The organism is Cryobacterium frigoriphilum, from assembly GCF_004403305.1.
Taxonomy (GTDB): Bacteria; Actinomycetota; Actinomycetes; order Actinomycetales; family Microbacteriaceae; genus Cryobacterium; species Cryobacterium frigoriphilum.
This window is the reverse complement of sequence record NZ_SOHE01000088.1, coordinates 1-56556: the sequence shown is the minus strand read 5'-3', so window position 1 is coordinate 56556 and position 56556 is coordinate 1. Positions and strand designations below refer to the sequence as shown.

54 protein-coding genes and 1 pseudogene (1 of these 55 only partly in view) are annotated in these 56556 nt (G+C 67.2%); 22 read left to right on the top strand and 33 right to left on the bottom strand.

The features are described from left to right. From E3T55_RS19270 to iolC, 9 genes are all read right to left on the bottom strand, one after another. A protein-coding gene (locus E3T55_RS19270) for a substrate-binding domain-containing protein (RefSeq protein WP_166791847.1) crosses the window boundary here: on the bottom strand, window positions 1-698 show its 5' portion. 355 nt of this gene lie to the left of the window's left edge; the window shows 698 of its 1053 coding nt (coding positions 1-698); the start codon lies at window positions 696-698; its stop codon lies beyond the left edge, outside the window. Between the two features lie 191 nt (window positions 699-889). Next, window positions 890-1759: a sugar phosphate isomerase/epimerase family protein gene (locus E3T55_RS19265; protein ID WP_134521152.1), complete on the bottom strand. Its 870-nt coding sequence runs from the start codon at window positions 1757-1759 to the stop codon at window positions 890-892. Window positions 1760-1796: 37 nt separating this feature from the next. Continuing rightward, complete coding sequence (locus tag E3T55_RS19260) at window positions 1797-2834, bottom strand: Gfo/Idh/MocA family protein (protein ID WP_134521151.1); 1038 nt, start codon at window positions 2832-2834, stop codon at window positions 1797-1799. Between the two features lie 43 nt (window positions 2835-2877). Beyond that, window positions 2878-3822, bottom strand: a complete 945-nt coding sequence (locus E3T55_RS19255) for a sugar phosphate isomerase/epimerase family protein (RefSeq protein ID WP_134521150.1) — start codon at window positions 3820-3822, stop codon at window positions 2878-2880. Window positions 3823-3824: 2 nt separating this feature from the next. After that, window positions 3825-5732 (bottom strand): 3D-(3,5/4)-trihydroxycyclohexane-1,2-dione acylhydrolase (decyclizing), encoded by a 1908-nt coding sequence (gene iolD / locus E3T55_RS19250; protein ID WP_134521149.1) that lies wholly within the window; start codon window positions 5730-5732, stop codon window positions 3825-3827. A gap of 49 nt (window positions 5733-5781) precedes the next feature. Then, complete coding sequence (iolB, locus tag E3T55_RS19245; RefSeq protein WP_134521148.1) at window positions 5782-6711, bottom strand: 5-deoxy-glucuronate isomerase; 930 nt, start codon at window positions 6709-6711, stop codon at window positions 5782-5784. Window positions 6712-6716: 5 nt separating this feature from the next. Continuing rightward, window positions 6717-8252 carry a CoA-acylating methylmalonate-semialdehyde dehydrogenase gene (locus E3T55_RS19240; RefSeq protein ID WP_134521147.1) on the bottom strand — a complete coding sequence of 512 codons (1536 nt, stop codon included), beginning with the start codon at window positions 8250-8252 and terminating at the stop codon, window positions 6717-6719. Then, a complete protein-coding gene (locus E3T55_RS19235) occupies window positions 8249-9256 on the bottom strand; it encodes a class I fructose-bisphosphate aldolase (RefSeq protein ID WP_241993159.1) in 1008 nt (335 codons plus the stop codon). The genes E3T55_RS19240 and E3T55_RS19235 overlap by 4 nt, the downstream gene beginning before the upstream one ends. Beyond that, a complete protein-coding gene (gene iolC, locus E3T55_RS19230; protein ID WP_134521146.1) occupies window positions 9253-10233 on the bottom strand; it encodes a 5-dehydro-2-deoxygluconokinase in 981 nt (326 codons plus the stop codon). The genes E3T55_RS19235 and iolC overlap by 4 nt, the downstream gene beginning before the upstream one ends. Before the next feature lie 239 nt (window positions 10234-10472). Here iolC and E3T55_RS19225 point away from each other — a divergent pair, with 239 nt between their 5' ends. Further along, window positions 10473-11654, top strand: a complete 1182-nt coding sequence (locus E3T55_RS19225; protein ID WP_134521145.1) for a MarP family serine protease — start codon at window positions 10473-10475, stop codon at window positions 11652-11654. 332 nt (window positions 11655-11986) lie between these two features. Here E3T55_RS19225 and E3T55_RS19220 read toward each other — a convergent pair whose 3' ends face one another. Both E3T55_RS19220 and zapE read right to left on the bottom strand, forming a co-directional pair. Next, window positions 11987-13210, bottom strand: coding sequence for an ammonium transporter (locus tag E3T55_RS19220; protein WP_134521144.1), 1224 nt, complete (start codon window positions 13208-13210; stop codon window positions 11987-11989). Window positions 13211-13416: 206 nt separating this feature from the next. After that, on the bottom strand, window positions 13417-14481 hold the full coding sequence (zapE, locus tag E3T55_RS19215) for a cell division protein ZapE (RefSeq protein ID WP_134521143.1): 1065 nt from the start codon (window positions 14479-14481) through the stop codon (window positions 13417-13419). Between the two features lie 168 nt (window positions 14482-14649). Between zapE and E3T55_RS19210 the strand changes: the two genes are divergently transcribed. Further along, entirely contained in the window at window positions 14650-15573 is a 924-nt protein-coding gene (locus E3T55_RS19210; protein WP_134521142.1) for a sulfurtransferase, read from the top strand. A gap of 14 nt (window positions 15574-15587) precedes the next feature. Then, window positions 15588-16028, top strand: coding sequence for a SufE family protein (locus E3T55_RS19205; protein ID WP_134521141.1), 441 nt, complete (start codon window positions 15588-15590; stop codon window positions 16026-16028). 94 nt (window positions 16029-16122) lie between these two features. On the opposite strand, the gene E3T55_RS19200 is transcribed toward E3T55_RS19205, so the two are convergent. After that, window positions 16123-17388, bottom strand: coding sequence for an alpha/beta hydrolase family protein (locus E3T55_RS19200; RefSeq protein WP_134521140.1), 1266 nt, complete (start codon window positions 17386-17388; stop codon window positions 16123-16125). Between the two features lie 100 nt (window positions 17389-17488). Here E3T55_RS19200 and E3T55_RS19195 point away from each other — a divergent pair, with 100 nt between their 5' ends. From E3T55_RS19195 to E3T55_RS19180, 4 genes are all read left to right on the top strand, one after another. Then, a complete protein-coding gene (locus E3T55_RS19195; protein ID WP_134521139.1) occupies window positions 17489-18079 on the top strand; it encodes a DUF3000 domain-containing protein in 591 nt (196 codons plus the stop codon). Window positions 18080-18167: 88 nt separating this feature from the next. Beyond that, window positions 18168-19388: an HRDC domain-containing protein gene (locus E3T55_RS19190; RefSeq protein WP_420898020.1), complete on the top strand. Its 1221-nt coding sequence runs from the start codon at window positions 18168-18170 to the stop codon at window positions 19386-19388. 78 nt (window positions 19389-19466) lie between these two features. Then, entirely contained in the window at window positions 19467-20672 is a 1206-nt protein-coding gene (locus E3T55_RS19185; RefSeq protein ID WP_134521137.1) for a thiolase family protein, read from the top strand. Beyond that, window positions 20669-22837 (top strand): 3-hydroxyacyl-CoA dehydrogenase NAD-binding domain-containing protein, encoded by a 2169-nt coding sequence (locus E3T55_RS19180; protein ID WP_134521136.1) that lies wholly within the window; start codon window positions 20669-20671, stop codon window positions 22835-22837. The genes E3T55_RS19185 and E3T55_RS19180 overlap by 4 nt, the downstream gene beginning before the upstream one ends. Before the next feature lie 91 nt (window positions 22838-22928). Here E3T55_RS19180 and dxs read toward each other — a convergent pair whose 3' ends face one another. From dxs to dut, 5 genes are all read right to left on the bottom strand, one after another. Continuing rightward, window positions 22929-24881 (bottom strand): 1-deoxy-D-xylulose-5-phosphate synthase, encoded by a 1953-nt coding sequence (dxs, locus tag E3T55_RS19175; RefSeq protein ID WP_134521135.1) that lies wholly within the window; start codon window positions 24879-24881, stop codon window positions 22929-22931. Between the two features lie 102 nt (window positions 24882-24983). Continuing rightward, entirely contained in the window at window positions 24984-27818 is a 2835-nt protein-coding gene (locus E3T55_RS19170) for an aconitate hydratase (protein ID WP_134521134.1), read from the bottom strand. Window positions 27819-28037: 219 nt separating this feature from the next. Beyond that, complete coding sequence (locus E3T55_RS19165; protein ID WP_134521133.1) at window positions 28038-28943, bottom strand: DUF3159 domain-containing protein; 906 nt, start codon at window positions 28941-28943, stop codon at window positions 28038-28040. Window positions 28944-29014: 71 nt separating this feature from the next. Further along, window positions 29015-29641: a DUF3710 domain-containing protein gene (locus E3T55_RS19160; protein WP_174775493.1), complete on the bottom strand. Its 627-nt coding sequence runs from the start codon at window positions 29639-29641 to the stop codon at window positions 29015-29017. A 35-nt stretch (window positions 29642-29676) separates the two neighbouring features. Next, window positions 29677-30141 (bottom strand): dUTP diphosphatase, encoded by a 465-nt coding sequence (gene dut, locus E3T55_RS19155; RefSeq protein ID WP_134521132.1) that lies wholly within the window; start codon window positions 30139-30141, stop codon window positions 29677-29679. Between the two features lie 38 nt (window positions 30142-30179). Here dut and E3T55_RS19150 point away from each other — a divergent pair, with 38 nt between their 5' ends. Next, the gene (locus tag E3T55_RS19150) at window positions 30180-30662 is read left to right on the top strand and encodes a DUF3093 domain-containing protein (protein WP_241993158.1); all 483 of its coding nucleotides are present in this window, start codon (window positions 30180-30182) and stop codon (window positions 30660-30662) included. A gap of 15 nt (window positions 30663-30677) precedes the next feature. On the opposite strand, the gene E3T55_RS19145 is transcribed toward E3T55_RS19150, so the two are convergent. Beyond that, window positions 30678-30971: a DUF4193 domain-containing protein gene (locus E3T55_RS19145; RefSeq protein WP_119973976.1), complete on the bottom strand. Its 294-nt coding sequence runs from the start codon at window positions 30969-30971 to the stop codon at window positions 30678-30680. 195 nt (window positions 30972-31166) lie between these two features. Between E3T55_RS19145 and sepH the strand changes: the two genes are divergently transcribed. The 6 genes from sepH (at window position 31167) to E3T55_RS19115 (ending at window position 36193) form a co-directional block, all read left to right on the top strand. Continuing rightward, the gene (sepH, locus tag E3T55_RS19140; protein WP_134521131.1) at window positions 31167-32318 is read left to right on the top strand and encodes a septation protein SepH; all 1152 of its coding nucleotides are present in this window, start codon (window positions 31167-31169) and stop codon (window positions 32316-32318) included. A gap of 195 nt (window positions 32319-32513) precedes the next feature. Continuing rightward, window positions 32514-32804: a hypothetical protein gene (locus tag E3T55_RS19135; RefSeq protein ID WP_134521130.1), complete on the top strand. Its 291-nt coding sequence runs from the start codon at window positions 32514-32516 to the stop codon at window positions 32802-32804. 13 nt (window positions 32805-32817) lie between these two features. Next, a complete protein-coding gene (locus tag E3T55_RS19130) occupies window positions 32818-33987 on the top strand; it encodes a winged helix DNA-binding domain-containing protein (RefSeq protein WP_166791846.1) in 1170 nt (389 codons plus the stop codon). 3 nt (window positions 33988-33990) lie between these two features. Then, a complete protein-coding gene (locus tag E3T55_RS19125) occupies window positions 33991-35028 on the top strand; it encodes an FUSC family protein (RefSeq protein WP_134521128.1) in 1038 nt (345 codons plus the stop codon). A gap of 167 nt (window positions 35029-35195) precedes the next feature. Then, a complete protein-coding gene (locus E3T55_RS19120) occupies window positions 35196-35753 on the top strand; it encodes a dihydrofolate reductase family protein (protein ID WP_134521127.1) in 558 nt (185 codons plus the stop codon). Between the two features lie 173 nt (window positions 35754-35926). After that, window positions 35927-36193, top strand: a complete 267-nt coding sequence (locus E3T55_RS19115; protein ID WP_134521126.1) for a hypothetical protein — start codon at window positions 35927-35929, stop codon at window positions 36191-36193. 10 nt (window positions 36194-36203) lie between these two features. Here the strand turns inward: E3T55_RS19115 and E3T55_RS19110 are convergent, their stop codons facing one another. The 6 genes from E3T55_RS19110 to E3T55_RS19085 all read right to left on the bottom strand — a co-directional run bounded on the left by E3T55_RS19110 (window position 36204) and on the right by E3T55_RS19085 (window position 42108). Continuing rightward, the gene (locus E3T55_RS19110) at window positions 36204-37667 is read right to left on the bottom strand and encodes a DUF2079 domain-containing protein (RefSeq protein ID WP_134521125.1); all 1464 of its coding nucleotides are present in this window, start codon (window positions 37665-37667) and stop codon (window positions 36204-36206) included. Between the two features lie 12 nt (window positions 37668-37679). Beyond that, window positions 37680-38420, bottom strand: a complete 741-nt coding sequence (locus E3T55_RS19105) for an amino acid ABC transporter ATP-binding protein (RefSeq protein ID WP_134521124.1) — start codon at window positions 38418-38420, stop codon at window positions 37680-37682. Then, a complete protein-coding gene (locus tag E3T55_RS19100; protein WP_241993157.1) occupies window positions 38417-39880 on the bottom strand; it encodes an amino acid ABC transporter substrate-binding protein/permease in 1464 nt (487 codons plus the stop codon). The genes E3T55_RS19105 and E3T55_RS19100 overlap by 4 nt, the downstream gene beginning before the upstream one ends. Before the next feature lie 28 nt (window positions 39881-39908). After that, window positions 39909-40157 (bottom strand): hypothetical protein, encoded by a 249-nt coding sequence (locus tag E3T55_RS19095; RefSeq protein ID WP_166791845.1) that lies wholly within the window; start codon window positions 40155-40157, stop codon window positions 39909-39911. Between the two features lie 53 nt (window positions 40158-40210). Beyond that, window positions 40211-40768 (bottom strand): YceI family protein, encoded by a 558-nt coding sequence (locus E3T55_RS19090; protein ID WP_134521122.1) that lies wholly within the window; start codon window positions 40766-40768, stop codon window positions 40211-40213. Window positions 40769-40977: 209 nt separating this feature from the next. Beyond that, entirely contained in the window at window positions 40978-42108 is a 1131-nt protein-coding gene (locus tag E3T55_RS19085; protein ID WP_241993156.1) for a glycoside hydrolase family 3 N-terminal domain-containing protein, read from the bottom strand. 127 nt (window positions 42109-42235) lie between these two features. On the opposite strand from E3T55_RS19085, the gene E3T55_RS19080 reads away from it, so the two are divergent. From E3T55_RS19080 to E3T55_RS19060, 5 genes are all read left to right on the top strand, one after another. Beyond that, a complete protein-coding gene (locus E3T55_RS19080; protein WP_134521121.1) occupies window positions 42236-43012 on the top strand; it encodes an oxygenase MpaB family protein in 777 nt (258 codons plus the stop codon). Window positions 43013-43064: 52 nt separating this feature from the next. Beyond that, window positions 43065-43592, top strand: coding sequence for an Lrp/AsnC family transcriptional regulator (locus E3T55_RS19075; RefSeq protein WP_134521120.1), 528 nt, complete (start codon window positions 43065-43067; stop codon window positions 43590-43592). 110 nt (window positions 43593-43702) lie between these two features. Then, window positions 43703-44914 (top strand): thiamine pyrophosphate-dependent enzyme, encoded by a 1212-nt coding sequence (locus E3T55_RS19070; RefSeq protein ID WP_241993155.1) that lies wholly within the window; start codon window positions 43703-43705, stop codon window positions 44912-44914. After that, on the top strand, window positions 44911-45942 hold the full coding sequence (locus E3T55_RS19065; protein WP_134521119.1) for an alpha-ketoacid dehydrogenase subunit beta: 1032 nt from the start codon (window positions 44911-44913) through the stop codon (window positions 45940-45942). Before E3T55_RS19070 ends, E3T55_RS19065 begins: the two co-directional genes overlap by 4 nt. Further along, the gene (locus E3T55_RS19060) at window positions 45942-47399 is read left to right on the top strand and encodes a dihydrolipoamide acetyltransferase family protein (RefSeq protein WP_134521118.1); all 1458 of its coding nucleotides are present in this window, start codon (window positions 45942-45944) and stop codon (window positions 47397-47399) included. The genes E3T55_RS19065 and E3T55_RS19060 overlap by 1 nt, the downstream gene beginning before the upstream one ends. A 21-nt stretch (window positions 47400-47420) precedes the next feature. Here the strand turns inward: E3T55_RS19060 and E3T55_RS19055 are convergent, their stop codons facing one another. Continuing rightward, window positions 47421-47996 carry a helix-turn-helix domain-containing protein gene (locus E3T55_RS19055; protein WP_134521117.1) on the bottom strand — a complete coding sequence of 192 codons (576 nt, stop codon included), beginning with the start codon at window positions 47994-47996 and terminating at the stop codon, window positions 47421-47423. An 83-nt stretch (window positions 47997-48079) separates the two neighbouring features. Between E3T55_RS19055 and E3T55_RS19050 the strand changes: the two genes are divergently transcribed. After that, a complete protein-coding gene (locus E3T55_RS19050; RefSeq protein ID WP_134521116.1) occupies window positions 48080-48823 on the top strand; it encodes an SAM-dependent methyltransferase in 744 nt (247 codons plus the stop codon). A gap of 112 nt (window positions 48824-48935) precedes the next feature. On the opposite strand, the gene E3T55_RS19045 is transcribed toward E3T55_RS19050, so the two are convergent. Continuing rightward, window positions 48936-49190, bottom strand: coding sequence for a hypothetical protein (locus tag E3T55_RS19045; protein WP_134521115.1), 255 nt, complete (start codon window positions 49188-49190; stop codon window positions 48936-48938). 54 nt (window positions 49191-49244) lie between these two features. On the opposite strand from E3T55_RS19045, the gene E3T55_RS19040 reads away from it, so the two are divergent. Then, window positions 49245-49913, top strand: coding sequence for a hypothetical protein (locus E3T55_RS19040; RefSeq protein WP_134521114.1), 669 nt, complete (start codon window positions 49245-49247; stop codon window positions 49911-49913). Here the strand turns inward: E3T55_RS19040 and E3T55_RS19035 are convergent. From E3T55_RS19035 to E3T55_RS19015, 5 genes are all read right to left on the bottom strand, one after another. Further along, entirely contained in the window at window positions 49910-50893 is a 984-nt protein-coding gene (locus E3T55_RS19035; RefSeq protein ID WP_134521113.1) for a bile acid:sodium symporter family protein, read from the bottom strand. The genes E3T55_RS19040 and E3T55_RS19035 overlap by 4 nt on opposite strands. 238 nt (window positions 50894-51131) lie before the next feature. Next, window positions 51132-52142: an epimerase gene (locus E3T55_RS19030; RefSeq protein ID WP_134521112.1), complete on the bottom strand. Its 1011-nt coding sequence runs from the start codon at window positions 52140-52142 to the stop codon at window positions 51132-51134. A gap of 120 nt (window positions 52143-52262) precedes the next feature. Continuing rightward, on the bottom strand, window positions 52263-52868 hold the full coding sequence (locus E3T55_RS19025; protein WP_134521111.1) for a hypothetical protein: 606 nt from the start codon (window positions 52866-52868) through the stop codon (window positions 52263-52265). After that, a complete protein-coding gene (locus E3T55_RS19020) occupies window positions 52865-53599 on the bottom strand; it encodes a hypothetical protein (RefSeq protein WP_134521110.1) in 735 nt (244 codons plus the stop codon). Before E3T55_RS19020 ends, E3T55_RS19025 begins: the two co-directional genes overlap by 4 nt. Further along, entirely contained in the window at window positions 53596-53970 is a 375-nt protein-coding gene (locus E3T55_RS19015; RefSeq protein WP_134521109.1) for a PadR family transcriptional regulator, read from the bottom strand. The genes E3T55_RS19020 and E3T55_RS19015 overlap by 4 nt, the downstream gene beginning before the upstream one ends. Before the next feature lie 128 nt (window positions 53971-54098). On the opposite strand from E3T55_RS19015, the gene E3T55_RS19010 reads away from it, so the two are divergent. Beyond that, the gene (locus tag E3T55_RS19010; RefSeq protein WP_134521108.1) at window positions 54099-55049 is read left to right on the top strand and encodes a hypothetical protein; all 951 of its coding nucleotides are present in this window, start codon (window positions 54099-54101) and stop codon (window positions 55047-55049) included. A gap of 49 nt (window positions 55050-55098) precedes the next feature. Here the strand turns inward: E3T55_RS19010 and E3T55_RS19005 are convergent, their stop codons facing one another. Next, the gene (locus E3T55_RS19005; protein WP_134521107.1) at window positions 55099-55872 is read right to left on the bottom strand and encodes an enoyl-CoA hydratase/isomerase family protein; all 774 of its coding nucleotides are present in this window, start codon (window positions 55870-55872) and stop codon (window positions 55099-55101) included. Between the two features lie 213 nt (window positions 55873-56085). Beyond that, a pseudogene (locus E3T55_RS19000) lies at window positions 56086-56556 on the bottom strand (hypothetical protein); the annotation flags it as partial.

Sequence of the window (56556 nt, the reverse complement as noted above, 5' to 3'; positions counted from 1 at the left end):
AGCGCACCGGCGTCGTCGCCGCCCACTCGCAGCCACTGCTCCTGCGGCAGAACGCCGATGCCGGCTTCGGAGAGCACGTCGTACGCTCCGCCGCCGCGCTGCAGGGCGTAGGGCTGGTCGGGTTCCTCGGCCGTGATGAGCACCTTGTCACCCTCTTCGACCTTGCCGGAGTCCAGGAGCGCCTGCCCGACGATGGTACCGACCTCGTAGAAGTCCTGGCCGACGAAGCCGGAGACGCACTCGCCCGCGGTGTCGGGGGCCGGAACGTTGTAGGAGATCACCGTGATGCCGGCATCATGGGCCTGGCACGCGACGTCAACCCAGGCTTCGCCCTCGTTGAAGGGCATGAAGATCACGGCCGGGTCGGTCGCGATGGCCGTCTGCACGAGCGTGACCATCGTCGCCGGGTCGGCGTCGGCGGTCTGGTGGGTCAGGGTGAGATTGCCGAGTTCGGCGGCATCCTCGGCGCCCGAGAGGATCTGAGCCCAGAAGGCATCGGATGCCGGGTTGTAGTAGGTGATGAAGTAGGCTTCCCGGTTTTCCGCCCGAGCGCCGAAGCCCGATTCGAGGCCGGCCGTGCTGGATGAGGCGTTTTCGGTGGCGCTGCCGGCCGTGCAGCCGGCGAGCGTCAGAGCGACCGCGCCCACGATGGTGATTGCCGCGAGTTTGCGGCCCTTGGAGGAGGATGTGAGTGTCACTTCGTTGTGTCCCTTCGTCGTCGATCGCTGTGAAACGTCGACCTCAGCTTCTTTGCTGGTCTGAATGTAGTTAAGGAACACACACCCTGTCAAGACTTTGTCAGGACATATTTACTTTAATTTTAATGACGAATGCCCCGGAGCATTCTCCGGGGCATTTCGTGGTTCACCGGCCCGCTGCGGGCCGCGCATCAGGCCTGTTTGATGCTGCTCAGCATGGCCTCACGCTGAAAAACAGCCGTCGCGGTGTTGGTTTCATTCTCGGCGAACACGCTCGACACCATGACGGTGTCGGAGCGGTCGAGAAAGCCGATCTCCTTGAGTCCGCCGAAGAATTCGGGCCAGTTCACGTCGCCATCACCCATTTTCAGGTGCTGGTGAACACGCACCGCGTTGCCGGGCGGGTTCGTGATGTACCGCAGACCGTGGGAGGCGTTGTGATCCATGGTGTCGGAGACGTGCACCAGGCGCAGCATGTCCCCCGCCGCCCGCATGATTTCCAGCGGCCGGTTGCCGTAGTGAAAGGTGTGCGAGGCCACGTAGACAAAGCCGAAGTTCTTCGAATTAATGCCTCGAATGACACGGATGCCGGCGAGCCCGTCTTCGACGAAGTCGTCGGGATGCGGGTCGATCAACACGGTCAGCCCTTCCCGCTCGATGATCGGAACCAGCTCCTCCATCGAGCGGTAGAACGCCCGTTCCGACTGCTCGGCCAGCTCGGGGCGACCGTTGAACTCGGTGTTCATCGTCTGCACCCCGAGATCGACCGTGATCTGGATCGCCCGCTTCCAGTACCGCACGGCCGCTTCACGGGCGTCTTCGTCTGGGCCGGACCACCGGAGGACCGGCAGCACCGATGCGATGCCGACCCCGGCATCCGCACACGCCTTCTTGAAAGCCGCGACGAGGTCGTCATCGGCCTTCGGATGGTTGAAAAACGGAATCATGTCGGCGTGCGGCGTGAGCTGCAGCCACTCATAGCCCAGGTCGGCGGCCACCCGGGGAAATTCAAGCAGCGTGTGACTGTGATGGAAGGGGGTGGGGTCAAGGGCGATCTTCACGACGGGTCCTGTCGGATTGTGATGAGGGAGTCGGGGATTAGACGGTGACCGGAATCGCACGTCCTGAGCTGTAGAAGGCCGGCCGGGGCACGTACTGCACCTCGACACGCTCGCCGGTCTCCTGTGCCCGCACGCCGGCCTCGCACGCCGCGGCGACGAGGTAGCCGTCCCATGCGCTCGGTCCGTCGATCTCGCCCTTCTTGGTGGCGGTCACCCAACGCTGAATCTGCGCGTCGTAGGCGTCGGCGAAGCGCGTCTTGAACGTGGTGTGTTCTGCTCCCCCGTACTGGCCATCCTGCCAGAGGGTGAGTCCGGCGGTGCGACCGATCTCGGCCACGCCCTTCTCGAAGACGGCCTCGGTGCGCACCTGGTAGCCGAACTGGATGTTGACGTTCATCTCGACGTCGGCGAGGATTCCGGACTCGGTCTCGAGCAGCACCAGGATCGGGTCGTTGAGCCAGCTCGGCGCAAGTGAGTTGCGCTTGGGACGCTTGACCTCGACGGCCACGATCGGCGAATCGGTCAGAAAGCGCACCACGTCGATCTCGTGCACGACGGAGTCGGTGATCAGCATGCTGTCGGTGTAGCCCTCGCCCGTGGTCGGGTTGCGGTGCGCGCAGTGCAGGGCGAGGAGTGCGCCGGTGCGGTCGGATTCGATGAGGGCCCGCAGCTGGGCGTACTCGCGGTCGAAGCGGCGCATGAAGCCCACCTGGATGAGCTGCTTTCCGGTGGCCTCCTCTGCCGCCAGTACCCTCAGCGACGACACCGGATCTTGCGTGAGCGGCTTCTCGCAGAGAATGGGCAGGCCGGCCGCGAGGGCAGGCAGCAGCACGGTCTCGTGGAACTGGCCGGGCGTGGCCACGAGCACGGCGTCGATGTCATCGCGCTGCAGGGCCTCGGTGAAGCTCGTGAGCGCGACGGCCCCGGGGGCGAGGGCCGCGGCCGCGGCACCGCGGGCGACGTCGGGTTCGACGACGACACTGACACGGGCGCCGACGATGCGCTCGGTGATGCGGTTGATGTGGTCGGCGCCCATCTGGCCGGCTCCGACGACGGCGATGCGAAGTTCTGACATGGTTGTACTCCTCGGTGAGTTGTGAAGACGGGGGAAAGCGGGTCTAGCGGATGCGCGCCGCTTGCGTGCATCCGAAGATGTGCTCGCGGGTGCGGGTGGCGATGGGGAACGGAAAGTCGATCTCACAGCCGTACATGTCCTGCTCGACGATCGCGAAGATCTCGGGGTTGATGCGGCTGACGGCCTCGATGATCGGGGCCAGCTCCGGGATGCCGAGCGGCGGCTCGCACATCACGCCCAGCGCGACGGCCTCGACGAACGGGCGATCGTTCTTGAGGCTGTCGGCGAGGATGCTCGGTTCGACCTGCTTGAGGTGCAGGTAGCCGATGCGCTCCGGGTGCGCCTCGATCAGCTTGAGGTTGTCGCCCAGGTAGTAGGCGAAGTGACCGGTGTCGAGGCAGAGGTTGGTGAAGGCGGCATCCGTTTCGGCGAGGAAGCGTTCGACCTCCTGGTAGGTGCCGACATGGCTGTCGGCGTGCGAGTGGAACTGCTGGCTGACGCCGAATTCCTCGAGCAGGGCCTTGCCGAGCTTGTCGTGGCCGGCGCCGAGCCGGGTCCACTGCTCGTCGCTCAGCGTGCGGGCCTCGAGTACCTCGGCGGTGGCATCGCTGCGCCACAGGTCCGGAATCACCACGAGCTGGCTGGCGCCGAGCTTCGAGACCAGACCCGCGACATCCAGTGCCTGATCCCAGGCACGCTTCCACTGGTCGTCTCCCTTGTGGAATCCGGTGAAGACCGTGCCGGCCGAGAGCTTGAGGTCGCGTTTGGCGAGCTCGTCCTCGAGCTGGGCGGGGTCGGTGGGCAGGTAGCCGAAGGGGCCAAGCTCGAGCCAGTGGTAGCCGGCCGCCTGAACCTCGTCGAGAAAACGCTCCCAGGGGATCTGCTTCGGATCGTTCGGAAACCAGACGCCCCAGGAGTCGGGCGCGGTGCCGATGCGCAGCTGCTGAGTCGTGGCCAGCGTTTCGGTGCTGGCGAGAGAGGTGCTCATGGTCAGTTGGTCCTTTCGACGGCGCCGGCACCGAGGTGCGACTTCTGCTGGCTCTTGTGGGTGAGGTAGTCGACGTGCGCGGCCTCGGTGCTCTCGAGGCGGGAGACGGCGGCGACGGGAACGTCCCACCAGCCCTCACCTTCGGGAGCATAGAGCCGGGGGTCATTGTTGATGTGGATCATGGTCGCCCGCGTCGAGGCCTTGGCCGTCTTCATGGCGGCCGAGAGGTCGGCGATCGCGTTGGCCGTGGGCTCGATCGAGATGACGTCGAGGCCGTAGCTCGCGGCGTTGGCTGCAAGGTCGATGGGCAGAATCTCCCCCTGCTCGAAGTTGTTGCCTGCCTTGTCCTGGTAGCGGTAGAGCGTTCCGTAGCGCTGCGATCCGACATCCTCGCTCAGGTGGCCGATCGAGGCGTAACCGTGGTTCTGAATCAGCACGATGATGAACTTGATGCCCTCGGCCACCGCCGAGACGATCTCGGAGTGCATCATGAGGTACGAGCCGTCGCCGACCATGACGATGGAGTCTCGGGTCGTGTCGGCCCGGGCCGCACCGATGCCGCCGGCGATCTCGTAGCCCATGCACGAGAACGCGTACTCGACGTGATAGCCGAGGTCGTCGCGCACCCGCCAGAGCTTGTGCAGATCGCCCGGCAGCGATCCGGCGGCGCAGACCACCACGTCGCGTGGGCCTGAGGCCTGCTGCACGGCGCCGATGATCTCGGACTGGCTCGGCAGCGCGAGGCGACGGTCAATGAACGATTCGTCGACCGCGGCGTCCCAGGTCGCCTTCTCACGGGTGTAGTCGGCCCGGTACTCGTCGGAGACGTGGAAGCCCGCGAGGGCCGCGCTCAGTTCCAGGAGCGATTCGCGGGCATCCGCGACGACCGGAATCGCGCTGCCGTGCTTGAACGCATCGAAGGACGCCACGTTGATGTTGATGAAGCGCACGTCGGCGTTCCGGAAGGCGGTGCGGCTCGCTGCGGTGAAGTCGCTGTAGCGGGTGCCGATGCCGATGATGAGGTCGGCCTGGGCCGCGGCCCGGTTTGCCGCCGTGGTTCCGGTGGCGCCGATCGAGCCGAGGTTCTGCGGGTGATCCCAGACCAGCGAGCCGACGCCGGCCTGCGACATGCCCGCGGGGATTCCGGTGGCGTCAACGAATTCGCGCAGTGCAGCGGTGGCGTCGGAATAGATGATGCCGCCGCCGGCGACGATCAGGGGCCGTCGGCTGCGGGAAATCGCCCGGGCGACCTCGGCGATGATGCCGCGGTCGGGGCGGGGGCGACGGATGTGCCACTCCCGGTCGGCGAGAAATTGCACCGGAACGTCGAGGGCCTCGGCCTGCACATCTTCGGGGAGGGAGATCGTGACGGCGCCGGTCTCGACCGGGTCGGTCAGCACCCGCATCGCGCCGAGCGCGGCCGAGAACAGCTGCTCGGGGCGGTTGACCCGGTCGAAGAAACGTGAAAGCGGCTTGAAGGCGTCGTTCACGCTCATGCTCGCGTCGTGCGGTAGTTCGAGCTGCTGCAGCACGGGATCGGACACCCGGGTGGCGAAGGTGTCGGAGGGCAGCAGCAGCACCGGCAGCCGATTGGTCGTGGCGACGGCCGCACCGGTGAGCATGTTGGTCGCGCCTGGGCCCACGGATGCCGCACAGGCGAAGGTGGAACGGCGGCGGGTCATGCGCGAGTAGGCGATCGACTCGTGCACCATGCCCTGCTCGTTGCGCGCCTGGTGGTACGGCATGAGGGTGGGGTCCTCGACGGACAGCTGTTTGAGGGCCTGACCGATTCCCGCGACGTTACCGTGGCCGAAGATACCGAAGGTTCCGACAATCGTGCGTTCACGGATGTCGCCGTCAACGGTGTACTGATGGCTCAGAAACTCGATGAGGGCCTGACTGACTGTCATGCGGCGGGTTGTCACAACGGTGTGTCCTTTCAAGTGCTGCGGGTGAAAGTTAGGGGGTGTACGGAAGCCGGGAGTCGAACTCCTGGCCGGTCCAGGTGTCGCGTATCCAGCCGTGGGCCGGATCATCGCTGATGCGCCACGAGCGGTCGGGGTCGGGGCCGGCCATCACGTTCAGGTAGTAGAGGTCGTACCCGGGGGCCGCGACACAGGGCCCGTGCCAGCCGAACGGAACGAGGGCGACGTCGCCGGTGTGCACCTCCGCCATGATCTCAATCTTTCCGGCCTCGGACGAATAGGTGCGCATGAGGCCGAACGGGCTCGCGCTGGCCGGCGCGGTCTGGCCTCGAGTGACAGCCGTCTCGAAGTAGTAGATCTCCTCCAGCGTCGATTCCTCGCCGGGCCGGTACTCGTCGTGCTTGTGCGGCGGGTAACTCGACCAGTTCTCGGCCGGGGTGATCACCTCACACACGATCAGGCGGTCGGCCGCCAGACTGGCCGGGGTTCCGAAGTTGTGCACCTGACGGCTGGAGCGACCGGCCCCGCGCAGCTCGATCGGCACATCCGCTTGCGCGATATAGGCGACCGGCAGACTCGCGTCGGTCGGCGCCTCGGCGACGGCCACGCGGCCGGTGCCGGCCCCGTCGACCTCGACGGACAGCGCGGTACCGGTGGGCAGGTACAGCGTGTCGGTGGGTCCGTGAAAAACGGATGCGCGCCCCACGAGCAGCTGCGAGCGCTGCTCGGACTCCCCCGCGAGCGTATAGCGCACCGTGAAGGAACCCGCGAGCGGGACCACGATGCGCTCCACGGCCTCGGCCGCGAGGCGCACGGAGCCGCCCGCCTCGAGCGAGGCGACCCGGATGCCGGTGTAGCGCCATCCGCTGATCGACTGGTCGACGACCGATTCCCAACCGTCACGTTCGAGGGTGCCGCGGGCGTAGAACCAGTCCTGTCCGGTCGGTTCAGCAGATGACAGCATCGGTCCTAACCGTTCTGGGGAAAGCCGAGGTTGATTCCGCCGTGGCTCGGGTCGAGCCAGCGGCTCGTGATGGCCTTGCCGCGCGTGAAGAAGTGCACACCCTCGACGCCGTGGGCCTTGGTGTCGCCGAACAGCGAGTTCTTCCAGCCCCCGAAGGAGAAGTAGGACACGGGCACCGGAATGGGAACGTTGATGCCGATCATGCCCACCTCGATCTCGTTCTGGAAGCGACGCGCCGCGCCGCCGTCGTTCGTGAAGATCGCGGTGCCGTTGCCGAAGGCGCCGGAGTTGATGATCTCCACGCCGTCTTCGTAGCTCGGAACCCGCACAACCGAGAGCACCGGGCCGAAGATCTCATCGATGTAGGCCCGGGAGGTCGTCGGCAGGGCGTCGATCAGGGTCGGGCCGAGCCAGAAGCCGTTCGGGTCCCCGTCAATCTCGACGCCGCGGCCGTCGACGACGATCGTGGCGCCGTCTTCGGCTGCGATGTCGATGTAGCTCGCGACCTTGTCGCGGTGCACCTCGGTGACGAGCGGTCCCATGTCGCAGGAGCGACGGCCATCGCCGACCGTGAGGGTCTTCATGCGGGAGACAATCTTGGCGATCAGATCGTCGGCGACGGGTTCGACCGCGACGATGACGCTGATGGCCATGCAGCGCTCACCCGCACTGCCGAAGCCGGCGTTGATGGCGGAGTCGGCGACGAGGTCGAGGTCGGCGTCGGGCAGCACGAGCATGTGGTTCTTGGCGCCGCCGAGGGCCTGAATGCGCTTGCCGTTGCGGGTTCCGGTCTCGTAGACGTACTGGGCGATCGGGGTGGACCCCACGAAGGAGATGGCCTTCACGTCGGGGTGCTCGAGCAGGCCGTCGACGGATTCCTTGTCGCCGTGCAGCACGGTGAAGACGCCGTCGGGCAGGCCGGCCTCCTTCAGCAGTTTGGCCATCCAGATGGCCGCGCTCGGGTCCTTCTCGCTGGGCTTGAGGATGACGGTGTTGCCGGCCGCGAGGGCGAGCGGGAAGAACCACATCGGGACCATGGCGGGAAAGTTGAAGGGGCTGATAATTCCGACCACGCCGAGGGCCTGGCGGGTGGAGTACACGTCGACACCGGTCGAGACGTTCTCGGAGTAGTCGCCCTTCAGCAGGTGCGGGATGCCGCAGGCGAATTCCACGACTTCCTGGCCACGGGAGATCTCGCCGAGGGCGTCGGAGAGAACCTTGCCGTGCTCGCTCGTGATGATCTCGGCCATTTCGCCCTTGCGAGCGTTCAGCAGTTCACGAAACTTGAAGATGATCGTCTGGCGCTTGGCGATCGAAAGGTCGCGCCAGGCGGGGAATGCGGCCTTGGCGCTCGCGATGGCGGCCTCGATCTCGGTGCCGTTGGCGAGCGGCACGAGCTTGGTGGGCACGCCACGGGCCGGGTCGAAGACCGGAGCCGTGCGACCGGAGGTTCCGACGCGTTCGGCGCCGTCGATCCAGTGGGCGACGACCGGAAGGTCTGAGGTGGTCGCGGGTGCGTTTTCGGTTGCGGTGTTGGTCATCGTGTTACTCCTTCTTGCTGGTGTGAGGCATAGGTCGGTGCGGAATAGTCCGCACGGGAGACGGGAAGAACGGAAACGGCGGGAACGGACGCGGGCGTGCCGTGCACGAGTGCGGCGGCCGTGTCGATCGCACCGACGACATCGCCGTCGGCGGGATACAGCAGGCTGCGACCGACGACGAGTCCGCGCACGCCGGGCAGCCGAAGGGCGTTTTGCCAGGAGCCGAAGGCCTCGTCCTGGTCTCCGGCGGGGTCTCCGCCGAGCAGCAGCGTCGGCAGGGTCGTCGCGGCCATGACGCGCTCCATGTCGGGAACGACCGGCAGCTTCAGCCACGAGTACGCGCTCGAATGCCCCAGGCCTTCGGCGATGGCGATCGAGAGGATCACGGCATCCGTCGTCAGGTCGTTCTGCACCTGATTATCGACCCAGGCGCTCATGAAGGGTTCGAGCATGATGGGCACGCCGGCGTCGGCAGCGTCGCTCACGGCGCGGGCGGTGGCCTCGAGGGTGTTGAGCGAACCCGGATCGCTGAGGTTGATGCGCACGAGGTTCTTGGCGAAGTCGAGGCGATCGCGCTTTACCCGATCGATGTCGTACGCCGTGTAGCGATCATCCATTTCAAAGGATGCTCCGCGCAGCCCGCCGCGGTTCATCGAACCGACCACGATCTTGTCGTCAAGAAGTCCGAGCAATGCCAGATCGTCGATGATGTCGGGGGTGCCGAGCACACCGTCGACACCGGGTCGGCTGAGGGCGATCGCAAGGCTCTCGAGCAGGGAATACCGGTTGGACATGGCCATCGCGTCACCATTGACGCCGAGAGCGCCCCTGGCTCGATGGTCGGCCGCGACGATGAACAGGCGACCGTCGCCCCGCACCAGGTCGCGGCGCGTGCGGGTCGCGAGAATCTCGGCGACGCGCTCGGGGTGCGCGGCACGCGTTTCGCGCAGCGCATCGAAGTCCACGGTGGTGGAGCGTGCCGAGGTGAACGGCGCAGCACTCATGATCGGATTCCTTCCAGTATCGATTCAACCTCTGCGGTCGTGGGCATGGCGGTCGAACATTCGCGTCGGCTGGCCACGAGGGCGCCGGCGACGTTGGCGAACTGCAGAATGCGCTGCAGCGACCAGCCCTGCAGCAGCCCGTGGCAGAGGGCGCCGCCGAAGCTGTCGCCCGCGCCGAGTCCATTGACGACGTCGACGAAATACGGCGGTACCTCGACCGTTTCGGTGCGGGTCTTGGCAAGAACACCCTTGGGTCCCTGCTTGACGATGGCGAGTTCAACCCCACGTTCGAGCAGGGCGTCGGCCGCGCGCAGCGGCTCGGTCTCGCCGACCGCGATCTCGCACTCCTCGCGGTTGCCCACGGCAATCGTGACCTGTTCGAGAGCCCGATCAACCTCGGTGCTGGCCTCGGCGGGAGACGACCAGAACATCGGCCGGTAGTCGAGATCGAGGATCGTGAGCGGTGCCCGACCGCGCGCGGCCCAGGCCGCGTGGTGGGCGGACCGGCTCGGCTCGGCGCACAGGCCGGTCACGGTGGACCAGTAGATGCGGGCGCTGCGGATGGCGGCGAGATCGAGTTCCTCGGGATTGATCACGAGGTCGGGGGCGATGGGATCGCGGTAGAAGTAGAGCGGAAAGTCGTCGGGCGGGAAGATCTCACAGAAGACGATGGGAGTGTTGAGGCCCTCGACCGGCGACACGAACCGGTCGTCCACTCCGAGCCGGCGCAGTTCGTTGTGCACGTAGCGTCCGAAGGGATCGTTTCCGGTACGGGTAATGACGGCCGAATCGAGTCCGTGCCGGGCCGCGGCGATGGCCACGTTGGTGGCGCTCCCGCCAAGGTACTTACCGAAGGTCTCGACGTGTTCCAGGCCCAGGCCGTCTTGCAGCGGATAGAGGTCGATGCCGACGCGTCCGATCGTGAGCACGTCGAGGGCGCGGGCGGTGGCGGTGGAGAAATCGGGGGATTCAGACATACGTCTTTGTACAACTTTCTGAGTCGTGGTCCATGGCTGGTCCGAAACGGAATACTCCGACCATAGCGCGTTTTCGGGTTAATGTCAGGACATATAGACATATTGCCCCAATACAGGTTGGCGCCCGGTTCTTTCAGGACTTGTCGAGACTGCCCGTGTAGACATGGGAACAGGGGTCGCCGCCGCGAACCGCCCGCGTGCCCCCTCCCGCTACCTCTACTGAATGGACGAACGCACGCATGGCCGGATCCACAATTCTCGACCTGCTGCTTGTTCTGCTGTTGATCGTGTCGCTCATCAACGGCTATCGCAGTGGCCTGTTTCGCAGTGTCTTCGGAATTCTTGGCCTCGTCGCCGGTGGTGTCGCGGCATACTTCGTGGTTCCCATTGTCGGAGCCTGGGTGCCGGAACCCGAATGGCGCACCCCCGCATCCATCGCCGCCGCCCTGTTGCTGATCTTCATCGGCCTGTCGATTGGCGGGTCGATCGGTTCGGTTCTGCGGCGCGGTGTCAAGGCGATCAAGCTCGGACCAATCGACCGGGTTCTCGGTGGCGTCTTCACGGCCGCCGCCGCCGCGCTCGTCGCGTCCATGGTCGCCATGAGCGTCGGCTCGCTCGGGGTGCCGTTTCTCTCCCCCGCGATCGCGTCGTCAACGGTCATCAGCGGCATCGATCGCCTCACGCCCGACCCGGTCAAGACCTTCATCGCCCAGTTGCGCTCGGCCGCGGTCAACCAGGGGCTGCCCCGGGTCGTCGACGCGTTCACCGGCCCCGCCCCCGAGATTCCCGTCTTCGACACCGACAACCCGGCGCTGGCACTCGCCGAGCAGTCCGTCGTGCGCATTACCGGCACCGCGTACTCGTGCGGCCAGAGCCAGTCCGGCACCGGCTTCGTCGTCTCGGAAGACCGCATCGTCACCAACGCCCACGTGGTCGCGGGCGTCACCTCTCCCGTGATCGAGTCGCCCTCGGGCGAGTCGCTGCAGGGCGAGATCGTGTACTTCGACCCCGTGGACGATCTCGCCGTGATCGCGGTCGAGGGTTTCTCGGCGGCGCCGCTCGAACTCACCGAGAACCTGGAGCCCGGCAGCCTCGCCGTCGCCGACGGCTACCCGTTTGGTGGGCCCTTCGTCTCCGACCCCGCGGAGGTACTCTCGGTCGGCTCATTGAGCGTCGCCGATATCTACGGCCAGGACCCGACCCCGCGTCAGGTCTACACCCTCGCGAGCGACGTGCAGCAGGGAGAGTCGGGTGGTCCGCTGCTGAGCGATGCCGGCCAGGTCGCCGGGGTCATCTTCGCCAAGTCCACCGACACCGCCAACGTGGGGTACGCCCTCGCCATGGACGAGGTCGAACCGGTCGCGACCGGCGCCGCTGCGCTCACGGACCCCGTCTCTTCGGGCACCTGCGTGCGCGGCTAGTCCGCCACAGAGCGGATGCCGCCCCTGGGTCCGAGCCTCGGGCGGACGTGCCCGCGCGCGCCCGTATCCTCGGTCCCGCGTTGACGAACGCGCCCGATCCGGGTGCCCGCTACGGTAACGGCCGTAGCGGCCACCCGGATCGGGCGCACTCATGCCCGCAACGGGCATCCGTCGCGGACAGACGGCATCGGACACAGACGCTAGCACCGGGTACACGCAGCACGGGCACACGCAGCACCGGGCACACGCAGCACCGGGTACACCGAAGGGCACCCGCCGGTGGCGGGTGCCCTTGTTGTGACGCAGGTGCTGCGTGCTGATCTCGCGAGAAGCTAGACCCGGTCGAGGGCGTAGCCCTCTTCGCCGTGCACGAAGGTGTCGATACCGGCAACCTCGTCTTCGTTCTTGACGCGGAAGCCGAGGGTCTTCTCGATTGCCATGCCGAGCAGGTAGGCGACGATGAAGGAGTAGAACAGCACGGCGAAGGCGGCGATGGCCTGCACGGCAAGCTGTCCGAGGTCGCCGCCACCGGTGAAGAGGCCGGTGCCGGTGGCGAAGAAGCCGAGGTACAGGGTTCCGAGGACACCACCGACGAGGTGGATGCCGACGACGTCGAGCGAGTCGTCGAAGCCGAGCTTGAACTTGAGCTCGATGGCCATGGCGCAGACGGCACCGGCGACGATACCGAGAACGAGCGCCCAGCCCGGCGACAGGTTGGCGCAGGCCGGCGTGATCGCGACGAGGCCCGCGACGGCGCCCGAGGCGGCACCGATGGACGTGGCCTTGCCGTCCTTGAACTTCTCGACGATCATCCAGCCGAGGATGGCCGCGGCGGTCGCGCCCAGGGTGTTGACCACGATGAGGCCGACGTTGGCGAGGCCGTTGATCCACTCGGCTCCAGCGTTGAAGCCGAACCAGCCGAACCAGAGAATGGAGGCACCGATGAGCACGAGCGGTACGTTGTGCGGCTTGGTGATGCCCTTCTGGAAGCCGACGCGCTTTCCGAGGACCAGGGCCAGCGCGAGGGCTGCGGCTCCGGCGTTGATGTGCACCGCGGTACCACCGGCATAGTCGATGACGCCCGGGAGGCCGAGGGTCTCGCCGAGGTTGAGGATCCAGCCGCCGCCCCAGACCCAGGCCGCAACGGGGAAGTAGACGAGCGTGGCCCAGACACCGGCGAAGATCATCCAGGAGCCGAACTTCGCGCGGTCGGCGACGGCTCCGGAGATGAGGGCCACCGTGATGATGGCGAAGGTGGCGCCGTAGGCGGCGCCGATCAGGTCGGTGTTACCGGACTCGCCGGTTGCCATCGCACCCAGGCCGAAGTCGGAGAACGGATTGCCGGCGAAGGAGGTCACGCTGCCGGCGACGCTCATGTTGTAGCCGTAGAGAATCCACAGCACGCTGATGAGCCCGAGTGCGCCGAAGCTCATCATCATCATGCTGATGACGCTCTTGGCCTTGACCAGTCCGCCGTAGAAGAAGGCGACACCCGGTGTCATGAACAACACCAGTGCGGTGGCTGTCAGCCCCCATGCGATGCTTCCGGTATCCATTGATTGTCCTCACGCTCGTGTGCAGTGTGTGCCGGTCTGTGTGAGCACCAGTATCGTGCGAGGACGTTTCGGCAAGTGCACCGTAGTGTTTCCTGCATGTTACGGATTCTTCAGCGCTACTGAAGCTCCCGATCAGGCGCATAATCGGCCCCGAGACATCCATCGAATGAGTGCACAGTGACAATCAGAGTCGAGCGGGTGACCCCTCATTCGGCGTGCGGGGGCAGCTCTCCGGTGGTGAGGGCGACGATGCGCGACAGTGAGCGCAGGTACTTCTTGCGGTAGCCGCCCGCGAGCATCTCGGTATCGAAAACCTCGCTGAGGGGGCGACCACTGGCAATGATGGGAATCTCCGCGTCGTACACGCGGTCGATGAAGGCCACGAGGCGCAGGGCATCCGTCTGATCGGTCAGCAGGAAGACGTTGCTGAGCGCGATGACGCTCACGCCGTTGATGACCTTGACGTACTTCGACGGATGCACCGTGGCCAGGTGGGTCATGAGGGCGCCGAAATCGTCACGGGTCACCTGGGAGCCGCGCTGCGCGAGCGCGGTGACCATGTGGTCGAGTGTCTCGGGCTCGACGGCCACCGCGTGACCCTCGGCCTTGCGGCGCCGATAATCGAGGCCGTCGATGCGCAGGGTCTCGAAGTTGTCGGACATGGCACGAATTTCGCGCAGAAAGTCCTGGGCCGCGAACCGGCCCTCGCCGAGGGAGTTCGGGGGCGTGTTGGACGTGGCGGCGACCCGGGTGCCGGTCTTGACGAGTTCGCCGAGCAGACGCGTCATGACCATGGTGTCGCCCGGATCGTCGAGTTCGAACTCGTCGATGCAGATGAGCTTGGCGCTGCGCAGCTGCGTGATGGTCTCCTGGTAGCCGAGGGCGCCGACGAGGGCGGTGTACTCGATGAAGGTGCCGAAGTACTTCGGGCCCGGCGAGGAGTGCCAGAGGGCGGCCAGCAGGTGGGTCTTGCCCACGCCGAAACCACCGTCGAGGTAGATTCCGGGCAGCTCGGCCTTGACCTTGCGGCTGCGCGAGAAGAACCCGCCGGTGCGCTGGCCCTGCCCCGCTCCGGCAAAGGCCTGCAGCTTCTCGACCGCGCCCATCTGCGAGGGGTAGGCCAGATCGGGGCGGTAGGACTCGAAGGAGGCGTGCTCGAACTGCGGCGGCGGAACCAGCTCTGCCACGATCTCGGCGCCCGTGATGGTGGGCGAACGGTCGGTGAGCCTGGGTACCTGGCGCTTGGTCTTCTGCGCGGCAGCTGCAGTCATTGAAACAACCCGTCTCTTCTATTCTGTGTCGAACGGTGACCGCGCAGACAGCGGCCACCCGCCATTCCGCGTAGCTTTAAGTAATGGCAGATGTCCAAGCCTAATCCGCTTGCAGCCGGCCCCGCACCGGGTGACAGAGCCGCACACAGTCCCAACCTGGAGGTTATCTTGACCATCGAACTCGATCCGGCATCCAAATTCACCGCCTACGCGCACCCCGAACGCCTCGTCTCGACCGAGTGGCTCCAGGCCCACCTCGGCACGGCCGGTCTCGTCGTCGTCGAGTCCGATGAAGACGTGCTGCTGTATGAGACCGGCCACATTCCCGGTTCGGTCAAGATCGACTGGCACACCGACCTCAACGATCCGGTCAACCGCGACTTCGTCGGAAGCGCCGCATTCGCCGCCGTGCTCGGCGCCAAGGGCATCGCGCGCGACACGACCGTCGTCATCTACGGCGACAAGACCAACTGGTGGGCCGCCTACGCCCTCTGGGTCTTCTCTCTGTTCGGCCACACGGATGTGCGTCTGCTCGACGGCGGACGAGACAAGTGGATCGCCGAGGGCCGCAGCGTCACGACGGATGCAACCGTGGTCGCGCCCGCCGTGTACCCCGAAGTGGAACGAAACGACGCTCCGATTCGCGCCTTCAAGGACGACGTGCTCGCTCACTTCGGTAACCCGCTCATCGACGTGCGCTCCCCGGAGGAGTACACCGGTGCCCGCACGACGATGCCCGCCTACCCGGAAGAGGGCGCCCTGCGCGGCGGCCACATTCCGTCGGCCGCGTCGGTGCCGTGGGCACGAGCCGCAGCCCCGGACGCCTCGTTCAAGACCCGCGAGGAACTCGACGCCATCTACAAGGGCGAGGCCGGCCTCACCGAGGGCGACAACGTCATCGCGTACTGCCGAATCGGCGAGCGCTCGAGCCACACCTGGTTCGTGCTGACGCACCTGCTGGGCTTCGAGGGTGTGCGCAACTACGACGGATCCTGGACGGAATGGGGCAACGCCGTGCGCGTTCCCATCGTTCTCGGTGCCGACGTCGGAGTCGCCCCGGCACCCGTCGGTGCTGCCGCGCTCACGCGATAACCGGCTCGCCCGCTATGACCGCACAAGCCCTGCCCGCTCAACTCGCTGCGATTCGGGACGATTTTCTCGCCCTCGAAGAGCGTGATCGGCTCATGCTGCTGCTCGAGTTCTCGAATGAGCTGCCCGAACTGCCCGAACGCTACCGGGATCACACCGATCTCTTCGAGCGGGTCGAAGAATGCCAGACGCCGGTCTACATCTTCATCGAGGTGGAGGAGGATCGTTCGGTGCACATTTTCGCGACGGCGCCGCGGGAGTCCCCGACGACCCGCGGCTTCGTGTCGATCATCGCGCAGGGCCTCGACGGTCTGTCGGTCGAAGAGGCGCTCGATGTGCCCGACGATTTTCCCGACTCGATCGGGCTGCGCCGGGCGGTCTCGCCGCTACGGCTTCGTGGCATGTCGGCAATGCTCGCCCGCACCAAGCGTCAGCTGCGCGAGCGCGCCCCGCAGTAGTCCGCCCCGCCGTAGTCCGCCCCGCAGTAGTCCGCCCCGCCGTAGTCCGCCCCGCCGTAGTCCGCCCCGCAGTAGTCCGCCCCGCCGTCACGACTCAGCTGGATGCGGATGCCTGAGCGGCAAGCCAGTCCCGGATCGCGCCGGTCCAGCCGTGCGGGTCGTAATTGAACAGTTTCGTGTGTCGCGCCACGGTGAACGGCACGAAGGTGACGATGTCGGGGCGGCTGAGGGCGAGCTTGCGGGAGCCGGTCACCGGCACGAACCCGTCATCGTCGCTGTGCAGCAACAGGATCGGCAGCGCGAGCTCGTTCGCCCGCGCGACGAAGTCCAATCGCAGAAAGTCAATCGGGGCGGCCTGGCCGGTCAGCAGCCCGCCCCACCTGCGCCCCATTACGTGCATGGCCCCGCGCGCAATCGCAACGGGCAGTCGGTTCAGAGTGCTCTGGTGCGCGACGACATCGGCCCAGTCGATGACCGGGGAGTCGAGTACCAGCCCGCGGATTCGGTTTCGGTGATGGGTGCGGGTGGCGGTCTGCAGCACGATCGCGCCGCCCATCGACCAGCCCATGAGCACGACCTCCGAGGCGCCGTGCAGCAGCGCGTACTCGATGGCCGCCTCCACATCGAGCCATTCGGTGTCACCCAGCCCGTAGCGGCCGTCGGCGCTGCGCGGAGCTTCACCGTCGTTGCGGTAGGAGATCAACAGCGAGGTGTAGCCCGCATCGCGAAAGACCGGAATGGCCCGCAGCCCCTCTTCCCGGGTCACGCCCCGACCGTGCACCTGGATCACCCAGGGCTGCTGCATCGCGGGTTCTGCGGGGCCAGTTGGCTCCACGGGCCTGGCCGGCACCAGCCAGGCCGGCGCGGGCCCGGCCGTGGTCGCAATCAGCACGTTTTCGAAGTCGAGACCCTGGTCTGCGGGGCTGCGGTACAGCCATCCGCTCAACCGTCCGGTGCGCGCCGTGGCGAGGTCGCCGTAGTAGACGCCGAGCAGAGCTCTCGTCACCGTTCCGGGGGCGACACCGAGCACCTCGCCGAGGCGGGCATGACCGGCGTTGGAGTCGAAGAACAGGCTGTACTCCCCCGGCAGCACCGAATCGGCTGTGGCCTGCAGGGAGACACTGCCAATATCGTGGTCGACGTCGATCACCCGGGTGTCGTCGATGCGTTTGCGGGGCGGGGTGACGATTGTGCGCGCCATCACCGCGGTCAGCACGCTCGCGCCGGCGATCACGGCGACGGCGAGGCCAGCAACCACGATGCCAACCACCACGGCCCCGGTCACGATACTGCGGTCGACAGGGCTGCGGTCGACAGGGCTGCGGTTAACAGGGCTGCCGGTGACAACACCGCCGGTCACGGCCGCTTTTACCCCACCTTGCTGAAAGATTGCCACACGTACCTCCGGGCTGGACGGCGTGCCTCACGGCAGGGCTCAAAAAAAACTCTAGTCTGCAGACGTGCCTGAAACAGAGGAAACGCTCCCCCCGGAGTTCGCGGCCGCGCTTCGAGCGCTGCGCAGCGCACTGCGTCGCCCGGAACTGATCGTCACCGAAATCCCGGCTCCCAGCCGCCTTGCACCCTACGCTGTCGCCTTCTCGGCCGACATCGCGCCGGTGCGGCACGGCAGCGACTCGGATCTCGGAACCGGACGCTTCATCTTGCTCTACGACCCGGAGGAACCGGATGCCTGGGGCGGGGCCTTTCGCGTCGTGTGCTTCGCGCAGGCGCCCCTGGAAACGGAAATCGGTCTCGATCCGTTTCTCGCCGAGGTCACCTGGACCTGGCTCGTGGACGCCCTGGACGCCCGCGGAGCCCGGTATGTCGCGGCTTCCGGTACCGCGACTAAGATTTTATCGTCGGGCTTTGGTGAATTGGCCCGGCAGGGCGATGGTGCCCAGATCGAGTTGCGTGCCTCCTGGACGCCGCTCGACCACAACCTCACCGCTCATGTCGAAGGCTGGGGCGAGCTGCTCTGCATGCTCGCCGGGCTACCCCCCGCGGGGGAAGGAATCAGTATGTTGTCAGCACGCCGAGCAGCACGTGGATAGCCGGGACTCCCAGATCGAGGACCCGAGCGGCACCACGGCGCACATCACAGCGCACACCGCAGAGGTCGCCACCCCGGGGGCCCGCACGATTACCGAGGGCCACACGATCGATCTCGGCACCCACCGGGTCATCGACACCCGCGAGGGGTACCTGGCCGCGACGAAACTGCTCGCCGCGGGAACCGGGCCGATCGGGATCGACGCGGAACGGGCATCCGGTTTCACCTATTCCCAGCGCGCCTACCTGATTCAGATCTACCGGCGCGACGCCGGCACCTTTCTGTTCGACCCGCCGCCGATCGGTGATTTCTCCGAACTCAACGACGCCCTGGCCGATCAGGTCTGGATTCTGCACGCGGCCAGCCAAGACCTGGCCTGCCTGCGCGAGGTCGGCATCGACCCGCAGCGCATTTTTGACACCGAACTCGGCGCGCGACTGCTCGGACTTCCCCGCGTCGGCCTCGGCACCGTCGTCGAAGAGCTGCTCAGCATCCACCTGAAGAAAGAGCACTCGGCCGCGAACTGGTCGACCCGGCCGTTGCCGGAACCGTGGCTCGTCTATGCGGCCCTCGACGTCGAGCTGCTGCCCGATCTGTACGACCGCATGGTGATGATGTTCACCGAGGCCCGCAAGTCCGGCATCGCGGAGCAGGAGTTTCAGGCCGTGCTGGCCAAGGAAGCCAAGCCGGCCAGGGCAGAACCGTGGCGCCGCCTCTCTGGCGTGCACGGGCTGCGCGGGGTGCGCAACCTCGCCGTGGCCAGGGAACTCTGGATCGCGCGCGACGACTACGCCCGTGACGTGGACATTTCACCCGGTCGGCTCATTCCCGATGCCGCCATTATCGCCGCGGCGAAGCTCAACCCCAGCACCCGGCAGGCTCTCTCGAATCTGCGCGAGTTCACGGGACGCGCCAGCCGCAGCCAGCTCGACCGGTGGTGGGCGGCGATTGCGTTCGCGCAGACCACGACCGAGTTGCCGCAGCTCAAGCCGTCGGGCGACACCCTGCCGCCGCCGCGCGCCTGGGCCGAACGTAACCCCGAAGCCGACGTTCGTTACCGGTTCGCCCGCCTCGCCCTCGCCGAGGTCGGAGAGGCCCTGTCGATTCCGCTCGAGAATCTGCTGACCCCCGACTATCTGCGTCGCGTCGCGTGGTCGCCTCCGCAGCCGACGGATGCGGCATCCGTCGCCCTGGCCCTGGCAGAGCTCGGTGCGCGGCAGTGGCAAATTGACGCCACTGCACAAGTAATCGCCGAAGCTTTTGTAGATGATCACCAAACCGAGGAGCCCGCTCCGGATTCCGAGTCGTAGAAAGCGGCAAAGGATTCTCGTTCATAAATGTTGCCCCTCTAGGATCGGCCCTGACCCGAACTGATTGATGGAGGCATTGTGGCCGAAAGAGCAGAAGTCGTATTTGTAGACGGGGTTCGCACCCCGTTCGGACGCGCTGGCGAAAAGGGAATGTATTGGGGAACCCGCGCCGACGACCTCGTGGTGAAGGCCATGATTGGGTTGCTGGAACGCAACCCGACCCTGCCAGGAGACCGCGTGGACGACGTGGCGATCGCCGCGACGACGCAGACTGGTGATCAGGGCCTGACCCTCGGCCGCACGGCAGCGCTGCTCGCCGGCCTGCCGAAGTCGGTGCCCGGCTTCGCGATCGACCGGATGTGCGCCGGCGCGATGACCGCCGTGACCACGATGGGTTCCGCGATCGGTTTCGGCGCCTATGACGTGGCCATTGCCGGCGGCGTCGAGCACATGGGACGCCACCCGATGGGGTTCGGCGCCGACCCGAACCCGCGGTTCCTCTCCGAACGCCTCGTGAGCGAGGACGCCCTCGTGATGGGAGCGACCGCCGAGCGCATTCACGACCGTTTCCCCTCGTACACGAAGGAGCGCTCCGACCGTTTCGCGCTGCGGAGCCAGCAGAAGGTCGCCGCCGCCTACGAGGCCGGCCAGATCCAGCCCGATCTGATTCCCGTCGCCACCCGCAGCGCCGCGGGCTGGGGTCTGGCGACCAGGGACGAGGCACCACGCCCCGAAACGACGATGGAGGGCCTCGCCGCCCTGCGGACCCCCTTCCGCTCGCACGGTCGCATCACGGCCGGCAATGCCTCCGGCCTCAACGATGGCGCCTCAGCCTGCCTGCTCGCGAGCGGTGCCGCCGCGAAAGAGCTCGGCCTGAGCGTCAAGATGAAGATGGTCAGCTTCGCATTCGCCGGTGTCGAACCGGAGGTCATGGGTCTGGGCCCGGTGCCGTCGACGGAGAAGGCGCTGCGCAAGGCCGGCCTGAACATCACCGACATCGGCCTCTTCGAGCTCAATGAGGCCTTCGCGGTTCAGGTCATCTCGTTCCTCGACCACTTCGGCATCGACGACGAAGACCCCCGCGTCAACGAGTACGGCGGGGCGATCGCCATCGGGCATCCACTGGCCTCATCGGGCGTGCGCCTCATGAGCCAGCTCGCCCACCAGTTTGCCGCGCACCCCGAGGTTCGCTACGGCCTGACGGCCATGTGCATCGGCCTCGGCCAGGGCGGCACCGTCATCTGGGAAAACCCGAACTTCAACAAGAAGGCTGGCAAGCGATGACCGACACGAGCACGCTCAACTACGACTCGCTCGATTTCTCCCCGCTCGTAGAGATGTCGGCCGATGAGGTCGTCACGCACTGCTACGTGCGCGACATTCCGTTGTCGGGCGGCCGCACCCTCGCCCTCGTCACCCTCGACAACGGCCGCGACCACACCCGGCCGAACACCCTCGGCCCGGTCACCCTGCTCGAGTTCGCGGCGACCCTCGACACGCTCACGGCGCGCGCCGGGCGCGGCGAGATCCACGGCGTGGCCGTGACCGGCAAGCCGTTCATTCTCGCGGCCGGAGCCGACCTGAGCAAGGTTGCCGAGGTCCCCTCGCGGGAGGTCGGCAAGCTGCTGACCCAGCTCGGTCACTTCGCCTTCGCCAAGCAGGCAACCCTCGGGGTGCCGTCGTTCGTGTTCATCAACGGCCTTGCCCTCGGCGGCGGCCTCGAGATCGCGCTGAACGCCGATTACCGCACGGTGGACGCGACGGTGCCAGCCATCGCGCTGCCCGAGGTCTTTCTCGGGCTGATTCCCGGCTGGGGCGGCTCCTACCTGCTGCCCAACCTGATCGGCATCGAGAACGCCCTCAAGGTCATCATCGAGAACCCGCTCAAAAACAATCGCACCCTCAAGGCGACGGATGCCCTCGAACTCGGCATCGCGGACGTCTTGTTCCCCTCGGCCCGGTTTCTCGAACAGTCCATCACGTGGGCCGACGGGGTCATCGCCGGCACCGTCAAGGTCACCCGCCCGAACGTGCCAGGCAAGATCGAGCGCCTGGTCAAATGGGACGCCGCGGTCGGCATCGCCCGCAAGATGCTCGTGAACCGCATCGGAACCGTCGCCCGCTCGCCGTATGCGGCCCTCGACCTGCTGCAGGCCGCGAAGTCGGGCACCGCGGCCGAGGGATTCGCGCGGGAAGATGAGGCCCTCGCCGACCTCATCAGCGGCGACCAGCTGCAGGCGAGCATCTACGCCTTCAACCTCGTGCAGAAGCGCGCGAAACGGCCGGCCGGCACGCCCGACAAGGCGCTCGCACGACCGATCGGCAAGGTCGGCGTGATCGGTGCCGGACTCATGGCGAGCCAGTTCGCGCTGCTCTTCGTGCGTCGCCTGCGGGTTCCCGTCGTGATCACCGACCTCGATCAGGCCAGGGTCGACAAGGGCGTCGCCTACATCCACTCCGAGATTGCCACGCTCGAGAGCAAGAAGCGCATATCAGCGGATGAAGCGAACCGGCTGCGCGCGCTCGTCACCGGCACGACCGACAAGGCCGACTTCGCCGACGCGGACTGGGTCATCGAGGCCGTGTTCGAGGAGCTCGGTGTGAAGCAGGCGGTCTTCGCGGAGATCGAGAAGTTCGTGTCGCCCGAGGCGATCCTGGCCACGAACACCTCGTCGTTATCGGTCGAGCAGATCGGTGCGAATCTGCAGCACCCGGAACGGCTCGTCGGGTTCCACTTCTTCAACCCGGTCGCCGTGATGCCGCTGATCGAGGTCGTCAACACACCGTCGACCAATGAGGTGACCCTGTCGACCGCGATGGTCGTGGCCGGAAAGCTGCGCAAGAACGCGGTCATCACGAGGGACACCCCCGGATTCGTGGTGAACCGCCTGCTGGCCAAGCTGCTCGGTGAGGCCATGCACGCCGTCGACACCGGCACCCCGTTCGAGGTCGTCAACGGCGCGCTCGACCCGTTCGGGCTGCCGATGTCACCGTTCGAGCTGCTCGAGCTGGTCGGCCTCAAGGTCGGCGCGCACGTGCTCGACACCCATCACGCGGCGTTCCCTGACCGGTTCTTCGAGAGCACGAACCTGCACCGTCTCGCCGAGCACGGCACGATCCTCGCTCGTGACGCGAAGGGACGCGTCACCGGCTTCGACAAGAAGGCCGTGACCATCGTCGCCGGCGGAACGACACCGATGACGGCCGAACAGATCCTGGCCAGGGTCGAAGACGGCCTCGCCGACGAGATCAAGCGGATGCTCGATGACGACGTGGTTCACGCCGCCGAAGACATCGACCTGTGCATGATTCTCGGCGCCGGCTGGCCGTTCCAGATGGGCGGCATCACGCCGTACCTCGATCGGGTCGGGGCCAGCGAGCGGGTGTTCGCGGCAACGTTCCACTCCCCCGCAATCCGCGGCGTGGCATCCGTCGCCGTGCTGAGCTAGCCCCGCACAGGTTTCGCGAGTGAGCGCTTTCTGCACTTCCCACGCGCGGGAAGTGCAGAAAGCGCTCACTCGCGGATTGTGACGAGCGAACCTAGGTGTCGCGGCGGGTGACCGTGATCGAGCCGGTGTCTGCGCGGTTCGGCGGCAGCGGCTTGGCGTGCGGAATCTTGGAGCCGAGTACCATCGCCACGACGTCGCGGGCGATGCGCTGCGGGGTGAGGCCGACCCGTTCGAGAATCTCGGCGCGGGTTCCGTGATCGAGAAACTGGTCGGGCAGCCCGAGCTCGGTGACCGCGGTGTCGACGCCGGCCTCGCGCAGGTCCTGGCGGATGCGGGTGCCGATTCCGCCGACCCGGATTCCGTCTTCGAGACTGACCAGAATGCGGTGCGCGGCGGCGAGCTCGATCACCGACTTCGGTACCGGCACCACCCAGCGCGGGTCGATGACGGTCGCCCCGATACCCTGGGCGGCGAGGCGTTCGGCGATCTCGAGGCCCATGCCGGCCATCGGTCCGACCGTGACGATGAGCACGTCCTGCTCTGACGACTCGAGCAGCACGTCGACCCCGTCTGGCAGGCGGCGCACGGCGTCGTACTCGGTTCCGGTGCTGCCCTTCGGGAACCGCAGCACGGTGGGTGCGTCGTCGACGAGCACGGCTTCCGCGAGTTCCTCGCGCAGGCGTGCGGAGTCGCGCGGTGCCGCGAGGCGAATGTTGGGGATGACCTGCAGAATTGCGAGGTCCCACATGCCGTGGTGGCTGGGGCCGTCAGGGCCGGTGACTCCGGCACGGTCGAGCACGAAGGTGACGCCGGCCTGGTGCAGCGCGACGTCCATGAGCACCTGGTCGAAGGCGCGGTTGATGAAGGTCGCGTAGAGGGCGACGACGGGGTGCAGACCGCCGAACGCGAGGCCGGCGGCGGATGTCACGGCGTGCTGCTCGGCGATGCCCACGTCGTGCACGCGGTCGGGAAAACGCTCCGCCATCTTGTGCAGGCCGGTGGGGCGCAACATCGCGGCCGTGATCGCCACGATGCGGTCGTTCTCGGTCGCGAGGCGCAGCAGCTCGTCGGCGAAAACCGAGGTGTACGAGGGTTTGCCGGGCAGCTCGATGGATTCGCCGGTCTCCGGGTCGATCTGGCCGACGGCGTGGAACTGGTCTGCGGAGTCCTGTACGGCCGGCTCGTAGCCTTTACCCTTCTGGGTGATGGCGTGCACGATCACGGGCGCGCCGTAGTTCTTGGCCTGGCTGAGGGCCTCCTGCATGGCTTCCAGGTCGTGGCCGTCGATCGGGCCGATGTATTTGATGTCGAGGTTGGAGTACAGGGCCTCGTTGTTGGTGACCTTGCTGAGAAAGCCGTGCAGGCCGCCGCGCACGCCGCGGTACATGGCCCGGCCCGGAGCGCCGAGCTTGTCGAAGACGTCGCGGCTGTGCAGGTAGGCGGTGCGGTAGCTGCGCCGGGTACGCACGGTGTTCAGGAACCGGGCCATGCCGCCGATGGTCGGCGCATAGGAGCGGCCGTTGTCGTTGACGACGATGATGAGGCGACGGGTGTTGTCGTCGCTGATGTTGTTGAGGGCTTCCCAGGTCATGCCGCCGGTCAGCGAGCCGTCGCCGACGACGGCCACCACGTGGCGGTCACGCTGACCGGTCATTTCGAAGGCCCGGGAGATGCCGTCGGCCCAGGACAGCGAGCTCGAGGCGTGCGAGCTCTCGACGATGTCGTGTACGGACTCGCGGCGCTGCGGGTAGCCGGCGAGGCCGGTCAGCCGCCGCAGCTTACTGAAGTCCTGACGCCCGGTGAGCAGCTTGTGCACATACGTTTGATGTCCGGTGTCGAAGACGATCGCATCCGTCGGCGAATCGAATACCCGATGGATGGCGATGGTCAATTCGACGACACCGAGGTTGGGGCCGAGGTGTCCCCCGGTCTTGGAGACTTCCCGCACGAGAAAGTCGCGAACCTCACCGGCGAGCTGAACCAGCTCTGCCCGGGTGAGTCCATCGAGGTCCCTTGGTCCGTGGATCGTCTCCAGAAGGGTCATCCCAGCCACCTTTGCTTGAGGGGTCGTGCGTGTGTGTATTAAAGACCACCGGCGCGCAGACCCGAATGAATCGAGTCTACGCGCCAGAGGTTGGTAACCAGGTTACGCGACGAGCGAGCGCAACACGTACTGCAGGATGCCACCGTTGCGGTAGTAGTCCGCCTCACCGGGGGTGTCGATGCGTACGACGGCGTCGAACTCGACCGTGGCCTTGCCGGCCGCGGAGAATTCGCTCGGCACGGCGGTCACGTGAACCGTCTTCGGCGTTGACCCGTTGTTGAGCTCGGTGATGCCGGCGATCGAGACGATCTCGGTGCCATCGAGGCCCAGCGACTCGGCACTCTGGCCGACCGGGAACTGCAGCGGCACGACGCCCATTCCGATCAGGTTCGAGCGGTGGATGCGCTCGAAGCTCTCGGTGATGACGGCCTTGACGCCGAGCAGGCTCGTACCCTTGGCTGCCCAGTCGCGGCTGGAACCCGAGCCGTACTCCTTGCCGCCGAAGATGACGAGCGGGGTGCCGGCGGCCTGGTAGTTCTGGGCGGCATCGTAGATGTCGGCCTTCGGGCCGCCCGCGACGGTGAAGTCACGGGTGAAGCCGCCCTCGACGTTGTCGAGGAGCTGGTTGCGCAGACGGATGTTCGCGAAGGTTCCGCGAATCATGACCTCGTGGTTACCGCGACGCGAACCGTAGGAGTTGTAGTCCCCACGTTCGATGCCGTGCTCGGCGAGGTACCGACCGGCGGGACCGTCGGCCTTGATCGAACCGGCCGGGCTGATGTGGTCGGTGGTGACCGAATCGCCGAGCTTGGCGAGAACACGGGCGCCGTCGATGTTCGTGACCGGGCTGGTCTCGATGGTCATGCCGTCGAAGTACGGGGGCTTGCGCACGTAGGTCGACTCGGCGTCCCAGGCGAAGATGTCACCGACGGGGGTCTCGAGCGACTGCCAGCGCTCGTCACCCTCGAAGACGCCGGCGTACTGGGTGTCGAACATGTTCGAGTCGATGGACTCGTCGATGGTCTTCTGCACCTCGTCGGCGTCGGGCCAGATGTCCTTCAGGAAGACATCGTTGCCCTCGGTGTCCTTGCCGAGCGAGTCGGTGTCGAAGTCGAAGTTCATCGATCCGGCCAGGGCGTACGCGATGACCAGCGGCGGGCTCGCGAGGTAGTTCATCTTCACGTCGGGGTTGATGCGTCCCTCGAAGTTGCGGTTACCGGAGAGCACCGCGGTGACCGCGAGGTCGTTCTGCTGCACGGCCGAGGAGATTTCGTCCTCGAGCGGGCCGGAGTTACCGATGCAGGTCGTGCAGCCGTAGCCGACGAGGTAGAAGCCGAGGTCTTCGAGGTAGCCGTTGAGGCCGGCCTTCGCGTAGTACTCGGTGACGACCTTGGAACCGGGGGCGAGCGTGGTCTTGACCCACGGCTTCGACTTCAGGCCCTTCAGGCTGGCGTTGCGGGCCAGCAGGCCGGCGGCGAGCATGACCGACGGGTTCGACGTGTTGGTGCACGATGTGATCGCGGCGATCGCGACCGAGCCGTTGTCGATCGTGAATTCCCGGCCGTCGGCGAGCACGACGTCGGTCGGCTGCGGGTGTGACACCGTCGGGTGGCTCGTGTGACGGGCCAGTCCGCTCTCAAACTCGTGCTTGTGAGCGGTCAGCTCGTCTTCGGGCGTGAAACCGATCGGGTCTGACGCCGGGAAGGTACCCTCTATCGCCGCGTCCACGAGGGACACGGGAGCGTTGGCGTAGTTGTCCAGGTCGCGCTCGAACTGGCTCTTGGCCTCGCTGAGCACGATGCGGTCCTGCGGGCGCTTCGGTCCGGCGATCGAGGGAACGACCGTGGAGAGGTCGAGCTCGAGGTACTCGCTGAAGACGGGCTCGACGTCGGGGTTGTGCCACAGGCCCTGGAGCTTGGAGTACGCCTCGACGAGGTTCACCTGCTCTTCACTGCGGCCGGTGAGGCGCAGGTAGCCGAGCGTGATGTCGTCGACGGGGAACATGGCGGCGGTGGAGCCGAACTCGGGGCTCATGTTGCCGATGGTGGCGCGGTTCGCGAGCGGCACCGACGCGACGCCGGCCCCGTAGAACTCGACGAACTTGCCGACCACGCCGTGTGCGCGCAGCATCTGCGTGATGGTGAGCACGACATCCGTCGCCGTGACGCCGGCGGGGATCGAGCCGGAGAGCTTGAAGCCGACGACCTTGGGGATGAGCATGGAGACGGGCTGGCCGAGCATGGCCGCCTCGGCTTCGATTCCGCCGACGCCCCAGCCGAGCACGCCGAGGCCGTTGACCATGGTCGTGTGCGAGTCGGTGCCGACGCAGGTGTCGGGGTAGGCCTGCAGGTTGCCGGCTACTTCACGGGTCATGGTGACGCGGGCCAGGTACTCGATGTTGACCTGGTGCACGATTCCGGTTCCCGGGGGAACGACCTTGAAGTCGTCGAACGCGGTCTGGCCCCAGCGCAGGAACTGGTAACGCTCACCGTTGCGCTCGTACTCGATCTCCACGTTGCGCTCGAAGGCGTCGGGGGTTCCGAACAGGTCGGCGATGACGGAGTGGTCGATGACCATCTCGGTCGGTGCGAGCGGGTTGATCTTCTTGGCGTCGCCGCCGAGGTCGACGAGGGCCTCGCGCATGGTGGCGAGGTCGACGATGCAGGGAACTCCGGTGAAGTCCTGCATGATCACGCGCGCCGGCGTGAACTGGATCTCGGTGTCGGGGTCGCTGGTGGGGACCCACTCGCCGAGGGCACGGATGTGCGCGGCGGTGATGTTCTTGCCGTCTTCGGTGCGGAGAAGATTCTCCAGCAGCACCTTCAGGCTGTACGGCAGTTTCTCGTAACCTGCGACCGAGTCGAGACGAAAGACTTCATAGTCAGTCGACCCAACGCGCAGGGTGTCCTTTGCTCCAAAACTATTTACCGCAGACACGATGCCCTCTCCTTTGTGGGAGCCGACGGGGTACCGGCGGCAATCCTCAATCCTTGTGGCCGGACACACCCTCGTGCCAGCAAGGTAAGCCTTACCAGCGGATGCCGGGCCTACCGTTCACGTACAAACTACAGTTCACGTTCGAACCGGACTTCACGCACATCAAGAAACTATCTTGACGTCAAGATAACTCTAGCAGCCAGGACCGCACGGGCCGGACTAGGCGGCGGCATCCGCTTTGCGATACACCGAACGCACGAGCAGCCAGGAGACGACGAGCAGGGGGGCATAGAGCGGGATGCCCATCAGCAGCTTGGTGGTGGCGAGCAGCTCGACGTTGTCGGCCAGGTACATGGGAAGTTGCACCGCCAGGCGCCCCAGGAACAGGCCGGTCCAGCAGAGAGTGAGAATCGTCAGAACGCGCCGCTTGGAGGCGTCGAGTCGCCACGCCACGCCGTCGCCCATGAGAAAACCCACCGCCACCCCAATAAGGGGCCAGCGCACCAGAACCGAGATGAGAAGCGCGGCTCCGTAGCCGGCGTTGGTCCAGAGGCCGACGAGAAAGAAGTCCGAGGGCTTGCCGGTGAACAGCGCCAGGGCAACGCTGATGGCCGTTCCGACGAGGCCGCCAATGGCCGGCGTCGTCGTCTGCCGGGTCACGGCGCGCAGCACGACGAAGATGACACCGATCACGAGGGGCGCCACGAGCGAGGGCAACAGGGTACCGATCGGGTCGGTCGTGACATCGGTCGACGGATCGATGGTGAGCGAGTAGGTGACCAGAAACACGAGCCCGGGCAGCACGGCCTCGATCAGGCCACGGATGCCGCCCATCGTGGCCAGCAGCGCCTTGCCACTGATCGCCTCCCCCTCGGTCGCCGCACCGAACCCGGCACGGCGGGCGGCGCCGGCCATCGACTCGGCGAACACGGCGGAAGCTGTTGGAGCGGCAGAAGCTGTTGGAACGGCAGAGTCGGTCGGAGTTGCAGAGTCGGTCGGAGTTGCAGAGTCGGTCGGAGTCGCAGACGCGACGGGAGCGGGCGCGTCGTCGGGAGTGCCGGACGGAGTCCCCGCGCTGCCGCGGCCGCTGCCAGCCGGGTCGGAGTGGTCAGATTCGTGGCTCATGTGACTGTCCAGCTTCGGTTGAATCGGTCCGGTTTCGGATGAGTCGGCGACTCAGCGACAAGGCCGGGGCCTCAGGCGGGGTTGGCTTCCGGTGTCGGTGTCGACGACGCCGGCATGCGCAGGGGAATCAGGTCACGAGGCGGCATCGGGGTTGCGCCACGCACGACGACGATGCTGCGGAAGAGGTCCTCGATCTGGGCGGCCGCCTCGGGGTTCACGGCACCCTCGCCGGCGATCACTCCGCGCAGGAACCAGCGCGGCCCGTCGACACCCACGAAGCGAGCGAGTCGGGTGACGCCGCCCTGGCCCTGACCAGCGGCGACGGGGATTTCGGCGAGCAGTTCGGGGCCGAACGGCCCCTCGCGCAGGGTCGTGGTGCCACCCTGCTTGCCGATCTGGTCGCGAATCTGGTCGCGAATCTCGTGCCACAGGCCGGTCGAACGCGGGGCAGCGAAGGGCTGCACCTGCAGGGTCGAACCGGCGTAGTCGAGTCCGATGGCAACGACACGCTTGCTGCCCTCTTCGATTTCGAGACGCAGGTGCAGGCCGTCGCGGGGCAGAATCTTGATGCCGCCAAGGTCGACGTAGGGGCGAACCGGGTTCGCTTCGAGTTCATCGAGCGGTCCCTCGGTCGCGCGGTCGTCGGGCGCCGACTTGTCGTTGGATGCCTGGGCGGGGGCGTCGAGGTCAGTGTCGATCTCGGTGTCGATCTCGGTGGGGGTTTCGGCGTCACTCACAGTGCGCCTCCTGTCTGGTTTGTTGCGGGCGCGGTGCCGGTGGAGCCGAATCCGCCGACGCCACGCTGGCTGCCGGGAAGGTGCTCGACCGGAATGAACGTGGCATGGGCGACGGGCATCACGATGAGCTGCGCGATGCGGTCGCCGATCTCGATGCGAAAGGCCTCGGCCGGGTCGGTGTTGAGCAGGGCGATCTTGATTTCGCCGCGATAGCCGGCATCCACTGTTCCCGGAGAGTTCACGATCGTGATGCCGTGCTTGACCGCGAGGCCGCTGCGGGGAACGACGAAGGCCGCAAACCCGTCGGGCAACGCTATCGACACGCCGGTGCCCACGAGGGCGCGCGCTCCCGGAGCGAGCGTGAGGGCCTCCGCCGAATGCAGATCGGCCCCGGCATCACCGGGATGCGCGTAGTTGGGGAGGACGGACGCGGTTATCAGTACTTCTACGCTTTCTGCCACGTGTCGAGGGTAGTCCAGAACTCTGATCGAATAGAGCCATGCCTGAATTCCCCGAAAAGCCTGAATTGCACGTCAAGCCTGAATACCGCGAAAAATTGTGGCCCACACCCTGGGTCTTCATCGCGACCGCCCTCGTGATCCCCGCCAGCATCCTCGTGCTGGTGCCGATTTCGCTGCTGGCGGGCGTGATCACCGCCGCCGTTCTGTACGGCGGATGCGTCGCGCTGCTCGTCGCGTCGTCTCCCGTCGTGGCGGTGAAAGACGGAATCCTGCAGTGCGGCCGGGCACGCATCACGACCGACATGCTCGGCGAGGCCGTGGCGTTCGAGGGCGCCGAGGCAACGCAGCAGCGCGGGCCGGCACTCGACGCCCGGGCCTGGATGCTGATTCGCGGCTGGGTCTCACCGATCGTGCGCATTCCGATCGTCGATGCGAGCGACCCGGCGCCGTACTGGCTGGTCTCGAGCCGTCAACCCACAAAGCTGGCAGCCGCGATCAATGAATCGCGGCAACCAGCCTGAGGTGTTGTTCGCGTCTTAGGAGTCGCACTCCAGGCAAATCAAGCCGAGCTTGGTCTCGTGGCCCATCTGCGAGCGGTGCTTCACAAGGAAGCAGCTCACGCAGGTGAACTCGTCGGCCTGCGGAGGCAGAACGACGACGTCGAGGTCGAGATCGGAGAGGTCCGCACCCGGAAGGTCGAACCCGCCGGGGTTGTCGGAGTCGTCAACGTCAACGCTGCCGGACATCTTGTCGGGCACGCGCTCCTTGAGGGCCTCAATTGACTCTGAGTCGTCCTCGGTCTTGCGCGGTGCGTCGTAGTCGGTTGCCATGCCCATCCATTTCCGTAGCGCCGATAAACGAAATCGGCGGGCACAGTTTCCAACATTCCGCGTGGAATAGCAAACCGTGTCCGAAACTTCGCTTCGACTCTGGGATCAACTTGCGGCACGCCCGGCGTATTCCCCGGCTTTTGTGCCGACCCGTGGCAGTCTTACACCCGTCGGTAATCGCGAGAGGCGCTCTTCATGCAGGAATTGAAGGTTATAGGAGTCGAGAACGGTGCGCTGCTTGCAGCCTCCGAAGACGGGGATCGATATCGGATCGCCATTGACGCCGTGCTCCAGTCCCGGCTTCGCCAAGCCCAAATTGACCCACCGGCCGGGCCCAAGCTCAGCCCGCGTGAGGTACAGGCGCACATCCGCTCCGGAATGAGCGCCGAAGACGTCGCCGCCGTGACCGGCGCCTCGCTCGACTACGTGCGGCGCTTCGAAGGCCCCGTGGTCGCCGAGCGCGAGTACATGGTGTCGTCCGCGCTGAGCGTGCCCGTTCACACCGCGATCGACCCCGACCCGGTCGATGAAGATGCCAACTTTGGCAGTGTGATTCGTGAGCGTCTCGCGACCCTGGGCGCTACGAACGAGCGCTGGGCCAGCTGGAAAGAGCCCGGCGGCGGCTGGATCGTCAAGCTGTCCTTCACAGCGGATGACATCGACCATGACGCGCGTTGGGGCTTCGAGCCCAAGAAGAACGCCCTCTCGCCGATCGGCAGCGAGGCCATCGCGCTCTCGCAGCAGGGCGAGCTCAAGGGTTCCCTGATTCCCCGGCTGCGCGCGGTCGGTTCGGAAACGAGCGCAGCCGACGTGTCGCGCTTTGACAGCGGTGCCTTCAATTTCACCGAGTCGCTCGCCGACGAAATTCTCAACGACACGGCCCCGCACCCCGACCCGATTCCGTACTCGCGTGCGCTGTCGACAACGGATGCGGTCTCCAAGGCCGCCATCAAACGTGCCGCCGAGCCGCCGTCGAGCATGAGCGAGACCGCCGACCTGCTCGAGTCCCTGCGCCGTCGACGCGGCGAACGTGAAGCGGCCAGCTTCGATGAGGCGCCGGCCAAGCCGGCCACCGCGAGCACCGGGCGCCGCCGCGATGTCTCGTCCGATGCGATCGGCCACGGCCCGCTGAGTTCCGTTCGCTCGGCCGGCTCGGTCCCGAGCGCCGTGGAGCCGATCGACAAGCCCGCTGCCGCTCCGGCCCGCAACATCTGGGCCACGCAGGCCGCGCAGGGCGCCAAGGCCCAGGGTCGCACGCCCCCGGCCGCGGGCAAGCGCGGTCGCGCGTCGATGCCGAGCTGGGACGAGATTGTCTTCGGCGCCCGCACCGACGACGACCTGAGCTGACCCGGCACCGGCACTCGCACCCGCACCGGCACGAACAGCAACTTTTCGCGGCGGTGCTGCGGGAGCGTCGGCCTGCGTCCTGGCTGGGGCACCGGCCTGGGACACCGGCCTGGGTACTAGAAAATTTCGGCGCGCCGGGATATAGTCGCAATATCGAATACCTGTTCGATTGGCGATGAATCGAGGCTGCACTCCATGTCTGTTCTGCAGGAACCGGTGACGGTCTACACGAGCGCGGCGGGTGAACCCGTTCGCCTCGTCTGGCGGGCGCGGAGATTTCGGGTGACCGATACGCCCACCACCCTCGTGGGCACGTCGGAGTGGTGGCATCCGCTGGCCGCGCACAGCTACGGGGTGGGACATCCGCCGCTCTCGATCGCGGGCTGGCGCTTTCAGGCGACAGCGGATGACGGCGAAACGCACGTTTTCGACGTCAGTCAGCACGATGACGGTGGACGCTGGCAGCTCGATCGCATCTTCGATTAGAAGGGACACCATCGTGCCCTTGCGCGCAACCGCATCACCGACCGACGTGGCCCGCCTGCGGCTGCTGAGTCACGGGCTGGCGGACGCAGCCCCGACCGGCCCGCTCGCCGCGGTCGAACGCCTGCTCGCGGTTCAGGCTCAGGACTTTGCGGCGTCGAAGTGGGCACTCGGCGTGCGCTCCCCCGGCACGACGATCACCGACGTCGAGACAGCGCTGAACACCGGGCAGATCGTTCGCTCCTGGCCGATGCGCGGCACGCTGCACCTCGTGCCGGCGGCCGAGCTGCACTGGATGCTGCGACTGAGTGCCCCACGGCAGGTCGCGGGCGCCGCAACCATTCACGCCCGTCTCGGTCTCACGCCGCAGCTTCTCGAGCGGGCCCGGCAGATCGCCATCGAGGCCCTGCACGGCGGCCGGCAACTGAGCCGCATCGAGTTTCTCGCTCTGCTCGAGAGGCACGACATCAGCACCGCGCAGCAGCGGGGATACCACACCATCTGGTTCCTCGCCCTGACCGGAACGCTGTGCTGGGGGCCGCAGGTCGGCACCCAGCAGGCACTGACCCTGCTCGACGAGTGGGTGCCGCAGCCGCGGCGGCTGGAACGTGACGAGTCCCTCGGGGAGTTCGCCCTGCGCTACTTTGCCGGTCACGGGCCCGCCACGCTCGCCGACTTCACGGGCTGGAGTGGGCTCACCCTGACCGACGCCCGCATCGGACTCGCCGTCGCTCGCCCGGCGTTGACGGAGGTGAGCATCCGTTCCGGGCAGGCGGACTCGGCGCCGATGTATTTCAGGGACACGGCCTTCAGCGACACGGCCTTCAGCGACACGGGCACAAACACGGCTGTGGGCGCTGGCGGCCCACCCCGGCAACGCTCAAGCGTTCTCGCGCTGCCCGGCTTTGATGAGTATTTCATCGGGTACCGCGATCGCAGCGCCATCATCGACGACGCGCTCGTGACGCGGGTCGTTCCGGGCAAGAACGGCATCTTTCTGCCGCTGCTCGTCTCTGCCGGGCGCGTCGTGGGAACGTGGCGCAAGAAGGCATCCACTCGCGCGATCACCGTGACCCCGCAACCGTTTGCGGCGCTCACGGTGCGGCAACAGGCAGGACTGCGACGGGGCATCCGTGACTATGCACGATTTCTCGGACTCGAGGCGAACCTGTCCGGGTTAGCCTAGATCGTGCGAATAACCACCAGCCTGCGGATTTCCCGACGACTCCCTTTTCTGCAGACCGTGAAGACCTCGGTCGCCGTGGCTCTGGCCTGGCTGCTGTCGCAGCTGCTGCTGCCCAGCGACCTGCCGATCTTCGCCGCGATCGCGGCCCTGCTCGTCGTGCAGCCGAGCGTGAACCAGACCCTCGGCCGGGCGATCGAACGCACCCTGGGGGTCATCGGCGGCGTGATCATCGCCTCGTCGATCGGATTCTTTCTCGGCCAGTCGAGCTGGGTCGTGCTCGGCACGGTCGTCGTGAGCATCCTTGTGGGCTGGGCGCTACGCCTGTCGCCGGTGTCGGCGAGCCAGATTCCGATCAGCGCGATGCTCGTTCTCGCACTCGGCGCCACGACTCCCGGCTATGCCCTCGACCGCATCTTCGAGACGTTCATCGGGGCCGGCGTCGCGCTCATCGTCAACGCGGTCATTGTTCCCCCGGTGCTCATCGCACCGGCGCGCGACGCCGTGGGGCTTCTGGCCAGGGAGGTCGCCGACACCTTTGACCGCATCGTTCACGCACTGGGCGCGCCGCAAACCCCGGCCAACATGATGGAACTCATGATCAAGGCCCGCCTGCTGCGGCCGATGCTCGAGTCGGCCGAGAAGGCCATCGCGCAGGCGGAGGAGAGCCTCATGCTCAACCCCCGCCAGGCCAAGCTGCGGCGCGGACTCGATGCCGACCAGCAGATGATCGAGCGGCTGCCGACGCTCGTGACCCGCGCGATCGGCATGAGCCGCGCCCTGCACGACCACTACGACAATGCCCTGCAGTACGAGCCGAGCGTTCAAGCCTTCTCGAAGGAGCTCGCCAGGGCCGCGCACGACCTGCGTTTGCTCGCCCGGGAGGAGGGCGACACGACGACCGTTGCCGAGCCGCCGGTCTCCGAGGTACTGGCCCTGACGGCTCCGCTGCGCATCGTGACGCCGCATCCGGACCACTGGATCCTGATCGGGTCACTCATGGAAGACCTGCGCCGGGTGCGCGAGGAGATCGTGGGCGAGTAGGAGCGGCCGAGCGCGGCATCCGTCGGCTCAACCAGCTCAGCGAGTGCTTGTTTGTCGTGGCCGCGCCCGTTCCGGGTGACCGCTACGGCCGTTACCGTAGCGGTCACCCGGAACGGGCGCCATCACGCCTAGGATGGCGAAATCACCCCCAATCGACGGTAGGACTCATGGCCAGGCTCGTCTACACCGGACTCACGTCGCTCGACGGCTACGTGGCGGATGCCGCGGGCAATTTCGACTGGAGCATGCCCGACGACGAGGTGCACACCTTCGTCAACGACCTCGAACGCGGAACCGGCACGCAGCTCTATGGCCGGCGCCTCTACGAAGTCATGGCGGTGTGGGACACCCTGGACACCGATGAGGAGCCGGCGGTCATGCGCGACTATGCCGCCCTCTGGAAAGCCGCCGACAAGATCGTGTATTCCACGACGCTCGACTCGGTCGCGACAACACGCACCCGGCTCGAACGCGAGGTCGATGTCGCGGCCATCCGCGCGTTGAAGGCAACGGCGGATGCCGACATCGGCGTGGGCGGTCCGACCCTCGCCGCGCACTTCATCGCCGCCGGACTCGTCGACGAGTACCACCAGTTTCTGTCGCCGGTCATCGTGGGCGGCGGCACCCGCTTCCTTCCGGAGGGCGTGCGCCTCGACCTCGACCTCGTCGAGGAACGCCGCTTCGGCAACGGCGTGGTCTACCTGCACTACCGCCCGCGCGCCTGAACGAGCCTCCCCCGCGCCGTCGTCGTGTCAACGCCCCCTCACCGGGCGCGGGGAGCCGTTTTGTACCTAGACTGGACGAAAAAGGGGAGGCAGCCATGAGTGGTGGTGGATTGCAGGGACGAGGATTCACGGGCCCGGGGGTCAATCTTCCCGCCGGGCAGCTTCATCCCGGCGTGACAGTGCCCGACCATCGCGACGCCGATGGTGTCCCGTCGCCCGCGGCCAACACTCGCGTCACGGCCATCACCGGCATCGTGGTTGGTGTCATCCCGCTGCTGTCCTGGATCGGGCTGTTCCTGAGCATCGTGGCCCTCGTCGCCTGCCGCCGGGCCGGAGCGAAGCCGACCCTGCCCGTCGTCGGCCTTGTCGTCAGTTCAGTGGTGCTTGCGGCATCCGTCGTATATTTGCTCATTCCCGTCGGACCTTTCGCACTGGGCTAAAGCACCGACGTCACGTGCGCGGCACCCGTACGGCGACCTCATAGCCGCCGGCGGCGTAAATCGTGCGAAACTCCACGCCCGGGTGCAGTTTCTCGCCCACAACCAGCACCGTGTCCCAGTCGCCCGGCAGGCCCCCGGCGGAGTGATCAACGACGAGGTAGTCCGGCAGCGGATTCTCGTTGCCGAGCCAGTACACGTCCGTGCGCTCGACGAGGTAGTTCATGAGGCCGATGTCACTTTCGACGACGCTTCCGTCGGGGACTGCGGCCAGGGCGCCCGCGGCATCCGCTGCCCGACTGGTACCGAAGTGGGTATCGACATCCGCAAGCCGGGACAGCGGCAGCTGCGGGGTCAGCGCCATCGCGACGAGCACGATGACGGGCACGACGAATCGGCTGTAGGCGCGAAGCCAGGGGCGCGGGCTGCTGCGCAGGAGACGGATGCCGTCCAGGGCCGCGCAGAACAGGATGGGCATGAGCACGGCGCTGTACTGCCAGCCAGGACCCCAGTAGCCGTGGTTCTCGGACAGAAAACGCCAGGCCAGCGTCGGCAGCAGCACGAGCGCGAGCGGGGACCGCAGGGCGAGAAGGCCGGAGGCGAGCAGCAGAAAGAGCACGGTGACGCCCTTCTCCGGCTGGAAGAACGCGAGCGGGTCGGCGACGAGGGCGCCGAGGTTCATGCTGCTCGTGTACGTCCACCGCCCGCCAGGGTTGAGCACCGGCAACACCACGAAGCTCGCGACCGCGAACCAGGCCAGGCCCCAGACCGCCAGCCAGAGGCCGAGCGGCCCCCGGCTGCGCCAGGCCAGCACGAGCCCGAGGGCGAAGACGGTGAGGCCGAGATCCTCCTTCACGAAAACGAGTGGCAGCGCCCAGAGCACGCACGCGAGCCACCGCTCACGCAGCAGCGCGGCAAGAGACAGAGCGAGCAGCGGCACCGCGAAGGCAACCTCGTGAAACTGCACCGCGACCGCGCCCTGCAGGCCCCAGCTCAGGCCGAAGGCGAGGCCGAACAGCGCTCCCGGCCAGGGCCCGAGCAGGCGGGCAGCGGCGTACGCGATGACCGCGGCGGCGAACCCGAACAGCAGGTTCTGCACCACGACGAGGGTGAACGCGTGCGGAAAGACCGCGTAGACCGGTGCCAGCAGCACGAGAAGCGGATGAAAGTGGTCACCGAGCAGGTTGTAGCCCTCGCCCTTGATGGTCACGATGGGCGCCTGCAGGGTGGCGTACCGCCCGGCGAGCTGGGTGAAGATGCCGAGGTCCCAGGACGGGGCCGCGAAGCTCTGCCACTGCAGGGCGGAGAAGACCGTGTAGACGCCCGCGGTGATCACGCCGACGAGCGCTGCGATCAGCACGGCGAGCGAGGGGCGCCGCCCGAGCGGGCGCCCGGGCTCGGTCGCCTGAGCTGGCGTCGGCGCGGCCGCTGCCGCGGGTACCCCCGGTGCCGCCGTGATCGATCCTCGCTCCCCCACCGCCTGCGTGCCCTACAAGACCTTGGAGAGAAAGTCCTGGGTGCGCACGTGCTGCGGGTTGCCGAAGAGTTCGGCGGGGGTGCCCTCCTCGACGACGAGTCCGTCGGCCATGAAGATCACCCGGTCGGCGACCTCGCGGGCGAAACCCATCTCGTGGGTGACGACGACCATGGTCATGCCCTCGGCGGCGAGGTCCCGAATGACCTGCAGCACCTCGCCGACCATCTCCGGGTCGAGCGCGCTCGTGGCCTCATCGAAGAGCATGATGTCGGGGTTCACGGCGAGCGACCGGGCAATGGCGACGCGCTGCTTTTGGCCACCGGACAGCTGGGCCGGGCGGGCATCGGCCTTGTCGGCGAGGCCCACCCGCTCGAGCAGTTTCAGGGCGGTGGCGCGGGCATCCGCTTTGCTGCCCCGCTTGAGCTCGACCGGGGCGAGCATGATGTTCTGCAGCACCGTCATGTGCGGAAACAGGTTGAAGTGCTGAAAGACCATGCCGATGTGCTGGCGCACCTCGTTGAGGTTCACGGTCTTGTCGGTGAGGTCGAAGCCGTCGACGATGACCGTGCCCGAGGTGATGTCGTCGAGCTTGTTCAGGCAGCGCAGAAAGGTGGACTTGCCCGAGCCCGATGGACCGATGACACAGACGACCTCACCCTCGGCGATCTCGACGTCGAGTCCCTTGAGCACCTCGTTGGCTCCGAAGGACTTGCGCAGGCCACGCACTGAAATTTTGCTGGTGACGGTGCTCATTTGTTGAACCTCTTGTCGAGCTTGTTGGAGAGCATGGTGAGCAGGTTGATGACGATGAAGTAGAGCGCCGCCACGATCAGCAGGGTCTCACCGGTACGGAAGTTGGAGGCGTAAATCTGCTGGCCCTGATAGGTGAGTTCGGCGAAACCGATCACCGCGAGCAGCGAGGTGTCCTTCAGGGTCATCACGAACTGGTTGATGAACGACGGCGTCATGATCTTGACCGCCTGCGGCAGCACGACGCGGCGCATGGTCGTGACGTAGCCGAGTCCGAGGCTGCGGCCGGCTTCGGTCTGACCGGCGTCGACGGACTGGATGCCGCCGCGCACGATCTCCGTCATGTACGCGCCGGCGTTGAGGCTCAGGGTGAGCACTCCGGCGGTGAGCACGTCGATCGACTGCCCGGTGAGCTGCGGCAGGCCGAAGTAGAAGAAGAACGCCTGCACGAGCAAGGGGGTGCCGCGGAAGATGCTCACGTAGATGGTCGAAATACCGCGCAGAATGCGGCTCTCGGAGACCGTGAAGAAGCCAAACAACACACCGAGCACGAGCGCGATGAGGATGGACAGGCCGGTGGCCAGCAGGGTCAGGCCGAGGCCCTTCATGAGCGCCGGCATGCTGTCGGCGAGCAGGCCGAAGAAGCTCGTGTCACTCGATGCTGCGGGCGCGTCGAGGTACTTGTCGAGGATGTCCTGGTACTCGCCGCCGGCCTTGAGCTCGGCCAGGCCGGTGTTGAAGGCGGCGAGCAGTTCGGGGTTCTGCCCCTTGTTGACGGCGAAGCCGTAGGAGCTGCCTTGCTCCTTCTCGGTCACCGACTTGAGGCCGTTGTTCTGGTTGATGCCGTAGGCGAGCACCGGGTAGTCGTCGAAGACGGCGACGGAGTTGCCGGCCTTGACATCGTCGTACATGGTTGCGGAGTCGGCGAGGGCCTTCACGGTGAACCCGTACTCGGCACTGATCGAGTTCGCGAAGGTCTCCCCCTCGCTGCCGCGCTTAGCTACGACGGTCTCGCCGGCAAGGTCGTCGTAGCCGGTGATCTCGGCGTTGTCCTCGGCGACGGCCATCTGTACGCCGGAGTCGAAGTACGGGTCTGAGAAGTCGAAGATCAGCTGACGTTCATCGGTGATCGACATGCCGGCGATGACGCCGTCGACCTGATTGGACTGCAGGGCCTGCAGCGCAGCGTCGAAGCCGAGGGACTTGATCTCGACGGAGAAGCCCTGGCTGGCTGCGATGTCCCGCACGAGGTCCATGTCGATGCCGGTCAGTTCACCGTCTTCGCGGTATTCAAAGGGCGCGAAGGTCGTGTCGGTGCCGATGACGTAGGTCTCGCCGGTGGTGTCGGCGCTGACCGTGCTGGCGGCGGCGGCGCCGACTCCGACGAAACCGCCGGCGAGGGCCACCAGCGCGGTCGCAGCGAGGGCAAACTTACCCGCCCGGGAATGGTGAATTTTACGCAAAGTGGAACCATTTCTTATCGTGTGGACTTCACTGCAGCAGCGTCTGATCGTCTGCGATCAGGCGACGGATGCCGCGGGCTGGCCGCCGTGCGGGGTTCACGCTCTGCGCGTGAATCATGGAGACCCGTTCGAACGAGCCTACCGTGGTGGATTTGTTCGGCCAGCAGGCGAGAACTCGGGCCGCCGCGCCGCCCAGGCACGAAGCGGCCTGATCGCCCGGAGCCAAGCGGATGCCTCTGCACGCGTCGGGCAGGTCGAGATATCCGGGAGCCGGCACACACAAAAGGACCCCACCGAGGTGGGGCCCTTCTGTGTTACCGAAACTGGAGGTTACGCGGCGAGCGCGGCCTGCAGTTCGAGCGTGATGGTGACCTTGTCGCCGAGCAGCATGCCGCCGGTCTCGAGGGCAGCGTTGTAGGTGAGGCCGAAGTCTTCGCGGTTGACCTCGGTCTTCGCGGTGGCGCCGAACTTGTAGTTGCCGTAGGGGTCTCCGCCGAAGCCGCCGAACTCGAACTCGAACGTGGCCGGCTTGGTGACGCCCTTGATCGTGATGTTGCCATCAACGAGGTAGTCGCCCTTGACCAGGCGCATGCCGGTCGAGGCGAAGTCGATCGTGGGGTACGTCTCGGCGTCGAAGAAGTCGCCGGTGCGCAGGTGGCCGTCGCGGTTTGCCTCGTTGGTGTTGATCGAGACGACCTTGGCCGAAGCGGTGACGCTGGACTCGAGCGGGTTTTCGCCGGTCACGAAGGTCGCGTCGAAGTCATCGAACGTGCCCTTGACCTTGCTGATGACGATGTGACGGATGCTGAAGCTCACCGAGCTGTGCACCTTGTCGATCGTCCAGGTTCCGGACTTGTAGCCGGGAATGGTTGTAGTGGTCTCGCTCATGGGTGCTCCTCGCGTGAGTGGGCCGATGAAATTTCGCCCTCGGATACATGCAAGCGCATGTATGCCGGGGTTATTCCCCGATCTCGAAATTGTTCACTCAGTGTTTGTCGATGCTGTGTTTGTCGGGGCTGTGTTTGTCGGGGCTGTGTTTGTCGGGGCTGTGTTTGTCGGGGCGGTGTTTGTCGGGCATGTGTTTGTCGGGGATGTGTTTATGGTGCCGTGTCGGTCGGGGATGCGCCGGTCAGCGACAGAGTGCGGCGCAGCTCGAGCACGCGCCGGGCATTCTCGTCGACGAGATCCTCATCGATTCGGCCATCGTCAACGGCATCCGTCAGGCTGGCGACCAGGGTGGGAATGTCAATTCCCTCGGCCGCCGGGTTCTGCGGCAACACATAGAGCAGCATCGTGTTGCCCGCGGCGAGCGCGTCGACCGCCGTCGCGACCGGGTCGGCGTACTGCGGCAGCCCGGTGTGTTTGAGCATGAGCATGTCGTCGGTGATGGAGACCCCGTCGAAGCCGAGCTCGTCACGAAGTATCTCGTGCCAGCGCGGTGACAGGCTGGCCGGTTGGGCATCCACCGCGCCGTATTCCAGGTGTCCGAACATGACCAGTCCGGCGCCGGCATCGATCCCGGCCTGAAACGGCGGGGCCACGTCGGTGAGCCAGTCGTCGTAGGCCAGGTCGGTGCTGGGCACCGACGTGTGGGAATCCCCCGCCGCTGCCCCGTGACCGGGAAAGTGTTTGAGCGTGCTCTGCACGTGGCCGGTCTCCCCCGCGACGGCGGCCGCGACCCGCTCAGCCGCCGTCTCTGCCGTTGTGCCGAGTGCCCTGTCGTACAGAAAGGCCCCCGGACCGGCGGGGACATCGGCCACGATGCCGAAGTTGACATTGATGCCGGCCTGCGCGAGCAGCGAGCCGCGGCTCGCGAACGACTCCGTCGTGGCGGAGAGCGGCAGGTCGCGCAGCGCCTCGCCGCCGGGGGCGCTGTCGCTCGGAATGCGCGAGACCGCGCCGCCCTCCTGGTCGATGGCGATCAGCAGCGGCAGCCCGGGTTCTGCGCTCAGCGCCGCCGTCAGGTTCGAGAGTTGCTGCATCGATCCGGGCACGTTGTCACCCATCAGGATGAGGCCGCCCAGGTCGTGGGTGTCAACGAACGACCGCAGGGTGGCGGCATCCGTTCCGGGATGATGGAGCATCAGCAGGCTGGAGACCTTCTCGCTGAGCGTCATGCTGGCGAGCCGGGTCTCGGCGTAGAGTTCGATGGCGGTGGGACCGGGCGCGCCGACACAGGCCGTGAGCGAGACCGGCACCAGAACGAGAAGCGCGAGCGAGCGCCGCACCCGTGACAACGTTGCCCGTGACAAATGTGCTCGTGACAAATGTGCTCGTGACAAATTCCCCATGCTCGATGCTAACCTCCGGGTGACACCACCACGCTTGCCCACAACCCACACACGGGAGACCCTCATGCACGATCTCGCCGGGGAAAGCGTGCTGATCGCGGCCGGAGGGCGCAGCATCCTCTTGCAGCTTGCCGATCCTCAGATCGGGCATGGTGTCGCCGACCACAGCAACTTCGCCGCACGGCCCCTGGACCGGCTGAACGGCACGCTCAGTTACGTCTATGCGATCGCCTGCGGAACCCCGGCGGAGGCCGCCCACGCCACCGCGCGCGTCAACCGCGCGCACCAGCCCGTGCAGTCCGACGGCACCGGCGGCGGTCCGGCCTACAGCGCCTACACCCCTCAGCTGCAGCTGTGGGTGGCGGCGACCCTGTACGACTCCGCGATCATGATGTACGAACTCATCTATGGCGTACTCGACGAGGCGCGGGCCGATGCGATCTACCTCGAGTACGCCGCGCTCGGAACGGCCCTGCAGGTTCCGCCGGGGCTCTGGCCGGCCACCCGCGCCGACTTTGCGGTGTACTGGCAGGCACGCCTGGGTGAGCTGGCGACGGATGCGGCCACCCGCTCGGTCGCCCGCCAGCTGTTGCACTCGCCCACCGGCCCGCTGTGGCTGAGGCTCGGCATGCCGTTCGCCCGGTTTCTCACGATCGGCCTGCTGCCGGCCTCGGTGCGCGACCTGTTCGACCTGCCGTGGACCCCGAACGCCGAACGCCGTTTTCGACGCACGCTGAGGGTGATTCGCGCGGTGTATCCGGCGCTGCCGCAACGGATGCGACACTGGCCGAAGAACCACTACCTGCGCTCCCTGCGTGCGTCGATGGCGGCGGTAAGCTAGGGCTTCCCGGGCTTCCTGGGCTTCCTGGGCTTTTCGATCTTCGAGGTGGGCAATGACGCAGCAACCGGTGCCCGCGCGTCCCGCGCATCCCACTCAGGCCGCTCAGGCCGCCCAGCCGGTGCTGGACGCCGTCGACCGGCACATTATCTCGCTGCTCAGCCGGGATGCCCGGCTCTCCATTCGTACGCTCGCGACCGAGGTGCACGTCTCCCGCACGAGCGCACACACCCGCGTGCAGAACCTCGTACGGCTCGGCGTCATCACCGGCTTCGGCGCCCAGATCGACCGCAAGGCACTCGGCCTGCACGTATCAGCGATCGTGGTCGTGAAGATCGGCGCCGTGTCGTGGGGCGATATCGCCGCCCGGCTGGCCGAGCTGCCCTTCGTCGAGAAGGCCCAGGCCGTCAGCGGTGACATCGACATCATCCTCACCGTCAGTGCGCCAGACCATGAACAGCTTGGCCGGGCGATTCTGCGTGATATCCACAGCATGCCGGGGGTCGTGTCGACGAGGTCGCACCTGATTCTCGAAGAGATCACGGGACATCCGCCCGGCACAGCCCCGGACGCCTGGCTCTAGACGCACGCTGGTCGAGGCCGAACGGCTGCCGCCGGGGCCGGGGCGGGCCATCCGTTCACAACTGCACGGCGCTGCTGGCGAGCGGGTCGCCGATGACTCACAGTTACCCCATGACCCTCAACGTTGAGAGCTCCCCCGGCGAGCACCTGCCGCCCGTGCAGCCGCCCGTGCAGCCGCCCATGCAGCCGCTCGCGCAGCCGCCCCGCCAGGCGCCGATTGCCACCCCGCCCCTGCTGCGCCTGATCGATGACGCCGGCCATGCCGCGCCGGCCGCCGAGTCGGGTGGCTTCGCGCTTCCGCCGCTCACCACCCTGCTGCGGCTCTACCGGCAGATGGTCGTCGCGCGCCGCTTCGAGGCGCAGGTCACGGCCCTCACGCGCCAGGGGCGCCTCGCGACGTACCCCTCCGCGCTCGGCCAGGAGGCCTGCGAGATCGCTGCGGTCGCCTCGCTGGCCCCCGAAGACTGGCTGTTCCCCACCTATCGGGACAGTATCGCGCTGCTCACCCGCGGGGTGCCGCCGGAACAGATTCTGGCGTCGTTCCGCGGCGACTGGCACAGCGGCTACGACCAGCAACAACATCGCATCGCCCCGCAGGCGACCCCCCTGGCCACCCAGGCGCTGCACGCCGTCGGCCTCGCGACCGCCGCCAAGCTCAAACGCCACAGCACCGTCGCCCTGACCCTGCTGGGCGACGGCGCCACGAGCGAGGGAGACGCCCACGAGGCCTTCAACTTCGCCGCGGTCTGGCAGGCGCCCGTCGTGTTTCTGGTGCAGAACAACCAGTTCGCCATCAGCGTGCCCCTCGACAAGCAGATGGCCTGCCGCACGATCGCCGACAAGGCCATCGGCTATGGCATGCCCGGCTACTACGTCGACGGAAACGATGTCGCCGCGATGTACGCCGTGGTGACGGCCGCAATCGACCGGGCTCGCAGCGGCGGCGGCCCGACCCTGATCGAGGGCCTCACCTATCGCATCGAGGCCCACACGAACTCGGATGACCCGAGCCGTTACCGCAATGCGGCCGACGTCGACGTGTGGCGCGGCCGCGACCCGATCGAGCGGCTCGAGAAGTATCTGGTGAGCGAGGGCGCCCTGCCGGCCGCCGAGCGTGCGGACATCACCCGCGAGGCCGAAGAACTCGCCGCGGCGACGAGGGACTGCATGACCCGGCAGGCGACATCCGACCCGCTCGAGCTGTTCGACCACCTGTATTCCCCGAGCAGCGCCCGACCGGCGCTCGCCGAACAGCGCGCCTTTCTCGCGGCCGAATTGGCCGAGCTCGCGGCACCATCAACAGACAAGGGCGCGAACCGATGACGATCACGACGCAGGATACGGGTCAGGCCGGCAGTGGAGCATCCGTCGCCGGTGAGCCCGAAACGCTCAGCCTCGCGGCGGCGCTCAATGCGGCAATTCGCGACGCCATGGTCGATGACCCGACCGTGGTGCTGTTTGGCGAAGACGTCGGCCCGCTCGGCGGAGTGTTCCGGGTGACGGACGGCCTCTACGCCGAATTCGGCGAGACCCGGGTGAGCGACTCACCGCTCGCCGAGTCCGGAATCGTCGGCACCGCGATCGGCATGGCGATGTACGGCATGCGCCCGGTCGTCGAGATGCAGTTCGACGCCTTCAGCTACCCCGCGTTCCAGCAGATCGTGTCGCACGTCGCCAAGATGCGCAACCGCACCCGCGGCCGAATCACGCTTCCGATCGTGATTCGCATTCCCTACGCCGGAGACATCGGCGGGCTCGAGCACCACTCCGACTCCTCCGAGGCCTACTGGACCGCGACCCCGGGCCTGACCGTGGTGACGCCGTCGAACCCGGCGGATGCCTATTCAATGCTGCGCGAGGCGATCGCGAGCGACGACCCGGTGATCTTCATGGAACCCAAGAGCCGCTACTGGAGCAAGGTCGAGCTGACCCTGCCGGTGCAGACCGCGCCGATGACGAGCGCCGTCGTGCTGCGGGAGGGAACGGATGTGACGCTGCTCGCCTACGGCCCCACGGTCAAGACCGCCCTCACCACGGCGGAGCAGGGCGCCGAAGAGGGCCTCTCGATCGAGGTCATCGACCTGCGCAGCCTGTCGCCGTTCGACGACGAGACCGTGAGCGCGTCACTGCGCAAGACCGGCCGGGCGGCCGTGATCCACGAGGCGGCCCAGTTCGGCGGCTACGGCGCCGAGGTCGCCGCCCGGCTCACCGAGCGCAACTTCTTCTACCTCGCGGCACCGATTTTGCGTATCACCGGCTTCGACATCCCCTACCCCGCGCCGAAACTTGAGGAACACTTCTTGCCCAGTCCCGACCGAATTCTCACGGCGCTCGCCGGATGGGAGTGGTGATGAGCACTCTGGTTGTCAACGAATTTCTGCTGCCCGACCTGGGCGAGGGACTGACCGAGGCGGAGATCGTCTGCTGGCTCGTCGCCCCCGGCGACACCATCGCCATCGACCAGCCCGTCGTCGAGGTGGAATCCGCGAAGTCGGTCGTGGAGCTGCCGTCCCCATTCGGCGGCGTTGTCGGCGCGGTCTTCGGCTCGCCCGGGCAGACCGTGCATGCCGGACAGGTGCTGTTGACGGTGTCGCCTGCCCCGCTGGCGACGGATGCCGCGGCGCCCGATTCGGGGCACGCCGCCGGCGCGACCTCTGGCGCGGTTCTGGTGGGTTACGGCACGGTCGAGCGTGCTCGCTCGGGCCGGGCCGTCGCGGCCGGTCGATTCGGCACCGGCCAGAGAGTGACTGTGCCCGTGTCGGCGCCCGATCCGGTGCCTGAACCGCACGACACCGTGCCGCAGGACACCGGGCCGCAGGACACCGTGCCGCAGGCCGGGCGGCGCTCACCCGTGGTGTCGCCCCTGGTGCGACGACTGGCGAGAGAGAACGGTTTCGACGCGAGCCAGCTGACCGGCAGCGGGCGCGACTCGCTCGTACTTCGCCGCGACGTCGAAGCCCATATCGCCGGTCTCGCGCTCGCCTCCCTCGACACTTCAGCTGATGGCACGGCAGCTGATGGCACTGCCGCCGATGGACCTGCCGCCGATGGCCCTGCCCGCCAGGCTCCGGCCGAACCGGCCCCGCGGCCGGGCCGAGCGGATACTGCGGGAGGCAGAGCGGACATCCGAATACCGATCACCGGGCTGCGCAAGGTGGTCGCCCAGCGGCTCGCCACGAGCCGGCGGGAGATTCCGGAGGCGACGATCTGGCTCGACGTTGACGCGACCGAACTCTTCGTGGCGCGCGACCGGTTGCTCGCCGCGACCGGGGAGCGCTTCAGCGTCACCGCCCTGATCGCACGGTTCGTGGTGGCCGGGCTGAAGAAGTATCCCGAGTTGAACGCATCCGTCGACACCGCGAGCCAGGAGATTCTGCAACACGGCTCGATCAACCTCGGCCTCGCGGCGCAGACCTCTCGGGGGCTCATGGTGCCGGTCGTGCACGGAGCCGAGTCGATGTCGACGAGCCAGCTGCGGGATGCGATCTCCGGGCTCGTCGCGCAGGCCGGCGACGGCCTGTTCGCGCCGAGCGCCCTGACCGGCGGAACCTTCACGCTCAACAACTTCGGAGCCCTCGGAGTGGACGGTTCCGCGGCGATCATCAATCATCCCGAGGCCGCGATTCTCGGCATCGGACGCATGATCGAGCGGCCCTGGGTGGTGGGTCACGAACTCGCGGTGCGCACGGTCGTGGAGCTATCGATGGTCTTCGACCACCGGGTCTGCGACGGCGGTACGGCGGCGGGGTTCCTGACCTACGTCGCGCGCTGCATCGAGAATCCGGTGAGCCTGCTCGCGGAGGTGTAGGCCGGGCCTGATGCGCCAGCGCTACGACGCGGGCCGGGCCCGCAGGTGGATGCGGGTGCCCTGCTTGCTGAAGATCGTCAGCAGTTCGACCGGGCCGGTGCCGGATGCGGCGAGCCAGTGCGGGGTGCGCGTGTCGAATTCGGCGGCCTCTCCGACGCCGAGCACCACGTCATGCTGGCCGAGCACGAGCCGCAGCCGGCCGTCGAGCACGTAGAGCCACTCGTAGCCGTCGTGCACCTTCGGATCGGGGGCAACGGATACGCCGCTCGGCGTCGCCGGCAGGGTCACCTTGTAGGTCTGCAGCGCCGACGACGCCGGAGACAGCTCGACGTAGCTGATCTCGCCGACCCGCTTGGTGACGCGGTCGATGCGGGGGTCTGGCACGACCCGTGGCACGATGTCGTCGAGTTCGAGGCGCAGCGCCCGCATGATGGGCACCAGGAGCTGCAGGTTCGGCGCACGCTTGCCGGACTCGAGCCGGCTGAGCGTGCTGGCCGAGATGTCGGTCGCCGCGGAGAGCTCGTCGAGGGTCAGGCTGCGCTTCTGCCGCCAGCTTTTCAGTCGCGGACCGATCGAGTCGAGCGCGGGGTCGGGCATGGGGTTCCTCGATTCAGAATTGGGATCTTGCCGCTTTGGCATGCCAATTTGCACCGAGTCTACCCGGGGGGCATTGTAGATTTATGAGCAGCACACACCACACCCACGACAACACCACACCGCAGGATCCGAACGAAGACCCGGCCACGTTCTGGGAGAACCGCTACAGCGGGCCGGTGCCGTCGTGGAGCGGACGGGCCAATGCGGCCCTCGAGCGCGAGGCGGCCGGCCTGACCCCGGGCACCGCCCTCGACCTCGGCTGCGGCGAAGGCGGTGACGCCATCTGGCTGGCCCGCGGCGGCTGGCGCGTCACCGGCGTCGACATCTCCGCGAGCGCGCTCGCCCTCGGGGAGGCGACCGCGGTGAGCGGCGGGGTGGGCGAGAGCATCCGCTGGCTGCAGGCCGACCTGGCCGTGTGGCAGCCGGACGCGAACTACGACCTGGTCACGGCACACTTTCTGCACTCCCCCGTTGAACTGCCGCGCGAGGTCATTCTGCGCCGCGCCGCGAACGCGGTCGCGCCGGGCGGGCTGTTGCTCGTGGTCGGACACGCCGGGGTACCGCCGTGGGCCGAGCAGGCGCACGGTCACGGGCACGAGGATGCGCAGAACCAGGGGCACGACCAGGGGCACGACGGGTCAGCGATGCCGACGCCCGAAGAGGTGCTGGCCTCGCTCAACCTGACGATGAGCGAGTGGACCGTGGTGACCTGTGCACTCGTGGAGCGCTCGGCGACGATGCCCGATGGCAGCCAGATCGCGCTGCCGGACAGCGTGCTGAGCCTGCGCCGCACTCCGGCGCCTGCGGCCGTGCCCGCAGCGGACTGAGTCGCGGACTTCACACCCTCGTTTCGCCCGGCAGGGTGTGAAGTCCGCACTTCAGCCGGGCGAGTCAGAGATCGGCGGAGTCAGAGGTCAGCGCCGTCAGAGATCAGCGCCGTCAGAGATCAGCGGCGTCAGAGCCCGAACGCGCCCGAAACCCCAGCACCGAACGGTTGCGTCCGCTCGACACGCTGTCCCACGGGCCGCGCGTCGCGAGGGCCACGAGCAGCATGCCGAGCAGCAGCAGCACCCAGGCGACGTCACCGGGGAACGCCAGGATCAGCCTCATCACCGCGGAGCCGATGAGCATGACGCCCACGGAGAACAGCAACCGGGTCACGCGAAAACTAAACCATTCTCCCCGTTTAATCATGCCCTCAGCCTAACGTGCTGCCCGCTGGGGCCCGGCGACGCGTACGGTGGAGCCATGGACAGCGTGCCGCACGAGAAAATGCCGATGAACGGTGAGAACGATGCTGCGGATGCCACATCAGCGCAGAGCCCCGGCCCCGTGAGCGCCCCGCGTTGGGGCGACTGGCTGCCGATGATCTTCGCACCGGTTGGCCTGCTGGTTGTGGCCTTCCTCTTCGTCTCATCTCCGCTGGTCTTCGGCGCTCTCGTGCTCGGCATGGTGATGATCGGCGGCGCCTGCACGTATGGGGTCGTGGCCGTGATCGTGATCACCCGGCGCCGGATCGTGATCCCGCGACGGATGCTCACCCTCACCGCTGGAGAGACGGCGGCGCTGCCCGCCATCGCAACATTTCGAACGGTGCCGCAGCGGCTGACCCTCACCCTCAACGTCGCCCTGCTGATCAATCTCGTACTGGTCGCGCTCTTCGTCTGGACTCAGGATGGTACGGCGCAGGTCTACGGCTTCGGCGCATTCACCGAGGTCGCGGCAATTGCGCTCATCGTCACCAACGCTCGCTGGGCCTACCCGCGACGATTCATCATCGGGGAGCACCAGGCGCTGGCCGAGCGATCGGGGGCGTGGCGCATCATCCGCTTGAATCGTGTTCTGTCGTACATCGTCTGGATCGCGTACATCGGCGTTGCGGCGGGGCTTCTGGCCGTGCCGGCCATGCTGGCTTAGACCGCAGACGCCGTGGCGACGGCCGGCGCCGGCTCGGCAGGCCGTTCCGACACGGGGATTTCCTTGCGGGCCCAGTAGCTCGCGAGCAGCGAACCCGAGATGTTGTGCCAGACCGAGAAGATGGCCGCCGGCAGCGCGGCAACCGGGTTGAAGTGGGCGACGGCGAGCGAGGCCGCGAGGCCGGAGTTCTGCATGCCGACCTCGAAGCTGAGGGCGCGGCGCCCTGCGGTCGGCAGGCGAAAGATTCGGCCGATGAGGTAGCCCATGGCCAGGCCGAGGGAGTTGTGCAGCACCACGGCCACGACGACGAGCACGCCGATCGACATGATCGTCGAGGAGCTCGCGGCGATGACGGCGGCGACCACGACCGTGATGCCGGCCACCGAGACGAGCGGGAGCACGTCGAGGAAGCGCTCGATGAAGCGCGGGAAGGCCATGCGCAGGAACAGTCCGAGCAGCACCGGCACGAGCACGATCTGCACGATCGACACAAAGAGCGCGCCGGCATCGACGGGCAAGAACTCACCGGCCAGCAGCAGCACGAGCATCGGCGTCAGCAGCGGGGCGAGCAGCGTCGATACGGACGTCATCGCGACCGACAGGGCGGTGTCGCCCTTCGACAGATACACCATCACGTTGGAGGCGGTTCCGCCGGGGGCGGCGCCGACGAGGATCATGCCCGCCGTGAGCATCGGCGAGAGGTCGAGGGTGATGGCGATCAGCAGCGCGAGCAACGGCATCACGATGTACTGGGTGGCCACGCCGAGAATCAGGGCCCACGGCCGTTTGGCGACGATGGCGAAGTCGACCGGGCGCAGGGTCATTCCCATGCCCAGCATGATCACGGCGAGCAGCCACGGAATCGCAACGGTCAGTCCAGAGAGAGCAGACGGAACGGCCAGGGCGAGGCCTCCGGCGGCAAGAACGATCACGGCGAACCAGCGTCCGACGAATGAACTGATGAGTCTGATGCGGGGCATAGAGGGGCCTTCCGGGTACGGCGCGAGAAGAGTCGAGACGAATCGGACTCGGATCATGGCCGAGGAAAGATGCGCGCAAGCGGGAGAAGCGCTGACGCCGCACGGGTACGCGGCGGGCCAGACCCGCAGTAATGCCTATTCAGTATCTCATCGCGGTCGCAGGCTCACCAATCACGACAACCGGAGACGGCCACGAGTGCCACCACGAGATGTGGTTTTCGTCACGCCGAGCGGCTGGTCAGCGTGCCCGGCGGGCCACGTCGCGCACGGCCGGCTCGAGCGTCGGCCACACGAAGCGGTATCCCGCCTGCAGCAGGCGCTCCGGCAGCACCCAGCGGCTCTTCAGCACCAGCTCGGGCTCGGTGCCGAGCAGCCACATGGCGGGTTCAAGCATCCATCGAAATGCGGGCAGTGCGATCTTCGCCCCGACCGCGCGCCGCAGGGTCGCCATGAGCTCGCGGTTGCTGCTGACCTCGGGCGCGGCGAGATTGACCGGCCCGGTGATCTCGTCGTGTTCGCTGAGAAAGCGGATGCTGCCCAGCACGTCGTCGATATGAATCCAGCTGAACTTCTGGCCGCCACGGGACGCGTGCCCCCAAGCCGTGTTCGGGCCGGCGGCGGGCGCCCCGATGCCGCGGTAGCGACGGTGGCCGAACCACGGGCCGTCGAACTGCGGGCCGCCGAGGCCGAGACGCGCGAGGCGCAGCAGCAGTCCGGTGGCCGGGCCGTCGCCGAGCACGATCGCCATGCGCAGCGCCACCCGGCGGGTACCGGGCAGGTCGCCGGCGAAGAACTCGGCCTCCCAGGCACGGGCGACGTCGATCGAGAAGCCTGAGCCGAGGCTGGCATCCGCTTCGCCGCCATTGGGCCGGGCGGCGTCGGTCATCGGGCGGTCGAGGGCGTAGCGGTAGATGGTGGAGGTGCTCGCGTTCAGCCAGACCCGGGGCGGAGCTGCCGCGGCGGCGACGGCCTCGCGCAGTTGCCGCGTGGTGTCGACCCGGGAACGCACGATCTCGTCGCGGTTCGCGTCGGTGTAGCGACAATTGACGCTCTTGCCGGCGAGGTTGACGAGCAGGTCGGCGCCGTCGACGAGCGCGCGAATGGCGACGGCATCGCCCCAGCGGGCGTCGGCGCCGGAGCGTCCGATGGTGGCGACCAGATAACCCTGGTCGGTGAGATCGTGCACCAGTCGCTGCCCGATGAAACCGGATGCCCCCGCCACGACGGCGCGCTGTGCTGAAGATTGCATTCCTTCAGCCTACGAGACCGGGCCGAGCCCTGAATCGCGGACTTCGTGCCCTGAAGGTCGGGCACGAAGGCGCGAAGTGCGCGACTCACTAGACCCACGGGGTGCACCCACAGGGGGGGGCTAGTGGGCGTCGTCATTGCCCATTGTGTGCACGGCGTAGCCCCAGCAGCCGGCGTCGTCCCAGTGATAGTCGGCCCCACCGCCGGTATCACCGTAGAGCGCGAGGCGGGCGCCGGCCTGCTCAGACTCCGAGAGGTCGCTGAACCACGGCGCCGGGTACCCGTCGGTCGCCGAGTTGTGCGCCCAGTACGGAATGTAGGTATAAGCGAAGCCGGCCTCCTGCATGCAGAGGGCCGTGATCGAGTGCGTCTGCATTCCGCTGTGGGCGCGCGCCTGTTCCTCCGCCGGCATATCGGCGGGCAGCTCATAATTCTGCATGGTGTTCACGTCGAAGATCGCGGCCGGATCGACGTCGTCCGCGTATTTCGGTGTGCCGGGCTGCCGTTCCGCCACCGACGGTGCGGTAGACGTCTCGGCGGAGGAGGCCGTAGTGCCGGGCGTGGGCGGCATCGGAGTCCACGGCGGAGCGGAGCCGACGGCCTGCTGCGAGGGCGGCGCGAGCGTGTTGGTCGCCCCGAGACCGAACATCACGAGGGCGATCGCGATGACGACCCCTCCCCCGAAGGCCACGCCGACCGCGAGCCACTTTCTGATGCCGGCGCTCACACCTTCGCTCCGCTGCGCGCGCCGACCCGCTCAGCGCGAGCGGCTCTGGCCGGCCACCACCAGATCGCGGCCGCCGCGAAGTAGACGACGAGGCCGACGATGAGAGCATCGCTCGCCAGGCTCCAGCCCGGCATCGAGAACATGAGAGCGCCCACTGTCGCGCTGAGCGAGTAGAGCTGAAACAGTCCGTAGTGAATCACGCCGACGCTCGGCGCGATCATCCACAGGGCGCCAATGAATCGGGTCTTGCGGCGCGCCAGCAGCAGCACCCCGCAGGCGGCGAGGGCGGTGAAGACGAGCACGGCGATGGATGTCCCGCTGCCGGGCCGAATCAGGCCGGTCGCCACGCCCGCGGCCACCCGAACCAGAACGTACAGGCCCACACCGAGCACGGCGATCGCGGCGAGCAGCACGAGACTCGCCGCCAGGCCCTCGACGCGGCGCACGCGCAGCGCGATCGGGTCGGCGAGGGCCACCCGGCGGCGCTGGGCGTGGCTCCAGCTGAGATCGGCGAGAGCCCCGCGCCCGGCCCGGCCGAGAATCGACCGCGCGACGGCCTGCGGGGACTGGCCCGCGGCATCCGCCCAGGTCGCCTGCTCGTGCAGGTCGGAGGCGAGCTCGTCGCGGCGGTTCGCCGCCGCATCGGCATCGACTCCGCGCGTGTACCAGGCGCACCAGAGGGAGACCCGCCGCACGGCCCGGTGATACGGCATCGAGGTGGCGACGCTCATGCGAGACTCACCCCGCCCGGAGCGATCTGCGGTCGAGGAACGGTGGTTGGCTCGGCCGCCACCGCGGCCTGCGCCCGGGCATGCGCCCGCTCGCCCTCACCGGTGACCGTGTAGAGCCGGCGACGGGGCCTCCCGTCGGCCTCGGCGATGGCGGCATCTTCCCAGGCGGCGTCGAGAATGCCGAGCTCGACCAGACGCGCGAGCGACTTGTAGAGGGTGCCGTGGGCGGTCAGCGAAGAATCCGAGGCACCGGCCAGGTGCTTCGCGAGGGCAAAGCCGTAAAAGCTGCCCTGCGCAGACTGCAGGCTCAGCCCGCTGTCGAGAATACTGAGTTCGAGCGGAAACAGGGTGCCGGGTCGTCTGCGTGCCATACCCCAACTATAGGAAGATAGGTGCTCATTGGCAAGGCGGGTGCCGCAGCCCGGCACCGCGTACAGTTTGTCCACCCCAATTCGCACCCTGGCCCAGTACACTCAAGCCAAGCAAAAGGCGGCAGCACATGGGCGACACACCCGCGCACGGCGAGACGGCCGATAGCGCACCGGCGACCCATGCGGCCCAGCCCGGCGGGGGCATCCGCCCGGTGATGCGCCGCCACCCACGCCTGACGCTGGCCGTTCTGGCCATCGCGTTCGTCGCGGCGGCATCCGGTGGCCTGCAGACCTACCGCGCGGTGACACTCGCGAGCGCCCAGGCCGCGTACAACGACTCCGTGGCCAGCTCACTCGAGGCTCAGGCCTCGGCCGGCGCCGATGTCGCGAGCGCCGAGGCCGTGCTGACCGCCGCCGAGACGACGCTCGCCGACAGCGAGGGCAGGGTGCTGAGCGAGGAACCACGCACGACCCTGGCCGCCGCGCTCGACGTGGCCGAAACCCAGCTGACGGCGGCTCACGAGGAACTCGTGGCCGTCGAACACGGCATCGATGCGCCCACGACGGATGCCGCCTTCTTCTCCCCGGGCGACGGCCTGCGCGCCGGGTCAGCGGCCCTGACCGCGCTGCACTTCGAGGCGGCCACCGAGCTCACGACCATCACCGACGCTCTGGCAGGCCCGGTTCAGGCGGTCAACGATGCCGTGGCGCTCTGGCAGGCGGAGTACGACCGCATGGTCAGTGAGCGATACACGAACAACACCCACGCCACGGGCTGGTATCCCGAACTTGACGAGTGCATCGGCTCGGTCGACGTCACCGCGCACTACGGAGTGCCCACGATCGCCGAACACTGGTCTTGTGGCGGGCGGGACTTTCCCGACGACGCCGGCACCATCATCACCCTGACCGGCGTACACGCCGGCAGCTACCGGGTGGAAGGAATCGCCGCGATGCTGAACGCGAGCCGCAACAGCACCTCCGACCTGCCGCAAGGCTTCGATCTGCTCTACCAGACCTGCCAGAACGGGCAGTCCTCGTCAATGTCTTTTACCGGCCTGACCCGCGTCGACGCCTGAGCGAGTTCTTCTGACTTTTGCTCGCGTTTGAGCAACAGGCCCGTTCGGCTCAGGCCGTCTTCGCCGTCTTCGCCTTCTTCGATTTGGCACGGGAGAGAAACGCGGCCATGCGGTCGAATTTGGCCGGGGATTCAAAGAGCACGGCCTGGGCTTCATTGTCGACCCGCGGGTGCGCGTCGAGCGGCTCGTGAAAGACCCTCTTGGCGAGCTGGGTGGCGAGCGGATCCTGCGCACCGATGCGATCGGCGAGGGCGTTCACGGCATCAAGCAGATCCTCCGGGCTGTGAACCTCGGTCACGAGGTGCACGGCGAGGGCCTCCCCCGCGGTCAGAATGCGCCCGGCGAGGATGATCTCCTTCGCCACCGGCTCACCGACCAGTTGGGCGAGCCGCCAGAGCGCCCCGGCCGCCGGGATGATACCGAGCGCGGTCTCGGGGTTGCCGAGTCGCACGGTGGTGGACGCGATGCGAAAGTCAGCCGCGTAGGCCAGCTCGGCGCCGCCGCCGAGGGCCCAGCCGTCGATCGCCGCGATCACCGGCATCGGCAGTGCCGCGATGCGGGCGAAAATGCCGGAATTGATGCCCTTGAGGGCATCAGAGCTGCGCCGTTCCCGCAGCTCGGCGATGTCGGCGCCCGAGGCGAAGACCCCGTTGATGCCGGAGAGAATCAACATGCGGGGCTCGGCCTCGAGCTCGGCACAGACGCGGTGCAGCTCGTCGACCATGGTCTGGTCGATGGCGTTGCGCACGGCGGGGCGGTTGAGCTGCACGTGTACGCGGTCGCTCTGCCGGGTGACGATGAGGGTGGTAAAGGAGTCAGGCATCCGTCGTGCTCCGCACTGTCGTGATCGCTGGCTGGTGCTTCGACCAGGCAGCCGACACTTCAGACCCTACCGGCACCGGCCCGATTATGTGGCCCGCACGACAGCCACGAGAGTGGGTGAAACGTCGGTATAACGCGCGCTAACCGACGTTTCACCCGCTCTCGCGGGGAGGACGGGGCTGCGGGGGCGGGGCTGCGGCGGGGAGGGCGGGGGTTAGAAGAAGTCGGCAGGGGTGCCGGCGGCCTTGGTGACGTCGGAGGTGTTCACGCCGGCGCTCGTGAGCTTGGCCATGGCGACGCGCAGGCCGGACTCCATCTGCGCGCTCCAGACCTCGGTCTCGCGGCTGAGTGCTTCGGCGGCCTCCGCGCGGGCGAGCGCTTTCTCTTTCTCGGCTCGCTCATTCTTGACCTGCTGAATGCTGAGCGTGATGCCGTAATACGCGGCGACCATGGCCGCGATCGGGGCGGCGATCACGGCGAGGGCGTTGATGGCCTCGCTCGTGGGATTCACGAAGATCATGATGATGAAGGCGATCGCGAGCAGCGACATACCCACGACGACGACGAGCGCGATGCGCTGCGGCGGCGCGTCTGTAGCGACGGATGCCGCGGGCCGGGTCTCCGGAGCGGGCAGCGGGGCCGGCGCGAAGGTCGACGCGGGCGCAGACGCGGGCGCGGGCGCGGC

Excerpts from the sequence above, each read along its gene's own strand:
- E3T55_RS19260 (WP_134521151.1), bottom strand. The coding sequence starts at position 2,834 with ATGTCAGAACTTCGCATCGCCGTCGTCGGAGCCGGCCAGATGGGCGCC.
- E3T55_RS19255 (WP_134521150.1), bottom strand. The coding sequence starts at position 3,822 with ATGAGCACCTCTCTCGCCAGCACCGAAACGCTGGCCACGACTCAGCAG.
- iolD (WP_134521149.1), bottom strand. The coding sequence starts at position 5,732 with ATGACAGTCAGTCAGGCCCTCATCGAGTTTCTGAGCCATCAGTACACC.
- iolB (WP_134521148.1), bottom strand. The coding sequence starts at position 6,711 with ATGCTGTCATCTGCTGAACCGACCGGACAGGACTGGTTCTACGCCCGC.
- E3T55_RS19240 (WP_134521147.1), bottom strand. The coding sequence starts at position 8,252 with ATGACCAACACCGCAACCGAAAACGCACCCGCGACCACCTCAGACCTT.
- E3T55_RS19235 (WP_241993159.1), bottom strand. The coding sequence starts at position 9,256 with ATGAGTGCTGCGCCGTTCACCTCGGCACGCTCCACCACCGTGGACTTC.
- iolC (WP_134521146.1), bottom strand. The coding sequence starts at position 10,233 with ATGTCTGAATCCCCCGATTTCTCCACCGCCACCGCCCGCGCCCTCGAC.
- E3T55_RS19225 (WP_134521145.1), top strand. The coding sequence starts at position 10,473 with ATGGCCGGATCCACAATTCTCGACCTGCTGCTTGTTCTGCTGTTGATC.
- E3T55_RS19220 (WP_134521144.1), bottom strand. The coding sequence starts at position 13,210 with ATGGATACCGGAAGCATCGCATGGGGGCTGACAGCCACCGCACTGGTG.
- zapE (WP_134521143.1), bottom strand. The coding sequence starts at position 14,481 with ATGACTGCAGCTGCCGCGCAGAAGACCAAGCGCCAGGTACCCAGGCTC.
- E3T55_RS19205 (WP_134521141.1), top strand. The coding sequence starts at position 15,588 with ATGACCGCACAAGCCCTGCCCGCTCAACTCGCTGCGATTCGGGACGAT.
- E3T55_RS19180 (WP_134521136.1), top strand. The coding sequence starts at position 20,669 with ATGACCGACACGAGCACGCTCAACTACGACTCGCTCGATTTCTCCCCG.
- dxs (WP_134521135.1), bottom strand. The coding sequence starts at position 24,881 with ATGACCCTTCTGGAGACGATCCACGGACCAAGGGACCTCGATGGACTC.
- E3T55_RS19165 (WP_134521133.1), bottom strand. The coding sequence starts at position 28,943 with ATGAGCCACGAATCTGACCACTCCGACCCGGCTGGCAGCGGCCGCGGC.
- E3T55_RS19150 (WP_241993158.1), top strand. The coding sequence starts at position 30,180 with ATGCCTGAATTCCCCGAAAAGCCTGAATTGCACGTCAAGCCTGAATAC.
- E3T55_RS19145 (WP_119973976.1), bottom strand. The coding sequence starts at position 30,971 with ATGGCAACCGACTACGACGCACCGCGCAAGACCGAGGACGACTCAGAG.
- sepH (WP_134521131.1), top strand. The coding sequence starts at position 31,167 with ATGCAGGAATTGAAGGTTATAGGAGTCGAGAACGGTGCGCTGCTTGCA.
- E3T55_RS19135 (WP_134521130.1), top strand. The coding sequence starts at position 32,514 with ATGTCTGTTCTGCAGGAACCGGTGACGGTCTACACGAGCGCGGCGGGT.
- E3T55_RS19120 (WP_134521127.1), top strand. The coding sequence starts at position 35,196 with ATGGCCAGGCTCGTCTACACCGGACTCACGTCGCTCGACGGCTACGTG.
- E3T55_RS19105 (WP_134521124.1), bottom strand. The coding sequence starts at position 38,420 with ATGAGCACCGTCACCAGCAAAATTTCAGTGCGTGGCCTGCGCAAGTCC.
- E3T55_RS19090 (WP_134521122.1), bottom strand. The coding sequence starts at position 40,768 with ATGAGCGAGACCACTACAACCATTCCCGGCTACAAGTCCGGAACCTGG.
- E3T55_RS19080 (WP_134521121.1), top strand. The coding sequence starts at position 42,236 with ATGCACGATCTCGCCGGGGAAAGCGTGCTGATCGCGGCCGGAGGGCGC.
- E3T55_RS19075 (WP_134521120.1), top strand. The coding sequence starts at position 43,065 with ATGACGCAGCAACCGGTGCCCGCGCGTCCCGCGCATCCCACTCAGGCC.
- E3T55_RS19070 (WP_241993155.1), top strand. The coding sequence starts at position 43,703 with ATGACCCTCAACGTTGAGAGCTCCCCCGGCGAGCACCTGCCGCCCGTG.
- E3T55_RS19065 (WP_134521119.1), top strand. The coding sequence starts at position 44,911 with ATGACGATCACGACGCAGGATACGGGTCAGGCCGGCAGTGGAGCATCC.
- E3T55_RS19060 (WP_134521118.1), top strand. The coding sequence starts at position 45,942 with ATGAGCACTCTGGTTGTCAACGAATTTCTGCTGCCCGACCTGGGCGAG.
- E3T55_RS19055 (WP_134521117.1), bottom strand. The coding sequence starts at position 47,996 with ATGCCCGACCCCGCGCTCGACTCGATCGGTCCGCGACTGAAAAGCTGG.
- E3T55_RS19050 (WP_134521116.1), top strand. The coding sequence starts at position 48,080 with ATGAGCAGCACACACCACACCCACGACAACACCACACCGCAGGATCCG.
- E3T55_RS19045 (WP_134521115.1), bottom strand. The coding sequence starts at position 49,190 with ATGATTAAACGGGGAGAATGGTTTAGTTTTCGCGTGACCCGGTTGCTG.
- E3T55_RS19040 (WP_134521114.1), top strand. The coding sequence starts at position 49,245 with ATGGACAGCGTGCCGCACGAGAAAATGCCGATGAACGGTGAGAACGAT.
- E3T55_RS19035 (WP_134521113.1), bottom strand. The coding sequence starts at position 50,893 with ATGCCCCGCATCAGACTCATCAGTTCATTCGTCGGACGCTGGTTCGCC.
- E3T55_RS19030 (WP_134521112.1), bottom strand. The coding sequence starts at position 52,142 with ATGCAATCTTCAGCACAGCGCGCCGTCGTGGCGGGGGCATCCGGTTTC.
- E3T55_RS19020 (WP_134521110.1), bottom strand. The coding sequence starts at position 53,599 with ATGAGCGTCGCCACCTCGATGCCGTATCACCGGGCCGTGCGGCGGGTC.
- E3T55_RS19015 (WP_134521109.1), bottom strand. The coding sequence starts at position 53,970 with ATGGCACGCAGACGACCCGGCACCCTGTTTCCGCTCGAACTCAGTATT.
- E3T55_RS19010 (WP_134521108.1), top strand. The coding sequence starts at position 54,099 with ATGGGCGACACACCCGCGCACGGCGAGACGGCCGATAGCGCACCGGCG.
- E3T55_RS19005 (WP_134521107.1), bottom strand. The coding sequence starts at position 55,872 with ATGCCTGACTCCTTTACCACCCTCATCGTCACCCGGCAGAGCGACCGC.